The sequence below is a fragment of the Hyphomicrobium sp. CS1GBMeth3 genome (genome assembly GCF_900117455.1).
GTDB lineage: Bacteria > Pseudomonadota > Alphaproteobacteria > Rhizobiales > Hyphomicrobiaceae > Hyphomicrobium_C.
This window is the reverse complement of sequence record NZ_FPHO01000002.1, coordinates 844,894-897,924: the sequence shown is the minus strand read 5'-3', so window position 1 is coordinate 897,924 and position 53,031 is coordinate 844,894. Positions and strand designations below refer to the sequence as shown.

Here is a 53,031-nt window from a genome sequence, read left to right as displayed (position 1 = left end):
TTGGTGAGCTCCGTATCGCCGGATTTCATGTCGGCCATCAGGATCGTGAACTGGCCCCGGTCACCGTAGCCGCACCCTTTGCTATCCGCGGTCCAGACGCCCGTCACCTGTTTTCGAAATGTCCGGAGTGTCGCGGCCGGATGTGCCGGATGTCCCGGCGTCGTGAAGGCGATCTGAACGCGCCACCGCTCGGGCAGTGAGAGTTTCACGAGCTCGAACCCGCCCCCTTGGCTGAGCTCGGCACCGGGCAAGGCGTGCGCTGTGCTTCTGAGGGTCTCGAACCCGAGCGTGCAGTCGAGATCCGGGGGGCTCGTCTGTGGTTGCGCGGCAGCGGCCGCCGGCATCAAAAAGCCGGCCAGCCAAACTGCCCTGCGCGCATATCGCATCGTCAGGGCGCCAGCTCGTAGCTGTAGTTCTCGATCACCGTATTGGCGAGAAGCTCGCGGCACATGCGGTCCACTTCCGTGCGCGCCTGCTCCTCGCTCATGCCGGCGACGTCGACCTCGAGGTACTTGCCCTGGCGCACGTCATTGACGCCCGCGAAGCCGAGCGCGCCGAGGGCGTTCTGGATGGCCTTCCCCTGCGGGTCGAGAACGCCGGGTTTGAGGGTGATCTTGATGCGGGCTTTCATATCGGCTCCGAGCTTGTGGTCCCGGACGCCGCAAGGAACAGCGATCCGGGGATCCGGAGGCAGCAAGCGCACGTGTCGAGCCCCGGCCGTGGATCCTGGCCTATCGCGCTAGCGCGCTTCGGCCGGGAACACAAGGCGACGAGACGCGCCGTCACCGATCAATTCGGCTTTCCGGTCGGGTTCGAGGCGACCAGCACCGGCCCCACGCCCTTCGGTGGGCGCTGCTCGGTCAGCACGCCGAGGCGGCGCGCCACCTCCTGGTAGGCCTCGAGCACGCCACCGAGGTCGCGACGGAAGCGATCCTTGTCGAGCTTGTCGCCCGACGAGATGTCCCACAGACGGCAGCAGTCCGGGCTGATCTCGTCCGCGAGCACGATGCGCATCTGCTCGTTGTCCCACAGCCGTCCGAACTCGACCTTGAAGTCGACGAGGCGGATGCCGATGCCGAGGAAGAGGCCGACCAGGAAATCGTTCACACGCAGCGCGAGCTGCATGATCTCGTCGATCTCCGCCGGAGTGGCCCAGCCGAACGCCGTGATGTGCTCCTCGGAAACCATCGGGTCGTTGAGGTTGTCGGCCTTGTAGTAGAACTCGATGATCGAGCGCGGCAGCTGCGTGCCCTCTTCGAGCCCGAGCCGCGTCGCGAGCGAGCCCGCCGCAACGTTGCGCACCACGACCTCGAGCGGGATGATTTCCACCTCGCGGATCAGCTGTTCGCGCATGTTGAGGCGCTTGATGAAATGCGTCGGAACGCCGATCTCGCCGAGCCTTTGGAAGATGTACTCGGAGATGCGGTTGTTAAGCACGCCCTTGCCGTCGATCAGCGCGTGCTTCTTCGCGTTGAAAGCCGTCGCGTCGTCTTTGAAGTGCGCAATAAGGGTGCCGGGCTCGGGGCCTTCATAGAGTACCTTGGCCTTCCCCTCGTAGATCCGACGCCGCTTGTTCATCGATCCTGGTCCCTTGACGATCACGCTCATGCTCAATCTTGTCTTTGAAAAACGACGACCTCTCCAACGGAGCCGACCCCATTGATCTTTCAGCGAGATTTTGGGAGTTCTCGTCTTGCTTGGGGCGGCCCAACGCACAGAAATCATGTTCTGGACACTAGCTGAAGCAGGGGCCAGAAACAATCTAAACGAGGGGTCGAAAGGCCCCAGGGCCGCATGGCAGACAAGCCGTTGATTTGTCTGCCCGGTCAGGTTACCGGTCGCGGGCGGCGGTTGAATCTGCGGCCCATACAACACAGTTTGAGAGTGAACAAAGTCGGAACATCCGACTTAAATCCATCCTGGCGGAGACGGTCATGACCACGTTCGACGAGAGAGAGAAAAGCTTTGAGAAGAAGTTCGCGCTCGACCAGGATCTGAAGTTCCGCGCCGAGAGCCGGCGCAACAAGAAGCTCGCAGAGTGGGCTGCAGGCAAGCTCGGCATCACCGGCGAGGCGCTCGAGGAGTACATCAAGGCAGTTCGCAAGGCGGACCTCGCCGAGAAGGGCGACGACGACGTGCTGCGCAAGGTCAAGCAGGACTTTGACGCCAAGGGGATTGCTGTCGATGAGACCGAGATCCGCGCCAAGCTCAACGAGTTCCTCTCCCAGTCCGTGAGCGAGATCGAGGCCGATAAGAAGTAGTGGCGGCTGTTCGCGGTCTCATTCCGCGAGCGTTTGTAGGAACGTACCGAAGCGCAACACGCCCTCGGGCCAAGGACCATGGCCCGAGGCGCCATTGATATGGCCGGCGTCTCCGGCCTCGACGAGTGTCGAGCCCCATGCCGCCGCGAGTTCCGTCGCGCGTTCGATCCGGCAATAAGGATCGTTCGAAGAAGCCACCAGCACCGAAGGAAACGGCAGCGGATCCAGCGGCAACGGCGCAAAACCGCTTGCCGCACCGTCGAGCGTGAAGCCTTCAGTCTCTGGCCAGTTGGCCGCGTCGTCGACGTCAGCAGGCGCCACGAGAAACGCGCCTGATACGAAGCCCTTCGGAACGATCTTGGCCATGTGCGCCACAGCGGCGACGCCAAGACTGTGTGCGACGAGCACAACCGGCCGCGTGCTCTGCACGGCTGTCTCGATGATGCGCCCCACCCACGCTTCACGCTCCGGCACTACCCAATTCTCCTGCTCGATACGCCGCGCCGTCTTGAGCGTGCGCTCCCACCGCGACTGCCAGTGGTCAGGTCCCGAGCTGGACCAGCCGGGAACGATCAGGATATCGACATCGGACGTACGCATGAGGCCTCGTGAAGGGATCGTGTCAGGAGGAAAGGGGATCTGCGGCGCGTGTGAGCTGCGATGATTGCCGAAGGTTTTCGAGGACCATGAGGCCGACGGCAGCAAGAACAAGCGTGCTTGCCGGGTTGGGGAGATGCAACCCTCCGCTTGTGAGAGCCGGGATCGCGTAGGAAAGCGCAAGCAGGCCCGAGAGCGCAAGGATCACCGGTGCCGCGGCCGCGACACGGAGCGAGCTCCCGGCTGCGAGGCTCCGCCGCCGCAGAAGGACGACGACGGCAAACGCGAGCGCCAGCAGCGGCGGCAGCGCATGCGTCGCAACCAGCGCGGCGAGATCCGGCGCTCCAGCCGGCAGGAGGAGCCATTGCAACAGTGCCACGGCGCCGAGCACCCAACCCGCGAGCGTGGATCCCAACAGTGGCACCCAGATCAACTCGTCCGGATCCGAGAGACGCGGCGTTGCTTTGATAAGCGCGGCCAGCACCGCGACGGCGAGAGCCAGCGCGCCGAGCGAGATCGCGAGGTGCGCCACTACGGCCGAGCCTGTCAGAGCTCCTTGCGCCATGAGGACGAGGTGGCCGAGGGTATCGTTCACAAGGGCGTCGATGTGAGTTGCCGCGAGCAGCACCCAGAGACCACCGCCAACGCCCGCATGGGTGACCGAAGACGCGAGCGCGGCCACCAGCGCCGTCCCGGCGACGAGCGAGACGACGGTGCTGGTGTGGAAGCCGCCTCCCGGCTCGGCAACGAGGCCCGGCATGGCTTCGAATGCGGTTGCAATGCCGTAAGCTTGTAGCGCAGCCAAGAGAAGCGCGACGAGGACAACACCGACGGCGAGCCGCGTGCAGCCGCGCGGAGTGCCGGCCCAGGCGCGCGCCTTTGGCCAGAGCGTCATCGCCACCTCGGCGAGGATGGCCGCCGACAGCAGTGGCACGACGCCGAGCGCCAGGATCGAGCCGTGCGCCCGCGCGGAGCCGGAGAAGCTCTCGCCCGCATGCTGAACAAGGACATTCGGATCAACGCCTGCGAGCGGAATCCATGTGCCGAGCCGATAGATCGCGAGCGCCGCCAGCGTGATGGCGATGCGCTTTGGAAACTCAGGATTTTGGGTGAAGTCCCACGGGTCCGCCATGCGCCCAATCATAACTCACGTCTCGCACGCCCCCAAGCGGCGCTTTCCTAGCCAGATCCGAACACGCGCTTGAAGATCGTATCGACGTGCTTCACGTGATAGTCGAGGTCGAACATCTCCTCGAGCTCCTTGGTCGAGACCTTCGCCGTCACGTCCTTGTCTGCTTTCAGCTCGGCGAGGAAGTCGGCGCCGTGTTCCCAGGTCTTCATGGCGTTGCGCTGCACGAGCGCATACGCGTCCTCGCGCGATGCGCCGGCCTGCGTCAGCGCCAGCAACACACGCTGCGAATTGTGCAGGCCTCCGAGCCTGTCGAGGTTCTTCTTCATGTTGTTGGGATAGACGACGAGCTTTTCGATGACGCCCGCGAGACGCGTCAGCGCGAAATCGAGCGTCACCGTCGCATCCGGCCCAATCATGCGCTCGACCGAGGAATGCGAAATGTCGCGCTCGTGCCAGAGGGCGACATTCTCCATCGCTGGCAGCGCGTAGGCCCGCACCATGCGGGCAAGGCCCGTGAGGTTCTCAGACAGCACCGGATTGCGCTTGTGCGGCATCGCCGACGAGCCCTTCTGCCCGGCCGAGAAGAATTCCTCCGCCTCGAGCACCTCCGTGCGCTGCAGGTGTCGGATCTCGGTCGCCAGCCGCTCGAGGGACGAGGCAACGACTGCGAGCGTCGCGAAATACATCGCATGCCGGTCGCGCGGGATGACCTGCGTCGAGACCGGCTCCGGAACGAGGCCGAGCTTGTCGGCGACATAGGTTTCGACGAACGGATCGATGTTGGCGAAGCTTCCCACCGCGCCCGAGATCGCGCAGGTGGCAACCTCACGCCGCGCCGCGACGAGGCGCTCGCGGGAACGCGCGAATTCGGCGTAGGCAAAGGCGAGCTTGACGCCGAACGTGGTCGGCTCTGCGTGGATGCCGTGGCTGCGGCCGATGGTGATCGTATCCTTGTGCTCGAACGCCCGCTGCTTGAGGGCAGCCAGGAGGCGGTCGACGTCGGCGATGAGGAGGTCGGCCGCGCGCACGAGCTGCACGTTGAGGCAGGTATCGAGCACGTCCGACGACGTCATGCCCTGGTGCACGAAGCGGGCTTCCGGCCCCACGTGCTCGGCGAGGTGCGTCAGGAACGCGATCACGTCATGCTTGGTGACAGCCTCGATCTCGTCGATACGCGCCGTATCGAAAACGGCCTTGGACCCCTTGTCCCAGATGACGCGCGCGGCGTCCTTCGGGATGATGCCGATCTCGGCCATGGCGGCGGCGGCATGCGCCTCGATCTCGAACCAGATGCGAAAGCGGGTCTCGGGCGTCCAGATGGACGCCATTTCGGGGCGTGAATAGCGGGGAATCATGGGCCGTCTCGTGTTGAGCGTGAGAGAGGCCACTACCAGACCCGGCGCGCAGCTTCAATTGCGCCGCCGCGCCGGCCTCCTGACCACCCTAGGGATGTGGATATCAGCTTGCGACATTATGTCCGCCGCAACTGCGTGTAAGCCGGGAATAACGACGATTTTCAACCCTTGGAGGAACGCGAAACAAGTCTTTTTGCAATGCAAGCATCACATTTCATTTCAACGGGAAAAATTCAAAAAGTGAAATTGTGCCAGAAAGTTACACCATGTCGCGACGCGAAGGACACACTATCGCGCAGCAACATTTCGTGAAGGTAAAGTGCCAAGATCGGGCCATATTTCGATGTTTCCTGGCTCTACACGCCGACGGTCAAGTAGACGCAAGAATTAAAACTGTTGCTGAATTGTCAGAGCAAAGTGGTGGCGGTTTCATTATTCTCGAATCTGCGATCGCTGAGCCGGGAAACGAAAGGCGGGATTCGCACCGAGGTTGCACCGGACGCTTACGGAGCATATCGGCAGCGCCCCAAGCTTTCAGCCTAGGGCAATGACGCGACGAAGCTAGGGACAGGTTATGACGGAACAGATGCAGGCAGAGATTGCAGAGCTCAATCTCCGGCTGGAGGAAATAGACGATCCCCGCCGCTCGTACGCAATCGTGGCAGAACGCATTCGCGCCTATCGCAGGCACGGTCAGGCAGTACCCGAGGCACTGGCGCTGATGGAGCGCCGTCTCGCCGCCGAATGCTTGACCGAATCTCAGGGCCGCTGAGCCACCTTTGCCAACAAGCGTTTTGCGCCGGCCCCGCGTCAACTGATCAGGTGATCGCGACGGGGAGGCGGGAGATATGAGCCGGGTGCTGGCGGAAGCGCCGCCAGCACCCGCACAGGTCAACGACGAGCACGTTCACTCCGGTATTGCGGACCTTCGCAGGGGTTCGCCAAAAGGGCCTCAAAGCCGGATCGGGCGCCAGCAGCCCCTAGCGGTCTTCGATGACCCATCGTCCACCGCGGGCAACGGCCGCGGCAAAGCTCGGCGTTTCGAGGTCGCCGTTCGCGTCGAAGCGGATGTTCCCAAGCGCCCGCGTCGCGATGGGCTCGCCGCGCAGCGCGACGGAAACGGCGTTTGCAGCGATCGACCCGGTCATTCGCGCGCCTTCCATCCAGGCTTCGAACGCACCGCGGGCCTCGATCCCCGCGCGCTCCCCATCGCCCAAATCCAATATGGTCCGACCGGTTACCGCCGTGGGAACGAGAACCTCGACCCGCGCCTTGGCCGTCCCTGCGGTCTCGGCGAATGACCCGGTCACAAGTGAATCGCTCCCGAGCAGAGGAGCGACCGAACCGAGGCGTGCGAGCCCCCACATCAGGATCACGGCTTCGTCCGGATAGCCCGCGAAGAAGATAGCCTCAGCTCCGCTCTCGCGAAGTGCACGCGCCGCATCCTCGTAATCCGGCTTGCCCGCGACGAGCGGGAGGAGGACCCGCGGCGCCACGCCCGCCTGCGCCAGTGCCGCGACGGTGTCTTCGACGAGCCCTCGCGCGTACTGTGTCCGGTCGTGAACGATCGCAACCTGTCGCCCCGGCGCGTTGGCCAACAACCAGGATGCGGCTGCCGCGCCCTGGCGGTCATCGCGCCCCGCAAAACGCAACACAGGTATTGGGGCGGCTCCGTTGGCACGCGTGACATCGGGATGCCGTACGCCGATGACCATCAGCAGCGCATTCGCCTTGCCATAGAGCGCCGCAGCCGCGGCCGCGGCGTTGGAGCAGGGGTGCCCGATGACGAGTACCGGTCCTTGAGCGATCAGGCGGTTCGCTGCTCCTTCGGCGGTGGCGGGCGCGCAGCCATCATCTGCAACTTCAATCACGACGCGCTGTCCGAGAACGCCGCCTTGCGCATTCACGTCCGCTACTGCCGCCGTGACGGCGCGCTCGATCGCGAGCCCGACAGGCGCCATGCGTCCTGTGAGCGGAACCGCAACGCCGATGCGGATCTCGGCGTAGGCTGGCGTCAGCAGCGCGAGGAACAGGCCGAATGCCGACAGAAGAACGCTCCCCACCCCCACGCGGGAGGAGGGGAGCGATCGACCTGCAGAGCTCATGGAAAGACCGGCGCTGCGCTCAGTTCTGCACGTAGGCGATGGAGCCGTCGGGCTGCTTCTGCCACGTGTACATCACGTAATCGATGCGCGTGACGTCACCCTTGGCGTCGAACGCGAGGTCGCCGATCACCGTCTTGTAGCTGTTGCCCTTGTGCAGCTCTGCCGCGACAGTCGCAGGATCGACAGAGTTGGCGGCCTTCGCCGCTTCCGCGATCGCCTGCACGGCGGCATAGGCATAAAGCGTGTAAGCTTCGGGCTTGAAGTTGCGCGCGGCAAACTTGGCGAGCACCGCCTGCGCCTCCGGCCGCTTCTGCGGATCAGGCCCGAACGTCATAAGCGTACCCTCGGTGCCCGGCCCGCCGAGCGCCGCGAACTCGTCGGTGGCAATGCCGTCGCCGCCCATCAAGGTGGCGTTGACACCGGCGCCGCGCATCTGGCGCAGAATGCTGCCACCTTCCGTATGCACGCCACCCCAGTAGACGAGATCGGCACCCGCATCCTTGATCTTGGACACCAGCGCGCTGAAGTCGCGCTCGCCCGCGTTGATGCCCTCGTACAGCACCTCCTGCACGCCGAGCGCGTTCATCGTCTTCTTCGTCTCGTCCGCGAGGCCCTTGCCGTAGGTCGTCTTGTCGTGAGCGATTGCGACGCGCTTGTCCTTGAAGTGCTGGGCGATGTACTCGCCGGCAACCTTGCCCTGCTGATCGTCGCGGCCGCAGACGCGGAACACGTTGGTCAGCCCGCGCTCGGTGATCTTCGGGTTGGTCGAGCCCGGTGTGACCATCAGGATGCCGTTCTCGGCATAGACGTCGGAAGCAGGCTCGGTGACGCCGGAGTTGAAGTGGCCGACGACGAAGCTCACGCCTTCGCCGACAAAGGTGTTGGCAACCGAGCGCCCCTGCCGCGGATCGCCGGCATCGTCACCGACCACGAGCTCGATCTGTTGTCCATTGAGACCGCCCGCTTCGTTGAGATCCGCGACGGCCTGCTCGACGCCGTGCTTGAGCTGAGCGCCGAACACGGCGTCCTTGCCCGTGAGCGGACCCGCGACGCCGATCTTCAGTTTCTGCTCACCGCCGCACGAGGCGAGTGCGAGCGAGGCGACGACTGTGGCGAGCAGAGCTCCGGTGAGCTTCGCAAAGCGCATGTGTTGTGTTCCCTTTCAGGCGGGCCGGATGGCCCGAGCTGCAGCAAGTGTCTGGCTCAGTTTGTGGCGCGAAATGGACCGCAAGTCACGTCCGTACCCGTCCCTATGAACGCTCGCGCCAGGTCAGCGGGCCGGAGCGCTCGAACACCCATGGATACTGCTCGGTCATGTGGCGCGTTCTGCGCGCCCGATAGGCGACGAGCGCGACGACGAGTAGGATTGCCAAGTCAACGAGGTAGCTGGGAAGCGACAGCAGTGTGCCGCCGAACAGCGCGTAGTGCAGGAAGCGGATGGCGGCGGCGAGCAGGGCCGTATACGCAGCCACCGGCCAGATGGGGCCCCATCCCTGCGCGACCGCCTGGCCGGTCCGCCATGCCGCGCCCCCGCCGATCAAGAGCGTCAGCAGCACGAAATGCCAGAAGGTGTTGCCGCCTTCGTCCGCATAGCCGAGCGCGCTCAAGACCGTGTCGAGCATCAGTGCCTCCCGCCTTCGAGGTAGGCTTGCCGGATCTCAGGTCGAGCCAAAAGCTCGCGGCCCGCGCCGCTCATGGTGATAACGCCGTTGACCATCACGTAAGCGCGGTGCGCGAGCTTCAAGGCATGGAACGCGTTCTGCTCGACGAGGAAGATCGTCATGCCCTGGCGGTTGAGCTCCGCGAGCGTCGAGAAGATCTGCTTCACGATCAGCGGCGCGAGACCGAGCGACGGCTCATCGAGCATGAGAAGCTTGGGGCGGCTCATCAGCGCGCGCGCGATCGCCAGCATCTGCTGCTCGCCGCCCGACAACGTGCCGCCGCGCTGGGTGAGCCGCTCCTTGAGGCGCGGGAATAGCGTCGTAACGCGCTCGAGATCTTCCTCGAAGTGCGCGTTGGCGTCGACGGCCGCGCCCATCTGCAAGTTCTCGAGCACGGTCATGTGCTGGAAGATGCGCCGGCCCTCGGGGGATTGCGCAATGCGCAGCCGCGCGATGGCATGCGTCGAAAGCTTTGTGATCGGGCGACCCTCGAACAGGATCTCGCCGTCGCGAGCTCGTGGGCTGCCGAACACGGTCATCATCAGCGTCGACTTGCCGGCACCGTTGGCCCCGATCAGCGTCACGATCTCGCCGCTGCGCACGTCGAGCGATACGCCCTTCAACGCCTGGATATTGCCGTAGAAGGCCGAGACGCTATGAATCGCGAGTAGGGGAGCGCTCATTGCGTGCCCACCTCCGCAGCAGCGGCCTCTTCGTCGTCGATGCCGAGGTAGGCGGCGATGACCTTGGGGTCGTTCCTGACGCTGTCCGCGGTGCCGTCCGCGATCTTGACGCCGTACTCGATGACGACGACGTGGTCCGAAATGTCCATCACCACCGACATATCGTGTTCGATGAGCAGTATGGAGACGCCGGTCTGGCCGCGGATGCCGCGCAAGAGACGCGTCAGCTCCGCGCTCTCGCGGTTATTGAGGCCCGCCGCCGGCTCGTCGAGACACAGCAGCACGGGATTGGTGCACATGGCGCGCGCGATCTCGAGGCGCCGCTGCGCGCCGTAGGGAAGGTCGCCCGCCGGATCGTCGGCGCGGTCGACAAGACCGACAACCTCGAGCCATGCGCGCGAGAGCTCCAGCGCCTTGCGCTCCGCGGCGCGATACGTGGCGAGGCCAAGCAGGCCGCCGAACGTCCACCCCGAAGCCGCCATCAGCGTCTTGTGCTGCGCGACGAGCAGGTTCTCAAGAACCGTCATGCCAGGGAACAGGCGGATGTTCTGGAAGGTGCGGGCGACGCGGGCTTCCGACGCAATGGCGTGGTCTGGCATGCGCTCAAGCAGGAAAAGCTCGGGCGAGGCGCCGCGCGTGCGCCGCTTGTCGGAGCGGGTCAGAGCATCGACGTCCTCTTGTGCCGCGGCCTTGCCGTGAGCCAGTGCAAGACGCCCCGTGGTCGGCTTATAGAACCCGGTGATGCAGTTGAAGACCGTGGTCTTGCCGGCGCCGTTCGGGCCGATCAATGCCGTGATGTCGCCGCGCCCGACGCTGAAGGAGAGATCGTTCACCGCCACGAGACCGCCGAAGCGCATCGACAGGTGATCGATCGTGAGCAGGGGATCCTCGAGCCAGCGCATCGGACTGCCCTCACTCCGCCGGTGCCGCGGCCGGCGCACCGCGCGCGAGCGGCGCTTTGAGGCGCACGGTCGGCTCGCGCGTCGCGATCAGGCCCTTGGGCCGCCAGACCATCAGCATCACCATGGCGAGACCGAACAGCAGCATACGGTACTGTGCCGGATCGAACTCGGGCCCGAATACGGCTCGGAATACGCCGAGCTCGCGCAGAAGTTCCGTGCCGCCGATCATCACCGTCGCCGCAATGGCGACGCCCACCATGCTGCCGAGCCCGCCGAGCACGACGATAGCAACGATCATCGCGCTTTCCAGGAACTCGAACGACTTCGGGCTGATGAAGCCGTAGTGCGCCGAGAAGAACGCGCCCGCAAGGCCGCCGAAGAAGGCACCCGCGGCGAACGCAGTGACCTTCGTCGTCACGGTGTTGATGCCGAGCGAGCGGCAGGCGATCTCGTCTTCGCGCATGGCTTCCCACGCGCGCCCCACCGGAAGGCTTCTGAGCCGCACCGTCACCCAGTAGGCGGCGAGCGCCAGCGCCAGCACGAGATAGTACATGAAGGCGAGGCGGTAGATGGGCGAGCTGGGGAGGCCGATCAGCGCCGGCAGCGAGTCCGGGCCGGGGCCCAGCGAATAGCCGAACAGTGTTGGCTTCGGAATGTTCGAGATGCCGGCGTAGCCGCCCGTCACAGGCACCCAGTTGACGAGAACGAGCCGCACGATCTCCGCGAATGCGAGCGTCACGATGGCGATGTAGTCGCCTTTGAGGCGCAGCACCGGCAGACTGATCATCGCCCCCCAGAGCGCGGCGAGGATACCCGCGAGCGGCAGCACGAGCCAGAAAGACAGCCCGAACGTTGTCGTCAGAAGCGCCGACGAGTAGGCGCCCACCGCATAGAACGCGACGAAGCCGAGGTCGAGCAGGCCGGCGAGTCCGAGGACGATGTTGAGGCCCAGCCCGAGCAGAACATAGACGAGGATCTGGATGCCGTAGGTGTCGACGAGCTTGAGCACGCCCGGCCCGCCCGCCTGCGCGATCAGAGACGCGATGAACGGGTAGGCGATCAGTAACGCGAGTCCGATGCGCGGCAGATAGCGCATGAAGGGGTGGGGAGGCGCCGTATCCGTCTTCTGCGGCACTGCGCGCTCGAAACCCGCAGGTCGGATTAACGACAGCAAAAACGCGCCGACGAAGGCAATTCCAGCGAGCGTAAAGGCAAGGCCCCACCGCGGCGTCAGCACGAGCTGATTGGAGAGGTTTGTGTCCGTGCGCAGCGCAACGATCGGAAACGTGAGACCCAGCGTGATGAGCGCGGCAAGCACTCCGCGCTTCAACGCCTCCGCCGGTGCGCCCATGGGCTCAGACCTTCTCGACGTCGGGCCGGCCGAGCAGGCCCGACGGCAGGAAGATGAGCACGATGGCCAGGATCGAGAAGGCCGCGACGTCCTTGTAGTCGATCGAAAAATAGGCCGACCACAACGTCTCGATGAGGCCGATCAGCAAGCCGCCCAGAACGGCCCCCGGCAACGACCCGATGCCGCCCAGCACGGCAGCCGTGAAGGCCTTGATGCCGGGTACGAAGCCGTCCGAGAAGCTGACCACGCCGTAATAACTCATCCAGAGGAGCCCCGCGACCGAGGCTAGCGCCGCGCCCATGATGAACGTGAGCGCAATCGTTCGGTCCACATCGACGCCGAGCAGCGCCGCCATCTTGCGGTCCTGCTCACAGGCCCGCTGCGCCCGCCCGAGCGGCGTGCGCCCGACCACGTACCAGAGCACGGCAAGCAGCGCCGCTGTGACGACCATGATCAGCAGCTGCTTCTCGGCCAGCGTCGCCGAGCCATCGCCGATGGGAATGACGAGCACATTGGTCAGGATGGGCTCGAGCGTCTTGTTGTTGGGGCCCTGCACGAGCTGCACGAAATTCGAGAGGAAGATCGACATGCCGATGGCCGAGATCAGCGGCGCGAGCCGGAACGATCCTCGAAGCGGCCGGTAGGCGAAGCGCTCGATGACCCAGCCCCAAAGGCTGGTCAACGCCATGCCAAGCACGAGCACGATCAGAAGTGCGAAGCCAAGCGAGCCGATCCCGAGTAACTGGGTGAGGATCAGAAACAGGATCAGGGCGATGAAGGCGGCCATCATGAACACGTCGCCGTGGGCGAAGTTGACCATGCCAATGATGCCGTAGACCATCGTGTAGCCGATGGCGATCAGGCCATAGATGGATCCAAGCGTGAGCCCGTTTATGAGCTGCTGGACAAAGTAATCCATGTACCGGCCGTCCCCCGGAATTTGACCTTCACCTTAGCTCTTTAGAGCGGGGGACGCCGTCAAGGGAACTGATTTTTCGCATTTCTGGCCCCGGTGGGGGTTCTATACGTCGGCTGCTGTGGATTTAGGCAACACGGTGGGTACGATTTCGCGCCGGACGCACTCTTTCCGACGTGATGACACCTCGCGCCAGCAATGTGATTCTCTGACCGCATGCTCGGGACGGAAGCCCGACCGCGCGTCGCGCTCAGATCATGTTGTGGGTGCCGTCGCACCACGGTTCGTCGTCAGTGGCCTTGCAGCCGCAGATGTTGAACGTGGCTGTGGACGGAGCCACGAACTCCAAGGGCTCGATCCCGGTCCCTTCGTGGGAGCCGTCGCAGAACGGCTGCGATTTGGAGCGCCCGCAGCGGCAGTACCAGTAGGTCTCCCCCTCCACGAGGTCCACTTGGTATGGTCCTGTCTGCGCGACGATGGGTTCTTCAGCCATGGGTCCCCTCCCGAATGGAACCAGAAAATCCTTCCGGGACAGCGCCGAGCGGCTTGTCGGTCGGAAGCACAAGTGTTTTGGGCGTACCGGCTTCCTGGCTTGGGGGCAACCCCCTCAAAATTGGCTTTGGTCAAGCAACTGTCAGGCGACGTTAAGGGAGTATCGCTCGATCGTCTCGCCCCCGTCATCGTCGAGCCATGACACGCGCAGCTCGCCGGGACCGGGGACCTTGAGGGTGAACGACAGGAACGGATTGGCCGACACGCCAGGCCCAAGCTCTGCCTTGAAGATCAGCACGCCCTCGAGGTGGGCGGTGAAGGTGTGAATGATGTTGCGCGGGATCGGCTTCCCCTCGGAATCCTTGCGATTGCCGGTCTCCATCACATGCGTGATCAGCGCCTTGATCTCGATGATCTCGCCAGGCTGGATCTCCTCCGGCAGCCTGACACGGGGCTTCGAGGCGGCCATGCGCGTCACTCCACCCCGCAGCCGCCGATGCCGACATTGACCAGCGTCCGCGCCGCGATGAGCGTGTCACGCGAGGTAACGGCGATAGCCACCACTTCTTGGGTCTTGGCGAGCCGCATGCGCCCCGAGACGGCGGCGCTGCCGGAAAGCGGCGTGAAATGGAACGTCGCCACCAGCGCCTGCGGGTTCTGCGTTGACAGCAGATGCACACGCTCGATGTGGTCGTCGTCCGTCATAGGGCTCTCGACGTTGATTTTATAGGGCACGATGTTGCCGTTCTCGGCGTCCTCCGGCAGCTCGAGCGCCATGGCGCCTTCGGTCGGTGTGCCGTTGCCGACGATATTCGCGTAGGCCTGCTCGAACTGTGGTGTGGGCACAAGCGGCGCTGTGTCTGCGGGCGCAGCCCGGGCGGGAGCGTCACTCTGCGCGGCGGCCGGACCAGCACCCGCAGCGACAAAAGCCAGGGCGCCCGCGCGCAAAAGCACCGTGCGGCGATCCACGAGCGGTGACGAAGGGTTGCGCGCAGTCACGTCTGATCTCGCAATCATCTCAAGAGAGTGGGCTCGCCCGGAAGGGCTGACTTCTCGGCGAACCCAGGGACTGCTACCATGGGACATAAAAAAGGTGCAAATCATGCAACCCACCCTATGAACGCTGTCCGCGACTATCAGGTTCAAGGCCTTGCGGCTCTTCTGGTCGTCCTCATTGCGCTTGTGACAGCAGGCACCCCGATACCCAACGCCACAGCGGCGTCGGGAATTCGCCTCGTTATGGTGGAGGAACCCGGCTGCCGCTTTTGCCGCAAATGGGACGCGGAGATAGCCTCCGGCTATAGCAAGAGTGCCGAAGGCCGCTTCGCCCCGCTAAGACGGGTCCGGCGCGGTGCCCCGGAGATCAAAAGCCTGGCTCCCGTCGTCTTCACACCGACGTTCATCGTTCTACGCTCCGGCGAGGAGCTGGGGCGCATCACCGGCTATCCCGGCGCCGAATATTTTTATGGCGAGCTGCGCCCCATTCTTGCGGCTGCCGGTTTCTTTCCAGGCCTATGAGCAGAGGTTGACCCATCATGGGGGACGTCGACCGCCGACAGTTTACACAGAGCTTCGCCGCGGTCTCCCTTGGCGTGCTGGCTCACCCCGGCAGCCTGCGGGCCGCTGCGGCGGGACGCGTGGTGATCATCGGCGGCGGGCCAGCCGGTGCCACCGTCGCCGTGACGCTGAAGCGCGCCGTGCCCGGTCTCTCAGTGACGCTCATCGAGCCGCATAAGACCTACACGTCGTGCTTCTATTCGAACCACGTCATCGGCGGTTTCCTGTCCTTCGAGCGCATCAGCAACAGCTATGAAGGCCTCGTCTCGCTCGGCATCGACGTAGTTCACGATCGCGCGGACGCGATCGACGCGGCGAAGCGCGAGGTGCGCCTCGCACAGGGAAAGAGCGTTGCGTACGATCGCCTCGTCGTCGCGCCCGGTATCGGCTTTAAGTTCGGCACTATCGAGGGCTACACGGAGGCAGCGACAGAGCTCATGCCGCACGCCTGGACGGGCGGCCAGCAGACGCGTCTCTTGCGCGCGCGCCTCGAAGCCATGGAAGACGGCGGACTCGTTGTCATTGCCGCGCCGCGCAACCCCTACAAATGTCCTCCGGGGCCCTACGAGCGAGCGTGCCTCATCGCCAACTACCTGCAGCGCGAGAAGCCCAAGAGCAAGGTCTTGATCCTCGACCCGAAGATGGCGTTCTCGAAGCAGGCGGTGTTCGAGGAGGCGTTCGAGAAATACTACAAAGGCATGATCGAGCTGCAGCTGACCAACGATCTCGACGACATGAGCGTCGCCCGCGTCGATCCCGCGACAGGAGAGGTCGAGACGCGCTCTGGCGAGACCTTCGAGGCATCGGTCGCCAATATCATTCCGGACCAAACAGCAGGCGCCATTGCGCTTGAGAGTGGCCTCACGGAAGGTGATTGGTGCCCGGTCCACCCAGAAAGCTTCCGCTCGACGCTGGTCGATGACGTCTACGTGCTTGGCGACGCCGTGATCGCAGTCGACATGCCGAAATCGGCATTCTCCGCCGCTAGCCAGGCGCGCGGCGTGGCAGCCAACATTCTGGCCGATCTTGCTGGCAAGGAGCGTCCGCCCGCGGCCTACCGCAACACCTGTTGGTCGATGCTGGCACCTGACGACAGCGTGAAGATCGGGGCGGACTATGCGCCGGGTGATCTCAAGGGCAAGCGCGGGTTAGTGGCAAAGGATCCGTTTATCTCGCAAACGGGCGAAAGTGCGAAACTACGCAAGGAGAATTACGAGGAAAGCCTCGCTTGGTTCTTGACGTTGACCGACAACATGTTCGCCAAGTCGGCCTCTGCAACCGGACGCGTTCCCGGCGGTCGGGGGTAGGCGCCAAGTCGCAGGGCCGCTCTCGCGCCTTAAATCGCGGGAAATACAACTCGAATGCAACTCTGAGATCTCGTTTCAGGAGGGCCCAATTTACGGCCCTGATGCGGACTGGAGAGAGAAACGCTTTATACTCGTCGCCTACCATGGCCGCTTGATGCGCCACGGTCTCGGGGATGCTTCGGCAACCCGAGTGTGGGGCCGTAACGCCCATATGGCGCGCTGACCGGAGTGCGGAGAGGTCGATGGCGTTGATCCTGCTTTTGATCGTCCTGATCGCCGTCGCGATCGCGCTGGGCATGGCGCGCACCGCACCGTGGCACTGGGCCGTTGGGCTCGCACTCGTGACGCTCGCTTGGCAGAGCGGCTTCTTTCATGGCGAGGCGCACCTCCCTCAGGCAGGATTTCTTGGCGCACTGGTTTGGTTCGCCTTGGCCGCGCTCGCCGCACTGTCCATAGCCGACGTACGCCGTCGCGTTCTCGTGCAGCCGGCCTTCAAGGCGGTGAGGGGCATTCTACCGAAAGTCTCCGACACCGAGCAGCAGGCGCTCGACGCCGGTACCGTCGGCTTCGATGCCGAGATCTTCTCTGGCACGCCCGACTGGACCAAGCTGCGCGCAGTGCCGCCGATCGTGCTCTCCGACGAGGAGCGCGTCTTTCTCGACGGGCCGACCGAAGAACTTTGCCGCATGATCGACCACTGGCAGATCCGCCATTTTGAGCGGCGCATGCCGGAGGAGATCTGGGACTTCGTGAAAGCGAACGGCTTCCTCGGCATGTTGATCTCGAAGGAACATGGCGGCCTCGGCTTCTCGGCACAGGCCCAATCGCTGATCCTCGGCAAGATCGCCTCACGCTCGCCGGATGTCGTCACCATCGTCATGGTGCCGAATTCGCTTGGCCCCGGCGAGCTGATCGAGAAATACGGAACCGACGCGCAGAAGGAGCACTACCTGCCGCGTCTCGCGCAAGGCCTTGAGGTGCCCTGCTTCGCGCTGACGGGCCCTACGTCGGGCTCCGACGCCGCCACCATGCGTGACGTGGGCTACGTCACGAAAGGCGAGCACGACGGCCGCGAGACGGTCGGCATTCGCCTCACCTGGGACAAGCGCTACATTACACTCGGCCCGGAGGCGACGCTGCTCGGCCTCGCCTTCCGTCTGTTCGATCCCGACAAGATCCTCGGCGAGAACGAGGACATCGGCATTACGGTTGCGCTCATTCCGACCAGCCATCCCGGCGTCAACATTGGTCGCCGTCATCTGCCGTCCGGCGCCGCATTTCCGAACGGGCCCAACTGGGGCAAGGACGTGTTCATCCCCATCGACTGGGTGATCGGCGGCGAACAGATGGTCGGCCAGGGCTGGCGCATGCTGATGGAGTGTCTGTCCGCCGGACGCGCCATCTCGCTGCCGTCCTCGGCGACGGCCGGTGCCAAGGCGATGCTCAGGTTTACGTCCGCCTACGCCCGTATCCGTCGCCAGTTCGGGCTTCCGGTCGGGCGCATGGAAGGCGTCTCGGAGCCGCTTGCGCGCTTGATCGAGAACGCCTACGCCAACGAAGCCGCGCGCGCCGTCACCGCGTCGATGGTCTCGCGTGGCGAGCGACCATCCGTCATCTCGGCGTTGATGAAGTACCAAACCACCGAGCGCCTGCGGCGCAGCGTCAACGACGCCTTCGACATCCACGGCGGCCGCGCCATTTGCGACGGGCCGTCGAACTACCTGCAGGGTGCTTATCAGCTCGTGCCGGTCGGCATCACGGTCGAGGGCGCCAACATCCTGACCCGCACACTGATCACGTTTGCGCAAGGCGCGCTGCGCGCACATCCCTACCTCTACAAGGAGGTGCAGGCGGTTCAGGACCCCGACCGTGCAGCGGGTTTGGAGGCATTCGACACGGCGTTCCGCGGCCATACTGCGTTCGCGATCTCAAACATCACCGGCGCGTTCTTCCACAACATCACGCTCGGCGTTTTTGCCGAGGCGCCGAAAGGGCCCCATGGCCTCGAGCCCATCTACCGGCAGCTCTCGCGCGCCGCGCGCAATTTCGCGCTTGTCGCCGATCTCACCGTGGCGCTGCTCGGCGGTGGTCTCAAGGTCAAGCAGAAGCTCACCGGCCGGCTCGCCGATGCCCTGTCCGAGATCTATTTCACGGCTTGCGTCTTGAAGCGGTTCGAGGACGACGGGCGCCCGGAGGCCGATCGCGACATCGTCGCATTCACGGCCGCCAACGGCCTGCACCGCTTCGAGGAAGCCCTGCGCGGCACGGTCGAGAACTTCCCCAATCGAGCCGCCCGGGCCCTGCTCCGCGTGCTCGTCTTCCCGTTCGGGCGTCACTATTATCCGGCTCCTGATGAACTGGGCTCACGCATCGCGCGCACCGTGCTCGAGCCAGGTGAGGTGCGCGACCGCCTCACGCGCGACATCTACGTAACCGAAGATCCAGACGACGCCACCGGTCTGCTCGAGGTTGCGCTGAAGAAGGTCGTCGCGGCCGAGGAAGCGGAGAAGAAGCTTGAGCGTGCCGTCCGCACCGGCGTCGTGCACCGCTACCACGGCCGTGACTGGATTGCCGAGGCGGCAGACGCGGGATCCATTACCGAGAGCGAGGCGTTGCTGCTCCGCGAAGCCGAGGCCTTGACCCAACGCGTCATTGCCGTCGATCATTTCGCGCCTGAGGAACTCGCGCCCAACTACCGAAAAGCCGCAGCGCCGAGCCTGGGCCACAACTCCCGCGGCTTGGCGGGTGCCAACCCTTCGTGAAGAAAGAGGCGACGCATGGCTGAGATCAGCGAGGACGTGCCGGCAAAGCAGCCGCTTCAGTCCCGCGACTGGCATTTCTCCGTCGATCAGGAAGGCATCGGCTGGGCGATCTTCGACCGCGAAGGCCAGAGCGCCAACGCGCTCGGCACGCGGCCGCTCGAAGAGCTCAGCGCCATTGTCGACTGGGCCGAGGAAGGCGCGCGGCACCGTACCATGACGGGCCTTGTCATCCTATCCGGCAAGGAGAAGGGGTTCATCGTCGGCGCCGACATCAACGAGTTCGATGGCTTCACGACCGAAGCGCAGGTCATCGAGCGGCTGCGTCTGGTGCTGGCTCTCTTTGATCGCATCGAGAAGCTTTCGATCCCGGTCGTAGCGGGCATTCACGGCGTCTGCGTCGGCGGCGGACTGGAGCTGGCGCTCGCGTGCCATTACCGCATCGCAACGCGGGACGACTCCACACGCGTCGGCTTCCCCGAGGTCAAGCTCGGTATCTTCCCCGGCTGGCACGGCACCGCGCGATCCATCCGCCAGGCTGGCCCCATCGCCGCCATGGAGGCGATGCTGACGGGTCGTATGATCCGCGCGTCGAGCGCGCGCGCCATGGGACTGATCGATGAATTGGTCGCGAGCCGCGGCTCATTGCGCTGGGCGGCGCGCAAGGCAGTGTTGAGGAAGCGCAAGGCGAAACCCGCAGGGCTCGCCAAGTCGTTGCTCACCAAGTGGCCGGCGCGCACGCTGCTCGCCAAGAAGATGCGCGATGCGACGAGAAAGAAGGCGCGCGAGGATCACTATCCCGCGCCGTACCGTCTCATCGATCTGTTTGAGCTGCACGGCGCCGATCGCGAAGCGCTGAAGGCCGCCGAGACGCGCTATTTCGCGCCGCTCCTGATCTCCGACCAGTCGCGCAATCTGCGCCGCGTGTTCCGGTTGTCGGAGCTTCTGAAGAACCAGGCCCCGAAAGGCCTCGGCTGGAAGCCCCTGCGCGTGCACGTCATCGGCGCCGGCACCATGGGCGCCGACATCGCCGGCTGGTGCGTCGCGTCCGGCATGGAGGTGACGCTTCAGGATCTATCGCCGGAGGTCATTGAGAAGGGCATCAAGGCGCAGGGCAAGCTCTTCTCGAAAAAGTTCAAGACCAAGGCGCAGAAGGCGGCGGCCAAGGCGCGGCTCATTGCCGATCCAACAGGCGTCGGCGCCGCGCACGCGGACGTTATCATCGAGGCCATCGTCGAGCGCCTCGACGTCAAGCAGAAGCTGTTCGCCGAGCTCGAGGACAAGATCAAGCCGGGCGCCGTGCTCGCGACCAACACCTCGTCGCTCGAGATCGAGGCCATCGCCGCGCCGCTGAAGGATCCCGGCCGCCTGATCGGCATTCACTTCTTCAATCCCGTGGCGCTGATGCCGCTCGTCGAGGTAGTCCGCGGAGCGCAAAGTCGCGAGGAGGAGGTCAACAAGGGCGCCGCCTTCATCACCGCCATCGGTAAGTTCCCGCTGATCGCCAAGAGCGTGCCGGGCTTCCTCGTCAACCGCATCCTGGCCCCTTACATGATGGCCGCCATGGCCCGCCTCGAGAAGGGCGAGGAAAAGGAGAAGATCGACGAGGCCGCCCGCACGTTCGGCATGCCGATGGGACCCATCGAACTCGCCGACACCGTGGGCCTCGACGTCTGCGCCCACGTTGGCCGCATCCTCGGCCTGTCGCCTGAGGGCTCGCTGCTGCAGCGCCTCGTCGACCAGGGCAAGCTCGGCAAGAAAGCGGGCGAGGGCTTCTACGTCTGGAAGGACGGCAAGCCCGAGAAGAGCGAGAAGACCTACGACGCAGCCGATCTCGAGCGCTTCGGGCGCGAGCTGGTCGATCCGATCATCAGTGAAGCGGAACGCGCCCTGGCCGACGGCGTCGTCGCCAGCGCCGATCTTGTCGATGCGGGCGTTATCTTCGGAACCGGCTTCGCGCCGTTCCGCGGTGGCCCGTTGCATTTCAAGGCTAGCGAACAGGCGACCGCCGTTGAGGCGCACAAGCGCACGGCGGCCGAATGATGCAACAGTCCGAAGGAGAAGCGATCACGGCCGACCTCGTCAGGCGCTTCTATGACGAGGCCTGGAACGAGGCTGACCAGAAGGTTGCGCGCGAGATCCTGCACCCGAGCATCAAGTTCCGCGCTTCTCTCGGACCGGAGCGAGAAGGTGCCGACGGCTTCATCAACTACATGCTCGCGATTCATGCCGCGCTTGCCGATTACACATGCACGATTGATGAGATGCTCGTCGATGGAGCAAAGGCGGCGGCCCGACTGACATTCGCCGGACGCCACGAGGGTGAATTTTTTGGCGTCGCAGGGACGGGGCGTCCGATAGCATGGTGCGGCGCGGCTTTTTTCGAGACGGACGGTCGGCAGATCACGCGCCTGTGGGTGCTCGGCGACGTCGACGGCGTGAAACAGCAGCTGGGCGTTGATCCGCAGCGAACATTCTGACTGCGGATGCCTGTGCAGGAGCGAACCGGAGGAGTTCAATGGCTGAGACACTGCGGCGGGTCGGCATCGTAGGCGGCGTGCGCACGCCATTCTGCCGCTCCAACACCTTGTACGCCGATCTCTCGAACCTCGACCTGATGACGGCGGCGTTGAACGGCCTCGTCGAGAAGTACCACTTGAAGGGCGCGCACATCGACGAGGTCGTCGGCGGCGCGGTGGTCACGCACTCGAAGGACTGGAACCTCGCGCGCGAAGCAGTGCTCGGCACCAAGCTCGCGCCGTCGACGCCCGGCATCACGATGCAACAGGCGTGCGGTACGAGCCTCCAGGCGGCCGCCGGCATCGGCGCCAAGATCGCAACCGGCGAGATCGAATGCGGCATCGCCGCTGGCTCCGACACCACCTCCGACGCGCCCATCGTGTTTTCGAAAAAGTTTTCGAGCCGATTGATTCAACTTCAGCAGCAGAAGACGGCGCTCGACAAACTACGCGTGTTCAAGGGCCTGAGCCCGCGTGAGCTCGCGCCGCAGCCGCCCGATGTGGCCGAGCCGCGCACGGGGCTCACCATGGGCCAGCACTGCGAGCTGATGGCGCGTGAATGGAAGATTGCGCGCCAGGAGCAGGATCGCTTCGCCTTCGAGAGCCACCGGAAAGGCGCCGAGGCCTACCGCTCGGGCTACATGGACGACCTGATCGTGCCGACCGCTGGCGTCTTCCGCGACAACAACCTGCGCGAGGACATCAGCCTCGACAAGCTCGCCACTCTCAAGACGGCCTTCGACAAGACCGACAAGGGCACGCTGACCGCCGCCAACTCGACGCCGATGACGGATGGCGCAGCCTGCGTGCTGCTTGCGAGCGAGGAGTGGGCTGCAAAGCGCGGCCTCGCGATCCAGTCGTATCTTTCCTACACGCAGACCTCGGCCAACAATTTTGTAGCCGGCGAGGGCCTGCTCATGGCCCCGACGATCGCCGTCTCGAAGATTCTCGACCGCGCGCACCTCACGCTGCAGGATTTCGACTTCTACGAGATCCATGAGGCGTTCGCGGCACAGGTTCTGGCCACGCTGAAGGCCTGGGAGGACCCGGCCTACTGCAAGAGCCATCTCGGCAAGGACGAACCGCTCGGCTCGATCGACCGCGCCAAGCTCAACGTGAAGGGCTCCTCGCTCGCCTTCGGCCACCCGTTCGCGGCAACGGGAGCCCGTGTGCTGGCCAACCTGTCGAAACTGCTCGCCGATAACGGCGGGCGCGGCCTGATCTCGATCTGCACGGCGGGCGGCATGGGCGTCGCTGCCATCCTCGAGAGCGCCACCCGGGCCGAGGCGCGCGCCGCTGCCTGATCTATGCCCTCGGCGAGGTGCGCCAAAGGTGCGTCACCTCGGCGCGCCGGATCGGCCGGTGCTCGTTCGTTACGCCGCTCATCCAGCGGAGCGCCAGCTCTGATAGGGATCAGATTTCAACCGAGGGGCCCATGATGAACGATACGGGAATATCGCGGAGAGGCGCGCTGGCCGGCCTAGCGGGTTCGGCCGCCTTTTTAACTGGCGACAGATCGACCTCGGCCGCTGCCCCACAGGTCGAGTCGGTTGCGGCCAACGTCTGCCGCATGACGCCGCGCATGGTCGAAGGGCCGTTCTATTTCGATCCCGATCTGGTTCGGGAGGACATCACCGAAGGCCGCGCTGGCGTGCCGCTGCGGCTCGCCCTGCAGGTGACCGACGGTGCCACCTGCCAGCCCATCTCCGGCGCCCGCGTGGACGTCTGGCATTGCGACGCTGTCGGCGAGTACTCGGGCTATGACGGGCAGGGTGACTCGCGCAGCATCTCGACCAAGGGCGAGAAGTTCCTGCGCGGCACGCAGACCACGAACGCCGCCGGAGAGGTGACGTTCAAGACCATCTATCCCGGCTGGTACCGTGGCCGCACCACGCACATCCATTTCAAGGTGCTGCTCGACGAGAAGGCGATGCTGACGGGGCAGATGTATTTCCCCGACGCGTTGTCCGAGTACATCTTCACGCGCATCGCGCCGTACAACACGCGCACCGAGAAGCGTGACACGCTGAACAGCACCGATTGGATCGCCGGTGCCGACGGCGATCACATCACGTTCGTCAACATTCGCGAGGAAGCGGACGCTTACGTGGCGACACTCGTCATCGGCGTTGATCGCGCCGCCGGTCCCGAGCCCGCGGGCTTCGGCGGTCCGCCCCCCGGTGGGCCGCCGCCTGGAGGCCCCGGCGGTCCGCCGCCGGGTGCTCGTTCGCCTGGCCCGCCGCCGGGTGGTCCCCCTCCCGGCGTGGAAGGTGGTCCCGTGCGCCCGCGCGGCACAGGCTCCATCGTTCCTGGCGAAAGCTAGCCGCCGCGTGCCTTCCCGAGCTCCTCGGCCTTGAGCTCCTTCTTCGAGAGCTTGCCGATCATGGTCTTGGGTAGCGTATCGCGGAACGCGATGTCGGCTGGCAGCTCGAGCTTCGACAGCTTGATCGTAAGGTGCGCCATCAGGTCGGCCTTCGTCGCTGTCTGCCCGGCTTTAAGCTTCACGAACGCTTTCGGAGCTTCCCCGCGATATTTGTCCGCGATGCCGATCACCACGGCTTCCTCGACGGCCGGGTGCTCGTAAAGTGCCTCCTCGATACGCCGCGGATAGACGTTGTAGCCGGAGCAGATGATGAGGTCCTTGATGCGGTCGACGACATAGAAGAAGCCGTCGTCGTCCATGACGCCCACGTCGCCCGTGCGCAGAAACTCGCCCGTGAACTGCGCCGCTGTCTCCGCCGGCCGGTTCCAGTAGCCGACCATGACCTGTGGGCCGGCGACGCAGATCTCGCCCCTCTCGCCGCGCGGCACCTCCCGCGACGGATCCGAGAGATCGCGCAGCGACACGACAGTCCCGGGCAGCGGCAGGCCGATCGAGCCACGCTTGACGATCCCTTCGAGCGGATTGCACGTCACGACGGGCGATGCTTCCGAGAGCCCGTAACCTTCGACCAGAGCGCAGCCGGTAGCGGCTTGGAACGCATCGCGCACCTCGGAGGGAAGGCCCGCGCCGCCGGAGATGCAGTACTTGAGGCTCGTAAGATCGTACGAGCCGATCTTGGGGTGGTTGAGGATGGCGTTGAATAGCGTCGGCACGCCCGGCATCAACGTCGGCCGGTGCTTGGCGATGAGGTCGAGCGCTTCCTGAAGCACGAAGCGCGGCATCAGGATCATCTCGGCCCCGATCTTGACGCCGAGGTTGAGCACCACCGTCATCGCGAACACGTGGAAGAAGGGAAGCGCCGCCAGCACCTTCTCCTGGCCTTGCACGAGCCCTGGAGCCCAGGCCACGATCTGCTGGACGTTAACGGCGACGTTGGTGTGAGTAAGCATTGCGCCCTTGGGCGTGCCCGTCGTACCGCCCGTGTACTGCAAGACGGCGATGTCCGTGTTTGGGTCGATGGCGACAGGCTCGAACGCGGCCGGATCCATCAGGATCTCGTTCTCGAAGCGCAGGCGATCCCGCACCGGAGATGCGCGCGGCTTTGCGAGCTCCTTGCTCTTGAAGAGTTTGAACAGAACCGCCTTGGCGGCCGGTAAAAGAGTCGGGAAGGAACAGATGACGGCGCCCTTTAGCACCTTGTCGGAGATCAACCGTTCCACTTTGTCGAACAGTACCTTGAGATCGAGCGTGATCATCAGCTCGGTCTCGCTGTCTTTGACCTGGAAGGTCAGCTCTTCGACGGAATAGAGGGGATTGTAATTGACGATGACGCCGCCCGCTTTGAGGACGGCGAAGTAATAGATGACGTAGGCCGGAGTGTTTGGAAGAAAAAGGCCGACCCTGGTGCCCTTTACAACTCCGATTTGTTGCAGACCGGCCGCAGCTCGATCGACGAGCGCCCCGATTTCGCCGTAGGTGAGCGTACGTCCGAGAAAAGTGGTGCAGGCGCTGTCCGGAGACCCCGCTGCGGCGGTCTCGATCAGGCGAAACAGCGGCTCGGCGGAAACGGGCGCGTTCCAGTCCACGCCTTCGGGATAGCTCTTAATCCAGGCATGCGCTGAACTGTCCGCATGAGCCAACCCGGATTCCGCCATCAAGTGACCTCCCGCGCTGCGTCGGAGGGTGGCCCTGGACCCCGCGTCCCAGTGCCGCGCGGGGCTGCCGAGGCTTTTGCTATCCTCCTGGCAAGCATTTTTCTTTAGTTTCTATTTGAGGCCGAGCGCCTCTTTGCTCATTCAACACTTTTTTGGCTCCTCCGCCTAGTCCATGCCCTAGTCGAACGGAGTAAAAGGCGTGTGTGTCCCACGGAACTTCGCGAGCGGCCGGGGTCTGGCAGGATGTGCTTGTGCCTGAGAGCCGCAGGCGGCCTGGGGGGCCCTCGTCTGGACTTCAGGCTGGTTTAAGGATATGTGACGCCCGAGCTTGTGATCATTGCAGTCCTGCACTACTTAAGTGCCGATTACTTAAGTTGACGTGGCGGGGTCCCTGCAAGTCGCCTGGGCAGGGTTTGGAGAGCGAGATGGACGAAGTCGCAACCAAAATCATCGACATTCTCAAGAAGCATATGAAGGAGCCGCGGGACGACATCAATCTCTCGACCGCTCTGACGGATCTCAAGATCGAGTCGCTTGATCTTGCGATGATTGTGTTCGACATCGAAGATACCTTTGGTATCGAGATTCCTTACAATGCCAACGAGGACGTCGGCGACTTCAAGACCGTGGGATCGGTCGTCGACAAGGTTAAGAGCTTGATGGCTGCAGGACCCGCCGCCGCTAAGGCGTAACCTGCACGGCCCGAGATCTGCGAATGATCTATGGGCCTCTGAGCCCCGTAATGCCGGTGATCACCCGCGCCGCGGGAGACATCGGCCGGCTTGGTTTTGCCGAACGATTGTCTCGGCCCCCTAGCGCAGATCTTCTTGGCGCAGACCTAAGGACTGTTTGAAGCGATGAAAAACGGAAACGGCACACGTCGCGTGGTCGTCACGGGGCTCGGCGTGGTGACGCCGATCGGTCTCAACGTGACCGACTTCTGGACCAACATGCGCGCAGGAAAGTCGGGCGTTTCCGAGCTCGGTGGGTTCCCGCTCGAGGACCTCAAGATCCTCATCGCCGCGCAGATCAAGGACTTTGATCCCAAGGTCCAGCTCAAGAACTACAAACGCGACAAGATCATCATGCATGCGGACCGCTATTCCTGGTTCGCCGCTGCCGCCGCCGAGCAGGCGGTGACTCAGTCGGGCATCCAGTTCCCGCTTGAGAATCCGTATCGCTCGGCCTGCATCATCGGGTCCGGCGCGGGAGGTCTCACCACTTTCGAGAACGCCTACCGCGATCTCTTCATCAACAACAAGCGCGCCACCAATCCGCTGACGCTCTTGCGCATCATCGGTTCGTCCGCCTCGGCGCACGTCGGCATCGAGTACGGCATCAAGGGCCCGACGTTTGCGACCTGCTCAGCCTGCTCGACAGCGACGCACGCCCTCGGCATCGCGCGCGACTACATTCAGAACGACCTCGTCGATGTCGCCATCGCCGGCGCTTCCGAGGCGGTCATCAACTACGGCACCATGAAGGCTTGGCAGGCGCTGCACGTGCTATCCCCGCAGGGCTGCTTCCCGTTCGCCAAGAAGCGTAACGGCACCGTGCTCAGCGAGGGAGCCGGCGTCCTCGTGCTCGAGGAGCTCGAGCACGCCAAGCGCCGCGGCGCCACCATCCTGGCCGAGCTCGTCGGCTATGGTATGGCCTCTGACAGCCAGGACATGGTCAAGCCGACCGTCGAAGGTCCGGCTTACGCCATGCAGATGGCGCTCAACGAGGCCGGCATCGATCCGTCCGAGATCGACTACGTTAACGCGCACGGCACGGCGACCAAGGACAATGACATCAACGAGACGAAGGCCATCAAGGAGGTGTTCAAGAACGCCGCCTCCAAGCTCGCTGTCTCATCGACGAAATCCATGACCGGCCATCCGCTCGGCGCCGGCGGCGGCATCGAAGCCGTGGCCACGATTAAGGCCATGCAGGAGAGCTGGATCCCGCCGACCATCGGCCTCGACGAAGTGGATCCTGAGTGCGACCTCGACTACGTGCCGAACGTGGGCCGCGACCACAAGGTCAACTATGCGATGTCGAACTCGTTCGCGTTCGGCGGCCTCAACGCTGTCGTCATCTTCGGCCCGTCCCCGGTCTAAATCGCCAGAGCATCGGCGCCGAACCGCTCGGTTTTCGGCGCCTTTGGAACGCGGCCGGAAGGACTTCCGCGCCGCGCTGATTAACCCTGCACCCCCGCCGCACAGACAAACGTCCACAAATTCAAGGCAAAGCCGCCCGACGGCGGAACCCTCTTGAAGGTTGTGGCTTCAGATGAGAAGGTACCTACGGCGACCCATTGCATCCTAGGATGCTGCGAATGCGAATAAGCGTACAAGCGCACCAGTTGCGGCCGTGATGGACGCCGTCCAAAAAAGAAGCGCGGGAGGCTCTGGTGCGGCGCATACTCATCAGATCGGGAGACGTGGCCATCCGCGCTCGGTTGCTGGCGACGCCCACTGCTGACCGTATCTGGGAAGCCTTGCCGATTTCCGCCTCGGTTCAAACCTGGGGCAGGGAAGTCTACTTTCGCACCCCCGTCTCACAGGATCTGGAGCCCGACGCCCGCGTCGTCGTGAGCAAGGGCGAGATCGCGTTCTGGCCTGATGGAGACGCCATCGCCATCGGCTTCGGCGCCACGCCGATCGCCAAGCGCGGCGAGATCCGCTTCACCAGTAAGTGCAACGTCTGGGCCGTTGCCATCGACGATGTCGATCAGCTCAAGGGCGTCTATCCTGGCGAGCAGATCTCGGTGGTCGAGGCCGACAACGACGATCAGGACGAGTGGCAGACGAGCCCGTCCACGTCCCGGCGCACGGCAACGCGCCGCCCCACACAACAAGCGGCCATGTGCTCTTCGGGCGACGAGAGCGGCTCAGCCGGCTGACGTTTTTCTCCAAGCACATGGCAGAAAAAAGCCGGGGCGTGGAGAGGCGCCCCGGCTTGGGTTTGCCCGTGCGTGGGCCGGGCTTGGAAACTCTCGAGATGTTGCCCGTCAGCGGGCGGCGAGCTTCTTCTCGATGGCAGATTTCGGAACCTCGCCGGCGGCGACGAGGGCGTTGATGCAACGCGAGGAGAGGTTCTTGCCGACAGCGCGCATGCACTTGCGCACGCCGGGGCTGTCGGGGTCGTGCTGGCTGCAGTGGGCGTAGTAGTCGGAGGCGCAGGCCATCTTGACCGAGAGGCTGACGGCGCCGGCCTCGGTGGCAACGGCGGTGGCACACAAGGCTGCGGTGGCTGCGAGGATGGTGCGGATCGGGGTCATGGCTCTCTCCATCAATCTGGGCACGACGCCAGGGGTGATGGAGAGGAGGATGACCGATCGCGCACCGTGCCGCTGTTCCGGGCGGAACGGCCAGAGGTATAAGTGCAGGCTGATGCAACTCGGGTGGCTACGCCTGGGAGCGCCTAGGCGGCCGATCGCTCCAACTGGACGAGCGCGGGCAGGCGGCCGCGAAGGTCCTCTAGCTCAGTTGGATCGACCTTGAAGAAGAGGTTGCGCGCGATCCGGCCCTTGAGCCCCTCATCGAGAGGACGCGACAGCAGCACGACCGGCACGTCGCCCGGCGGATAAAACTGGGGTTCGCCGATCGCTTTGAAATCGAAGATGTGCTCGTACACGCTCCGCCACTTGGTTTGAGTGGCAACCACGAGGCGCTTGGCGTCGAGCGCGAGGCAGGCCGTCACACCGGCACGGATTGCTGCGGCATAGAGCCGAGCGCGGTAGCGCGTGTTGGTGATATCGGGATCGATCGCAAGGCGCGAGAGCTCGACGACGAGCCCTTCGGCGCCGGCCTTAATAGCTGGAATCTCCGGATAAACGTTCTCGCAGGGGAGGGTGGGCCCCTGTACTCCAGGCGTGTAGAAGCTCAGCCTCAACGTCGCGATACAAGCGCCGCGCCGAAAGAGACCGGCGACAATAGTCGTCGGCAGATCGTCGTAGGAATCGGTGTAAATGCCAAACGGCGAGGCTTCGATCAGCCCGGCGTGGGCGTAGCCCCGGTAGCGTAAGGCGAAGGCATCGCGCCTGTTGTCCGCAGCTGAATACCAAACGGTGCGCACGACCGCATCTGTCTCATCCGCGGTAGGCGCGGGCTCTCGCTGGACTTGGGCTGTCAACGGAATGTCTCGGTGTTGTGAGGCGGGCAGACTACCGAAGGACCCCTCGGTTAGCACGAACGCGTAGTGGAATAAATTAGTTCCTGCAAGCAGGACTGTAGGTTGGCTGAGACGGAGTGTCACGAAAGCGACGTGACAATGGTAACGGGGAGCCTACGAAGCGTTCCCCGCCCGAGGGACTTAAACCCATCCGATGTCAGATATTCTCAATGTCGACCGATGGCAGTGAAGCCGATTCCGCTCCCCCGCGCGAGCAGACGGACGCGCTCAGGCCCGCGACATCTTGCCGAGGGCCGCGAGCGCGCCGAGCAGGCTCTCCCGGAGCCGCTCTGGCGGGTAACCATGCAAGCTGCGGTCGTAGGCCAGCCGAAGCCAGTGCCGCACATCGCGGAGCCTGCACACCGCAGCCGGCTCGACCAGGGCCCGCTCGATGGCATCGCATTCGGCGAGCATGACCCGAAGGCCGTGCGCGTTGGGTCCGATCGGCGTCGCCGCGACGCGGTCCAACAGGGCGTCACACCGGAGCACGGTATCGCTGACGGAACGCGTATCGAGCATCGGTGACCTCCGCTGCAGGGGGCTTCGACTCCGATGGCAACAACAACAAGGTATCCGCGTTCGGCCCCTCGCCGGAGGACGGATTTCGGGTGATCCACAGCTCGATGCGCCGCGCTGGTGGTAGCGCTTGTCAACGATATTTTCAGGCCAATGGCTTCATACTTATGCGTTGCCCGCGGGCTGTGCAGCGACCGCGCGCCAGTTTGTGTGTCGGTGATGCCATGAGCGAGCAGGAAAAGCGCCGGGCCCTCCGGAAGAGGGTGTTGAAGGGTGCGACGATCGCCTTCAACAACCGCTCGTCGACTTTGTCTTGCATGGTCCGGGATATCTCCGAGACAGGAGCGCGGCTGCGCGTTCCGAAGGGGCAAGCGGTTCCGTCCCGCTTCGATCTTCTGATCGAGGTCGACGGACTTGAGGCGCCGTGCGCCGTCGCGTGGCGCCGCGGCGAGGAAATGGGTGTGACCTTCGAGGCCCCCCCGACACGCGGCAAACCGGCGCGGATCCAGGCCGTGACCGCCATTGCGCGCAACGCTCCCCCGTCATTGCGGCGCAAGGCGTAACGCGAGGCGCGTCTTTCGCGCCATACCCGTCGTAAATCTGTCACGCAGCGCTTTTTCCAGCGCCTCTGAATACCTATTCAAGGGTTAAGCGCGACAGCGCACCAACCCACGCAACGGATGGGACATGTCTCATATCGGTTCCGAGATAGGGGAGCGGCAAGATCGTTCGCCCGCTTTTTGGCTGCTGCACATCGGACTGCCTGCCGCTCTTCTCACAGCCGCTCTGGCGGCAGGCTATGCCGGCGGCGCGGTGAAGCAGATCGTCCTCGATTCCAACACCAGCATTCAGGAGACGGTGACGGGTGCGCTGACCGTCGCTGCCGCCTTGATTGTTGCCTTTGCGCTTGCGCGCCCTGCGCAGCCGTTGGACTGGAAGCTGAAGGTGTGGCTCGCGCTCTTCGTCGCCGCGATGATCTTCTTTGCCGGCGAGGATCTGAACTGGGGACAGTACTACTTCGACCGCACGCCTTCGGATTACTTCCTCGAGAACAATCGCGAGCAGGAAAGTAACCTGCACAACATGTGGCCGCTGCTGTTCAACCGACTGCCGCGCGCAATCATCGAGCTTTGGCTGGTCATCGCGTGCATTCTGGTGCCGCTCGGCTGGCGGTTTCCTGTGCGCTTGACCCAGAGCTTTGTGCCAGACGTGCTGTGGCCCGACCGGCGGCTCGTGTTCGCCGCCGTGTTGGTGGTGGTCACGAGGATGATCCGCCAGACGAGCTCGCTGGTCACGAACCCCGACAACTGGCTGCTGTTGATGCGCCATAGCGAAGTAGAGGAGCTGATGATCGCGTGCTGCTTGTTCCTTTACGCGCTGATGTTACGCGAGCGGTTGGTCACGAGCCCTTAGGGCGACGCACTCTCGCGCGCGAGTGCCAGGATGCGATCGCAGTCTACGTGTGCTTCGAGATGACCGGCGAGAGCGTCCAGCACCGCATCCACCTCGGCTTCGTAACGCAGCGCAGATGCCTGCGCCTCGAGCTGTGCGAGAAACGCGGCGCGATATGCGTCGCTGGCGAACAGTCCGTGCAGATAGCAGCCAGAGATGCGGCCGTTGTTGGCCACGGCACCATCCGGGCGCCCATCCGGAAAACGGATCATGGCGTTGCCGCATCCCGGCCCCGTGGTTCTGCCAACGTGCATCTCGTAGCCGGCGATCGGCAGGCCTGCCAGTGATGTCGCTTCGGTCTCGACCAGAACCTTGTCGCCGGTGAGGACAGTCTCGACATCAAGCAAGCCGAGCCCAGGTACCGCGCCCGGTGGCCCCTCGATGCCGTCTGAATCGGAGATCGAGCGCCCGAGCATCTGATAGCCGCCGCAGATGCCGAGCACATGCCCGCCGCGCCGCACATGCGCCGCGAGGTCGATATCCCAGCCCGTCGCCCGCAGCGCCGCAAGATCGGCAATCGTGGCCTTCGAGCCGGGCAGCACGACGAGCCGAGCTGTCCCAGGGATCGGCTGGCCAGGCTTCAGGAACAGGAGTTCGATCCCGGGCTCGATTCGCAGCGGGTCGAAGTCATCGAAGTTGGAGATGCGGGGATAGGCGAGCACGACGACAAGCGGACGCTCGCGATCTTCTGATTGCCGTGAAAGATCCAGCGACTGGCTATCCTCAGCAGGAAGGCTTTGGGCGCGGGCGAAGTAGGGGACGAGACCGAGCGACGCCCATCCGGTGCGTTTCTCGAGCAGCGTCATGCCGTCTGCGAACAGCGCCGGATCACCGCGGAATTTGTTGACGATGAAGCCGACGACCTGCTGCGCGTCCTTTGCGGCGATCACCTGACGCGTGCCGACGAGACTGGCGATGACGCCGCCGCGCTCGATGTCGCTCACGATCACGACCGGAACGCCGGCAGTGCGCGCAAAGCCCATGTTGGCGATATCGCTGTCTCGAAGATTGATCTCGGCCGCCGAGCCCGCGCCTTCGACGAGCACGATGTCGGCGTCGCGGCCGATCAAGCGGAAGCTCTCGAGCACGGACTCCATCAGCTGCGCTTTCATGGTGCGATACGTGCGTGCAGGCGCGTTGCCGACGACGCGTCCCTGCACGACGACCTGCGCACCGATCTCGCTCTGCGGCTTCAGGAGCACGGGGTTCATATGCACGGACGGCTGTACGCGTGCCGCCCGAGCCTGCAGCGCCTGCGCTCGGCCGATCTCGCCTCCGTCGGCCGTCACGGCCGCGTTGTTGGACATGTTCTGCGGTTTGAACGGGCGCACGCGAAGTCCGCGATTGGTGAAGGCCCGCGCAAGCCCCGCCACCAGCAGCGACTTCCCGACGTCCGAGCCGGTGCCCTGAAACATGATGGCTTTCATTCGATCAGAACTCGATGCTTCCGCGCCTTTACCAAACGGCAGCCTTTATCAAGCCGCTGCCGGTCGCTCGCAAGAGAAGGAATGGTAAATGGGGTCGCGGGCGGCCCGAGCCGTGCAGATGGCCGGTAAACGCAACAAGTTGAAACTATTGGTGGGCCTGCCAGGACTCGAACCTGGAACCAGGCGGTTATGAGCCGCCAGCTCTAACCATTGAGCTACAGGCCCTCCGGGTTAAGCCGGAGCGGACCTCTATAACAGACTTCGCGGCCCGTTCCAGCCAGATGCGCCAATCCGGCCCGAGCGCCGGCTCAGTCATTTTTCTTCCCCGAAGCTCACCTATGGGGAGGCGCCAACCTGGAGGAAACTATGCGACCGACGACTGTGCTGAGACCCACGACCTTCCTGGCCGCCGCGTCTCTGCTTCTTCTTCTGACCACCCCGCCGCGCGCCGAGGATAAGCCGATGGACCGTCTGATCACTGTCTCAGCTTCAGGCTATGCCTATGCCGAACCCGATCAGGCCCGCGTGTCGGCCGGCGTTACGGCCGAGGCCGATACGGCCGAAGCGGCTCTCGCCGCAAATACCGAGCTGATGCAGAAGGTCGTCGGCGGTCTCAAGGAGACCGGCGTCGACGCCAAGGATATCCAAACCAGCAATTTCAACGTCGAGCCGCGCTACACCAATCCGCGCGACGGCACCGCGCCCTCCATCAGCGGCTATCGCGTTTCGAACCAGGTCGCGGTTCTGGTGCGCGATCTGAAATCGCTCGGCGGCCTGCTCGACAAGCTCGTCAGCCTCGGCGCCAATCAGGTGTACGGGCTCGCCTTCGAGGTGAGCAAGCAGGAGACGTTGAAGGACGAGGCGCGCAAGGACGCTGTCGCCAACGCGCGCCGCCGCGCCGAATTGCTGGCCGCCGCCGCGGGAAGCGAGGTCGACGAGGTGGTGACCATCGCCGAGGAGACGGGCTACGGCGGCCCGCGCCCGATGGCGATGCGCGCGGCCAAGGCGGAGGCTGTCCCGGTCGAGGCCGGAACGGAGACGCTCGAAGCCCGAGTCACCGTGACCTGGAAGCTGAAGTAGCCGTTCTTCGAAGCAGACCGGGCGGGAGCCTCCCGGAGCCCGTCCGGCACCCTTCGGAGATGCCGCGCGATCGCCCGCCGTAAAGCAATTCTGTTCTTTTTGGCCAGTATCTCCGCACGGCATCGGTGGCGGAGGTCGCAATGAATACGATGGGTTCGCTGGCCGTGGCGGTCAGTCGGCACCCATGGACGAGCGCGCTCGACGCGACGCTCCTCCCTCTTGATGCTTTTCGCCGTCGTGGTTGCTTTGGAGTTCGAGGTCGTCTTGTTTGGGGACGATCTCACCGATGACCAGCGCCGCCTGCGCATCGAACAAGTCTTCATCCTGGGCTTGCTGCCGGCCGCACGCCGGTTTTCAGAGTCGTGCCTGCCGATGAATCGATGCCGTTGATCCGCGTCAACGGATGGTTTGCCAAGCCACCCTATGGTGGCTGCCAGTTGGCTCGCAATGTCCGGTGGATCCGATGCCCGTTCTGTCTTGGCTTATACGCCCCCTCCTGATCGTCGCCGCCGTTATCGCCGCGTGGTTCGTCGCCGAGGATGCACCCAACTTCGGCGTTGTTCAGATGGTCATCGCCGTGCTGCTGGTGGCGGCACTGGTGGCTTTGGCGGCGTTCTGGGAAGCAGTCGTCGAGCAGTGGAAAGCGCGCAGCAACAAAGACGCGTAGCGCTCAGAGGAGCGAGACGACTTCGACCGTATGCTTGAGCGGTTCCGCGCCGGGCTGCGAGGGCCAATCACCGAAGTTGCGCATCTCTCCACCCGTTCGCAGACGTCGCAGCGCCGCGAGATCGGCAGCTGCAAACACCCACTGATGGGCATTGAGCGTCCCTTCGGCCAGCACGCCGGTGTCGCTCACGCCGTGCTCGGGCGGCACATAGATGCCGGCCGCGCCCACGTTGAGATCGACGGCCGGTGACCATGGCGCATCTCCCACGGTCGGGCTTTGCACGGTGACGATCGTGTTCTCGAGCGCGCGCGCCTGCGAGCCGGTGCGCACACGATAATAGCCCGAGACGCGCTCCGTGCAGGACGGAACGAGAATGGCTTCGGCGCCGGCTTCCACGGCCGCGCGCGCGAGCAGCGGAAACTCGCTGTCGTAGCAGATGAGCACCGAGAGCTTGCCGAGCGCCGTATCGAACACGCGCAGCGGGCTGCCGGCCGTGATACCCCAATTGTGCTCGAAGGGCGTCATGATCAGCTTTTCCTGCACGCCGATGCGGCCTGCGGGCGTCACGAGCTGGGCCGCATTGACGAAGCGACCATCCGGAAGCTTTGCAGGGCCGGAGCCGACGAGAATGTGCACGCCGTGCTTTTTGGCGAGCGCGGCGTGGAAGGCAACGCGCTCATCGGTGAGCGCAGCGACGCGCTCGAGCGTCGTGGTGAGATCGTTGTAGACGTCCGGGCCCAGGAACGCCGCCTGCTCGATGGCGCCGTACTCGGGAAACACGAGCAGATCGGCACCGGTCGCGGCACCCTCAGAGACCCACGACGCAATCTTCGCCTCCCACTCGGCGAGAGAGGCGGGCTGTCCGATCGGGTACTGCGCAGATGCAACCTTGAACAGGCGAGGAGCGGTCATCAGAGCGCTTTCATCCAGAACTGCATGATGTGCGTGGTCTCGTCCGGCCGGTCGACGTCCTTCCAGTCGTAGGTCGCGGTGAGGCCCTCGACCGGGGCGTAGCCGCGCTTGGTCCAGAAGCGGTCCAGCGGAATATAGTCTGCAGGCTTCAGCGGATGATCGTCGGGCCGCACGACGCGGCAGAACGTCGAATGCGTAAAGCCTCCGAGCTTGTAGGCCTGGGCTTCACGCAGCTCGAAGAACTGATGCCCGAGCCCGTGCCCGCGGTGGCTTTTCAAGAGAACGCTTTCTCCGCAGTAGAAGATCTTCTCGATATCATAGCCAGCCTTGCGGAACGGCTCGCCGAACTCGTCCGCATGCTCGACCATGGGCGCCGCGGTAGACGCTCCGACGACGAGGGCGCCGTCGCGCGCGATCACGCAGACGGCGCCCTTCGCCTGGGCGAACTTGGCGAGGTACTCTTCCTCGTACTCGAGAGTACCGTCGTAGAGATAGGGCCAGTCCCGGAACACGGCGATGCGGAGCCGCGCGAGATCGGGCAGCACGGTCTTGATGTCGTCGCCCGTCAGCGCGCGAACTTCGATGCTCATCGCGTCTCCTTCTTCGTCCGCTCGGCAGGCCCTTAGGCGACCTGCGCGATCCAGTCCGTCAGATTGTAGTAGGTGGTCACGCGAGCGATCTTGCCGTCGCGGATGGCGAAGAAGGTGCCGGCGGGCAGTACATAGGTCTGGCCTTTGGCCGGGGGCAGATCGCTGTCGGTATTGAGATAGGAACCGTTGACGTTGAATTCAGCTGCGGCACGCGTGCCGTCCTTGGAGACCAGGACGACGATCTCCGTCAGCGTCTCCTTATAGTGGTGCGTCATGCGGGCATTGAAGGCCCGGAACTTGTCCTTACCGACGCGGCGCTCACCCTGGTTGACGTCGTGGATAACGTCGTCGGTGAGGTGGGCGAGCATGGCTTCGCTGTCGCCGGCGTTGAAGGCGTCGTAGTAGCTGCGGATCAGCTTGGCCGTCTCGATACGGGCATTGCTTTCGGCGTCGCTCATGAAAATAGCTCCCAGGCGTTGAAATTGGGGCCTGCTTAGCAGGTTGCGGGCCCCGACTCAAAGGGGAGGCGGGTCATCCCTCACGCGACAAAGAGCATCGCGTAGAGATGGCCCGCCTCCCCCGGGAGCTGGCGTTTGAGAGTTAACGCCTAGCGCTTCTTGGCGGCCTTCTTACGCACGGCCACCTTCTTGACTACGCGCTTCGCGCCCTTCTTGGCTGGCTTCTTCGCCAGCGCCTTGCGAGCGGTGGTCTTCTTTGCGGCGGGCTTCTTCGCCTTCTTGACTGCGGTCTTTTTTGCTGCTGCTGCCACGGTCTTTACTCCTTTCTTTCTAACGCCCTTGAACGGTTTGTTGTCAGCTTTCACGTCAAGGAACTTGCCGGTCTTGTCGTCGCGCTTCGTCCAGGTTCCAGTTAGCTCGTTCCTGATCTGCGAGCGCTTCTTCACCGCACCAACGCGGCGATCGTCACCCGCCTCTTTGTTCTTCGCCATCTGGATCTCCTGTCGAACGTCGACTGCTTTAGTGAGAGCCCGGAGAGTGTGAGTTAGCTTCCCACAACATGCAACACGATCTTGCGCGCATGCGGACTACGCCGGTGCTCAAAGAGATAAAGACCTTGCCACGTCCCAAGTGCAAGCACTGATCGCATGATCGGTATCGCAATCGACGTTTGAGTGAGTGCACTCTTCACATGCGCAGGCATGTCGTCTGGCCCTTCGATGGTGTGCACGAACAGCGGATCGCCATCTGGAACGAGGCGTTTGAAGAACGCGACGAGGTCGCGTTGCACGTCAGGATCTGCGTTCTCTTGGATGACAAGAGACGCGGACGTGTGCCGGCAATACGCTGTAAGCAGCCCTGTTTCGATGCCTGAGCTCTCGGCGAAAGCGCGCACGGCATCGCTGATCTCGTAGAGGCCCTGCCCGGAGGTCGCGACCGTGATTTCCTTCTGCGCTTGGCGCATGCGTGTGCTCCCACGTGATTTTTCGCGGACTTATCGCTATATTTAGCGCCATGAGCAGAGCATTCGTCAAAGAACCGGACGGCCTAGAGGCCTTCGATGAGCTTCCCGAGCGTCTCGTCTCGCCGCACCGCAACCTCGTGACCGAGAGCGGGCTCGCTGCGATCGAAGCCGAGGTCGCGCGTCTGTCGCGCGCTTATGCCGACGCACAGTCAGCGGGTGATCGCGCGGCCCTCAACGTTGCAGCGCGCGACTTGCGCTACTGGACGGCGCGGCGTGCCTCGGCCGAGCTGGTTCCCGCTCCGAACGACGCCGACGAGATCCGTTTCGGATCGCGCGTCACGTTCGAGCGGGAGGACGGTAGGCGCCGGACCTATCGCATCGTGGGCGAGGACGAGGCCGATCCCGCAAAGGGAACTTTGTCTTACGTCTCGCCGATGGCACGCGCGCTTCTCGGCAAAGCGGTCGGCGATACGGTGCGCGCGGGCTCCGGTGAAACCGAAATCATTGCAATAGAATAAGTGAGCGGCAGCAGGAGCGGCCTTGAGGAGGCTTGCCGACGTGCCATCCGCAGCTTTAGACTCGCGGCCAAGAAGCGAAATCTGCGTTCGGGGGCCAGCATGTCGCGCATGAAGGTGGTTGAAGCTAGGCGGCAAAGCCCATGGCTTGCCATGCTTGCTGTGGTGGCCGCCGTCGGATTGGCGGGCGCTGCCGACGCGCCGCGCACCTCACTCGTTCCCGTCAAGCTTGGCCTCGAAAGCATCAGCAAGGCGGAGCGAACAAAGCTTTGGCAGCGCGTGGACGAATACGCGACCGTCGATGCCCTGCTTGAGTTCTGTGGTCGCAAACTGAACCTGCAGCGGCGCACCTGGGCCGCCGTCAGTCCATGCGTCGAAGTGAAGTCGCTACGCAAGGTTGCGTCGGTGTTCCGCTCCAAGAAGGCGGAGTACGTCAAGGCGTGGGAGACGGCCTTCAGCGAGCCCGAAAAGAAAAAGACGCTCTGCGACACCCAGAAACCGAAGCTCGCCGAATACACGCGAATTCTGGACGCGCATATTGCCGAAGCCAGAACCATGTGCGACGCCTGCATATTCTGCTGAACATGTCGCGCACCTGGTCCGAAATGTCACGCTGAGGCCGCCGCGCCACAATCATTCCAGGTTTTTGCGCCACAATACCTGGGCCGGTGAGTCGTACCGGCAGAGTACTGGGGGATTCCAATGCCGCTGAAATCGATCTGGCTCAACGCGATACTTGCGCTCGCGCTCGTTCTGGCGCCCGTGCGCGACGCGACCGCAGCCTCCGCTTATGAGATCGACGCCGACGTCAACGCGGCACTGTCTCACTTCTATCGCACGGTCGGAGGGGCGCGCGAACTGGTGCGCGATGCGGCCGGAGTGCTGGTGTTCCCCTCAGTAGTCAAAGCAGGCATGGGCTTCGGCGGTGAATACGGCGAAGGCGCTCTGCGCCGTGGCGGCTACACGGAAGGCTATTACAACACGGTCTCCGCCTCGATTGGCTTCCAGCTTGGCGTGCAGGCGCGCACCGTTATCATCCTCTTCATGACCGAAGGCGCGCTTCGGAGCTTCCAGCGCAAGCAAGGCTGGAAGGTCGGCGTCGACGGGTCGGTGGCTCTGGTCACGGTTGGCGTCGGCGGCTCCGTCGACACCAATCAGATCACGAAGCCCGTCATTGGCTTCATCCTCGACCAGAAGGGATTGATGTACAATCTGACCCTGGAAGGTTCGAAGATCAGCCGCATCGACCGCTGAACGTCTCAGGCCGCGTTCGAGCGGCTTGTCATGCGCGTGCGCGCCGATGACGCAGCGAGTAGCGGAAACTCCATAAGCTCTGCTTCCGCTTCGTAGAAGCGGGCGCAGCCGCGACCCTCGCGTTTCGCACGATAAAGCGCGGTATCCGCTCGCGCCAGCCAGTCGTCGATCGACAGGCTCGACGGGCTTTCGAACACGGCGGCACCGATGCTGACACTGACCATGATCAGATAGCTCTCGAAGGTGACCGAACTCGTCAGAGCGGCCTCGATGTCACGAACCTGCGCTTCTGCCGCTTCGCGATCGGCCAACGGCGCCGTGACGACAGCGAATTCATCCCCGCCGAGCCGCGCCGTGATCGTGACCTTTTCCCCCAAGCCGCGCAGACGCTCGGCGACGGCCGCAAGCACCGCGTCCCCCGCCGCATGGCCGAGCGTGTCGTTGACGGACTTGAAGTAGTCGCAGTCTATCAGCAGCACCGCGTAGGTGGCGTTGGTGTCGTCCTCGAGCACGTCGGCGAACACGCGCATGAACCATCCGCGGTTTGCCAGTCCCGTCGCCGCGTCGTGATGTGAGGCATAGATTGCGGCCTGCTCGCTTTCTGCGAGCCGTCGGGTCAGCCGGCGCATGGTCACTGCCGCGAGCAGCGTCATCACCGCGATAAACCCGAGCGAGAACGCGATTGCGGGCAACGCCGCGCGAAGGATCGCGTATCCCGGATGCGAGGGCTCCCACGTGACATGGGTCACGGTGTGACCCGACGCGTCGCGGATCGGATGCGCGTGCTGGTCGCTGTTGGCGATGTCGTCCTTGGAGATCTCCCGCAACCCGTCCACGTGCGACAGCGTGGCCAGCCGATTCAGGAGCTGTGGCGTCAAGAGCTGCACCCCCAGCAGAAGCATCGGGCCAACACCGGCAGTTTGCTGCGCCTGATCGGCCAACGGCGTCACCGTGACCATCGCGGGATGGCCATCGATGGTAATCACGTCGTTAACATAGAGACCATCGGTCATCGTGCCCGAGACGTGCTCGCCGAAATCGCGCCCGACCATCGATCGAAAAAGGGCGCGCGCCCGTTCCATCGGCCGCGCAGCAGCCGCGAGCAGCTGCGCCGCCCGGTCCAGGGGCAGCGGTTTGTTGTTCGCGCTTGCGAAAACCACCTGTCCGGCGGGATTGAGGATGATCAGCTCCTGCTCGACCTCGGGCGCGGCCGAAGCCTGCCCGACCTGATCGCCGGTCCAGCCTGCCCGCTGGTTCTCCTCGCGCTTCAAAAACACGGGGCTGCGCATGGCCAGCCCGACGACCTCGGAGGCATGCAGCTCGCCGAGCATCTTAAATCCGCGATCGACCGCCATTTTGTCGCGTTTGAGGGTGCTCTCGTTGATACGCTCGACCACCATGAGCGTATCCTTACCGAGCAACACTACGGCGGCCAGTGCCGGCAGCACCATGGCAAGACCAATCCAGCGCACCAGGGCCATGCCATGCGAGCCGAGACCATCCGACATATGAAATTCCCCCTTGCATTGCACTGCACGCAAGCGGGGGACCGTAGAAGTCAATCCGTTGCTGGATGTAAAATTCTTTCAATCGAATGCTGTCAATCCCGGCAACGAGCGGTTCACCAACGGCGGTTTGGGGCCGCGAATTCACCCTCTTTTCCGCCGCGAGCCAAAGTAGCGGATCACACAATGTTTCCCATGGTTACGGGAAAGTTGCGAGCACGGCCGAGGGATAAACCGGTCGCCTCATGAGGGAGGCAGACGGCGCGCGACGGCTCGCACGCCGTCTCTGCTCTGCGTGGCCTACTGGCTCTTGATATAGGTGCCCATAAGCGTTGCCTGCGCCAGGATATGGCCCCGCATAGCGCTTTCCACGGCAGCCTTGCGCGGTGACGATAACCCCTTGAGGCGCGTATCGAGGGCGTAGAGCTTGTGGAAGTAGCGATGCCGACCGATCGGGGGACACGGTCCGCCATAGCCGGTGCGGTCCCAGTCGTTGAGGCCGTCCTCGGTTCCAGCCGGCAGCGCTTCATTACCGACATCTTCGGCAAGTCCCGTTGCATCCGGCGGCAGATTGTAAAGCACCCAGTGCACCCAGACGCGCTGCGGCTTGGCGGGATCGGGCGCGTCGGGATCGTCGACGATCAACACCAGGCTTTGCGTGCCATCCGGCACGCCGCGCCACACCAAAGGTGGCGAGATGTCGTTGCCTTCGCATGTATATTTGCGCGGAATGGTTCCGCCGTCCGTGAAGGCCGTCGAGGTCAGCGTGAACGTCATCAGTGTTCTCCAATGCGATCCCGGCGATCCAATTTCTAGCAGATCTGGATCAAAGCCCAACCCGCGGCCATAGTGCGCAATGCAGGCAATCGAGACCGGTTCCTGAGCGCACGCTCCGCCAAAGCCCGCAACGAGATGTCGTAAGAAATGACGTCCTCAACCATGAAGGCCATGCTGCTCGATACGCCAGGCACGCCGCTGCGCATGGTCGAGGTGCCGCTGCCCGAGCCTTCCCGAGGACAGATCCGCGTGAAGGTGGCGGCCTGCGGCGTTTGCCGTACCGATCTTCATGTCGCCGACGGCGATCTCAAGCATCCCAAGCACCCGATCATCCCCGGACACGAGATCGTGGGACGTGTCGACAAACTCGGGCCTGGCGTGGCGCACGTCGCCATCGGCGACCGCGTCGGCATCCCATGGCTCGGACACACGTGCGGCGTATGCTCATTCTGTCGTGAAGGTCACGAAAACCTGTGCGACGCGCCGGGCTTCACGGGATACCAGATCGACGGCGGTTACGCGGAATACGCTGTCGCGGACGCCGCCTACTGCTTTCCGATCCCCGAGGGGCCCGGCGACGTGGAAGCGGCCCCGCTGCTTTGCGCTGGCCTGATCGGCTACCGCTCGCTCAAAATGACGGAGCCGTGCAGGACGCTCGGCATCTACGGTTTCGGCGCCGCGGCGCATATCGTGGCGCAGGTCGCGCGGCATCAAGGCATCGAGGTCTTCGCGTTCACACGCATCGGCGACGGGCCGGCGCAAGAGTTTGCGCGCGCGCTCGGCTGCGTCTGGGCCGGCGGCTCCGAGGAAGCGCCACCGAAACTGCTCGATGCCGCCATCATCTTTGCACCCGTCGGTCCGCTGGTCCCGTTGGCGCTCGCGGCCGTGCGCAAGGGCGGCACGGTGGTGCTCGGCGGCATCCACATGAGCGACATTCCGACCATGCCGTACGATCTTCTCTGGGGTGAGCGCATCGTGCGCTCGGTCGCCAACCTGACACGCCAGGACGCCATCGACTTCCTGGCGTTGGCGCCGCGCGTGCCCGTCAAGACGCACACGGAAGCACTGCCGTTGGCCAAAGCCAACACCGCACTCGACCGCCTGCGGCGCGGCGACCTCACCGGAGCTCTCGTGCTCGTTCCTTAATGTGGAGGAAGAAGAAGCTAGCTCAGCGGACCACTGATGACGGTCAGCTTGAGCCGCGCAACGCCTTTCTTGAGGAAGCCCAGTTGCTCGGCGGCAGCCCGCGAGACGTCGAGCATGCGACCCTTGCGGTAGGGACCTGAGTTGTTGACGCGCACCAGCACCTGCGCCTCCGTATCCGGATTGACGAGCACGAGGATGGTCCCGTTGGGGTAGACCGGGCTCGCTGCGTTGTCGGGAAGGTCAGGACGGTGCTCCTCGCCGGACGAAAGCGCCGTGCATGGATTGTATTTATCGACGCGGCAGTCGTCGTAGTACGAGGCGACGACCACCTCCTGGTGGCCGACGAGTTGCTCCATCTCGGGGAGCGTCTTCACGCGGTGGCAGACGCTATTGTAGCAGTAGGTCTTGCCTGGAGTTTTCGCTGGTGCCGGATCCGAGAAGAGGAGAGATCCGGTGGCCACAGCTGCGAGCGTGGCAAGCACAAAGGCGCGATGCGTCGCAAGTCTCATTCGGCGCTCGGTCTATTGCTGATGAAGCGGTGACCAAGCCGCTGATTCTGAGCCAAAATGTGGCCGAGAACGGGTGTGTTGTGGGCGCAGGAAACTCCAGTTCTCCCGCGTGGCCCTTGCGCCATGCGGCGTCAGCCGGCGGAGCGATCCTGCTTGCGCACGGCCTCGAGATAGCGGCCAAGCGAGATGTCGGCGGAGGCGTAGGCTTCCTGCAGCTCGACGCTCCAATAGCGGAGGTCTGCCAGATCGATCTTCTGTCCGGTCACGGCACAGCGCACGAATTCGCCCGGCGAGATGACCTGGAACTCGCCGTCGAGATAGCGCACCTGGGCTTCGCCCCGAATGCCGAACAGCCTGTCGAAGCGGTTCATGAGCCTTTGCCTCGGAAAAATGCGGTCACTGAAAGCGACGCCCTGATGACATCGCCAATCGGCGAGGCGGCGTCAAGGCGTGCCGGTCCGAAATCGTTATCAGAATAGCGTGCCCTGGCCCTTGGCGGGCTTTTTCGGCACCGATGTCGCAGCCTTGCCGGAAGGGGGCGGCCCGCCCCGGCTTGCACGGCCGGCCGAAGCCTCGCCTTTCGCTTCAGCTTGTACGCGCCCGTCCGCGAACTCGATCTCCAGCACCTGCCCGGACGCCACGGCGTGCGCGGAGCGGATCGTCGCACCCGTGCCATCGCGCACCAGCGCGAAACCGCGCGCCAGCACGCTGTGATAGCCGAGCGATGAGAGCAGCTTGGCCTGCCCGCCAAGGGCCTGACGCCGCTCCGCGAGGCCACTTGCGAAGGCGCGCTGCATGCGCCGGCTCAGCGCGTCGAGCCGCTCGCCGCAGCGTTCGACGCGATGGCGGATCGGCGCCGGCTGCAGCCGCCCCGAGGCCCGCTCGAGCCGCGCGCGCCGCACGGAGGCGGTTTTGCCGAGACACTCGCGCGCGCGCCGTCCGAGACCGTCGAGCCTGTCGGCCGCGCGGGAGATCCGAACTTCGAGAAGCCGATGGTGCAGACGCGAGGCGATGCGGACATGGCGCGTGTGATGCGCTTGCGTGTTGGCAGAGAGAGCGCGGCCGAGACGCACGCCCGTCGCGTCGATCCGCTGCCGATGCTGCACGACGAGTGAGCGCGGGCTCGGAAGCCGACCGGCCACTTGGAAGAAGCGCGTATGGCAGCGCTGAACGCGTGCGCGCAACGCGCCGTCGAGCCGGTGCGCCGCATGGTCGAGCCGCTGACGCGGCAGCGCGGCGAGATCCTCGGCGCGCGGCAAGCCGCGCTCTGCCGACTTGAGGTCACGCCGCAGCGCATCGAGCACGCGACGAATGGCAACCGTAAGCCTGAGCCCGAGCTTGCCGCTCTGCTCGAGAAGATCCGCGTGTTTCGGCACGGCCCATTCGGCGGCTTTCGTCGGTGTCGGTGCACGCGCGTCGGCGACAAGGTCGATCAGCGTCCAGTCGGTCTCGTGTCCGACAGCGGAAATCACCGGAATGGCGCTCTCTGCCACCGCGCGGACGACGATCTCGTCATTGAACCCCCAGAGATCCTCGAGACTGCCGCCGCCACGCGCCACGATGAGAACGTCCGGGCGTGGGATGACGCCATCGGGTTGAAGCGCATTGAAACCGCGTACGGCGGCTGCCACCTCCACCGCACTGCCGTCGCCCTGCACGCGCACAGGCCATACGATGACGCGCGTCGGAAAGCGCTCGCGGAAGCCGTGCAGCATGTCGCGGATCACAGCGCCGGTCGGACTGGTCACGATGCCGACCACGCGCGGGAGGAACGGCAGCGGACGCTTGCGCTCGTCCGTGAACAGGCCTTCGGCCGCGAAGCGGCGCTTCCGTTCCTCGAGCTGCGCCATGAGCGCACCGAGACCGGCGGGCTCGAGACTCTCGATGACGATCTGATACTTCGACGAGCCGGGGAAGGAGGACACTTTGCCGGTCGCAATGACCTCCATGCCTTCCTCGGGCTTGATCTTGAGGCGGCTCCAGTTGCCGCGCCAGATCACGGCGTCAATCTTCGCTTTGTCGTCCTTGAGCGAGAAATAGCAGTGCCCGGAGGCGTGTGGCCCGCGATAGCCCGAGACCTCGCCGCGCAGCCGCACATGCCCGAAGCCGTCCTCCAGCGCGCGTTTCACGGCATTGGAGAGCTCGGAGACGGTGAACTCGGCGACATTGGCGCCGGAAGCGGCCGCGGGAGAGGAGGAGCTAGCCAACGAATCGGTCCTTGGTTGTTCGTATCGCAATCCATGATACAGGGTGCGCAAGCTACAAACCAAAAACCCGGATTTTCGCAAGAAGTAAATCACCGCTAAGGCTCTGATATCATGAACGTACTTCTCATCGGCGGCGGCGGGCGCGAGCACGCGCTCGCCTGGGCGCTTTCCGCGAGTCCGCTGCTGACCAAGCTCTATGCAGCGCCCGGAAACGCTGGGATTGCGGAGCTCGCCGCGTGCGTCGCCCTCAATACGGCCGACCACGCAGCCGTGCTGCGCTTCATCGCCGAGAACAGGATCAACTTCGTCGTCGTCGGCCCCGAGGCACCGCTCGTCGCCGGTCTCGCCGACGCTCTGACCGCGGCGGGCATCAAGCACTTCGGCCCGTCGAAAGCGGCGGCGCAGCTCGAAGGCTCGAAGGGCTTCACGAAGGATCTCTGCCGTGAGGCCGGCATCCCGACCGCCGCCTACGGCCGCTTCAATGATGCAGACTCGGCCAAGGCGTACCTCGCGTCACAGGCCGTGCCGATCGTCGTCAAGGCGGACGGCCTCGCAGCCGGCAAGGGCGTCGTGGTCGCCACGACGCGTGCTGAGGCGGAAGCGGCCATCGAGGCATGCTTTGCCGGCGCGTTCGGCGCCGCAGGCGCCGAGGTCGTGATCGAGGAGTTTCTCGAGGGCGAGGAGGCGAGCTTCTTTGCTCTCTGCGACGGCAAGACGGCGCTCGCGCTCGCGACCGCCCAAGATCACAAGCGCGTCGGCGATGGCGATACAGGACCGAACACCGGTGGCATGGGCGCCTATTCGCCTGCGCCGATCATGACGCCCGACATGTGCGCGCGCACCATGGATGAGATCATCAACCCGACCGTGAGGACCATGGCGGCGCGCGGCACGCCGTTCAAGGGCGTGCTGTTCGCCGGACTCATGATCACGGCCCAGGGGCCGAAGCTGATCGAGTACAACGTGCGTTTCGGCGATCCCGAAACGCAGGTGCTGATGACGCGGCTGCAGTCGGATCTCTTGGCTGCCATGGTCGCGACGTCCGATGGCGTGCTCGATCACTTCGACCTGCGCTGGCGCAACGAGGTCGCGCTGACGGTCGTGCTTGCCGCCAAGGGTTATCCGGGCACGCCCGAGAAGGGCACGGAGATCCGCGGCCTCGACGCAGCGGGCAGCGTGCCCGATGTCGAGATCTTCCACGCCGGCACGCGCCGTGACGGCGAGCGCATTCTGGCAGATGGCGGCCGCGTTCTGAACGTCACCGCGCTGGGTGCAAGCGTCGCCGAGGCGCAGGCCCGCGCTTATGAGGCCATCGCGAAGATCGATTGGCCCGGCGGATTCTGCCGCCATGACATCGGCTGGCGCGCCGTTGCGCGCGAAAAGCAGGGGGTATGATGCGCGCGCTGGTGCTCACGATTGTTCTGGCCCTGTCTTCGCTTGCCGCGGTGGCCCAGAACGGGAGGTTGCCGACCGACGAGGTCGTGCGCACGGAGATGAAGGCGATCCGCGATTTGACGCTCAATGCGCACACGCTTGTCACGCATCGGCGTATGCCGCCGGCTGACGCGCGCACCTATCACGCCAAGGTCAAGGCAGCGGTCGCGCGGATCAAGTCCGGGACCCAGATGACAGGTGAAGCCCGCGAGGAAATCGAGAAGCTCGCGGGCTATATCGAGAAGGGAGCCGGGGCAGTTGCAGGCGCCGACACGATCGAAGCCATCGACGGCATGCTCATTATCGATGACTCGCTGAGCATCTATGCTCAGCGCTTCGACCACCCCGGTTGGCAACCGCTGCGATAGCCTCTGCCGTTCCTCACAAGAGGAAGCGAATGAAGCCCGTCACGACGGCGCCGCACGGACGCCGCAGCCGCCGCGTTCGCGAAACCTCGAAGGCCGCGTGTTACGCGGGGAACATCCCGCGGCGCGCGTTTGGACCATGAAGACGCGGGAGATCCGCGGGGCGCACCCAAGCGCCTCCGCATCCCGCCAATCCACCGTATAGCGACAATCCATCCGATACCTGCCCAAATCCGCAACGCACCCGGCCGCCACCTTTTGCGCGGCGGCAGCACTCACTGAGGAGACAAGGAAATGCGCGCCCTAGCCCTGGGCTTCATGCTGGCAACTGGTGCCGGCGCATTGGCGACCGGATACCTCGCCGTGCCGCCGGCGGCCGCCGAATACACGCTCGACACGAGCAGGCTCGCGCGCACGGAAGGTTCCAAAATCACCTTCTCAAGTCCGTCCACTACGATTTACACGGCGCCGGACTCCGTTCCTGCCACGGCCGATGCGGTCGCAAAGTTGCTCGCCGCCTCGGGCTGGCAGCATTACGAAGATCCTTTCTCTGCCAGCGCGCAAAACCCCCAGCTTTCGATCAAGACCTTCAAGAAGGACCGCCAGGGCCTCACCGTGTTCGTCACCCTTGCACCGGCCCAGGGCAATGCAACGAGCGTGTCGTACACGGCTAACGCCATCGTCGACGATCTGCCTTTTCTGAAAGACGCCTCCGAGATCAGGTTCGCGCCTGACCGGCCGTATCTGTCCCTTGTCACGGCAGTGCCGCTCGAGTCGTCGCTGACGTTCTTCCACGACGAGCTGGTAGCACGCGGCTGGGCGCCCTGGTCGCGCGTGGCTAACCGCAAGTTCGAGGCCGGCGAGGACATCGCCGAAGCGAACGATCGCGGCAAGTTTGCGTTCTTCGTCCGGGAGAACCACCGCCCGATCATGCTGATGCTGCAGCGTCGGGACGACGGCCGCCTCGATGCCCGGATCGAGGGTGTGTCCGAGGATCTTCTCACCGCGCTCAACAAAAAAGAGGAGCCGGTTGCAGAAGCCGCTGTATCAGAGCCTGAAGCCGAGCACACTGTGACTCCCGGCCCGGACGCATTCGATACTCTGGCAGGGGAAATTCTTGATCAGGTGCGAAAGGCGACCGAAGGGGCGCTTGCAGATCTGAACAGGCCGGCGGCAAAGGCAGGGGATCCGTCGCCCGCCTCCATCGTAGCTCTGGAGGAAGCGCACGACGGCTCCACGCCATTGCCGCTTCCCGCAACGGCCGAGGCGGTCGACTTCGATGGCAGCCGCGGCGAGCTAGAGTTTGAGAGCGCTTCGGACGTGAAGTCCCTCGCCCAGTTCTACCGCGGCGTGCTGCAGCGCGACGGCTGGAAGCCTGAGCGCTCGGCGATCGACAAGGACAACATGGTCGTGTTGCGCTTTGCCAAGGACAAGCGCGACGTCTCCGTCACCGTCATGAAGTTCGGCAACAGGACGCGTGTCAGTGCGTCCGGCTCGGGGCTCGTTACCCGTTTGGAGGATGCCGAGAGTGCCGTGATCGAGGTTGCAACCCTCGCGGAGCCCGACGCCGCCCTGCAAACCGAGCTCATGGTCGAGGACAGGGCGGGACTGCCGATCCCCGCTCCGCACTCGATCAGCGGCAGCGAGAAGAGCCTTTTCCGCCTCTCCGTGAACGCAAGCGTGCCGGCTTCCGTTGAAACGGTTCTCGCCTTCTATCGCCGCGAGTTGGCTGGGCTCGGCTGGAACGAGCAGGCCGGCGCGTCCGTGACCAAAGATCGGGCCGAGATCGCTTATCTCTCGCCGGAGGGCCCAGCCGTTCTGACTCTTGCGCACCGCAACGGCGAGACGGTGTCCTCACTGACGCTGCGCAAGCAGAACGACGCGCAAAAGGCCGGAATGTTACCCGGCAAGGGCCAGGTCAAGCTGTTGATCGGCAACACGCTGGACAAGGAGGCCACGCTGACGATCGGCAAGAGGAAGGTGAAGATCGCGGCCGGAAGCGGCGCGGAGAAACCCGACGGTCCGACGCTTGAGGTCGCGCCCGGCAAGCAGACCATCTTGCTCCATGTGTCCGGCGAACCATCTCAGAGCGAGGAAGTGGAAGTCGCGGCCGGCGATATCTGGGGGTTGGTCATCGGGCCCGGCGGGGTGCTCGCCTTGCAGATGTACTAGGAGTGTTTCCGGATGCGGGGGATCAGGCAATCTGATCCCCCAATCCGGGAAAAGGGCACGAGCGGAAGCCGACGATAAGCGCGACCGCCGCACCCCAATCAGGCGCGGACGGTCGCCGCCCAGTCGAGCCAAAGGCGAACCCGCGCTTCGGGGTGAGGCGCCGTCATGAAGTCGGTGATGACGGCGACGCTGTCGGCGCCGGCGGCAATGACCGGCCCCGCGCGATCGGGCGTGATGCCTCCGATCGCGACCAGCGGCAACGTCCCGATGCGCGCTCTCCAGGCACCGATCTTCTCGAGTCCCTGCGGCGCCCATTTCATCGCCTTGAGCTTAGTCTCATAGATCGGACCGAGCGCGACGTAGTAGGGACCGGCGCTAAGCGCCGTCTCGAGCTCCTCGTCGCTGTGCGTCGAGATGCCGACCGCGATGCCCGCCCGCTTGATGGCCGCCAGATCCGCAGCGGCAAGATCCTCCTGGCCGAGATGAAGCTCCGTCGCGCCGAGGTCGATGGCCGCCTGCCAGTAGTCGTTGACGATCAGGCGACAACCCGCGCGGCGCGCGATCTCCAGCGCGGTGGCGATCTCGCGGCGCGCCTCATCCTCGCTTTTATCCTTGATGCGGAGCTGCAGCGTGCGCACCCCGAGCGGCACGAGGCGAACAACCCACGCCGCGCTCGGCACAATCGGATAGAAGACGTCGGGTGCGCCGATAGCGGTCATGGAAGGGCCTCAGCGGGTGCCGGAACGCGGCGCATCGAGATCGAAGAACGGCGTGCCGGCAACGGGCGTCGACGGGCGTGCCCGATCGCTCTGCTCGATCAGCCCGGCTTCGTAAGCAGCTCGCCCCGCGTCGATGGCTGCCGCAAAGGCCGCCGCCATGCGCACCGGGTCGTGCGCCTTCGCAACTGCCGTGTTGAGCAGAACCGCGTCGTAGCCCATCTCCATGGCCATAGCCGCATGCGACGGCGCGCCGATGCCAGCGTCGATGACTAGCGGCAGGTCGGGAAAGTAGGCGCGCAGCGTCGCGAGTGCGTGCGGATTGGCAAGCCCGCGCCCCGTGCCGATCGGCGAGCCCCACGGCATCAACACGCGGCAGCCGGCTGCGACGAGCCGCTCCGCAACCGAGAGATCCTCGGTCATGTACGGAAACACCTTGAAGCCGCGCCTGGTCAGCTCCTCCGCCGCTTCGACAAGACCGAACAGCTCCGGTTGCAGCGTGTCGTCGTTGGCGATGACCTCGAGCTTGATCCAGTCGGTCTCGAGCAGCTCGCGCGCCATCTCGGCGGTCGTGATTGCTTCCTTGGCCGTGCGGCAGCCCGCAGTGTTGGGCAACAGCCGCACCGGCAAATTGCGGATGAGATCGAGGAAGCGCTGGCCGTTGCGCCCGCGCGCCTGCTCGCGCCGGAGCGATACGGTGACGATGCCCGCGCGTGCGGCCCGCACGGCGTCGCTCATGATCTGCGGCGACGGATAGAGCGCGGTGCCGAGCAGCAGACGCGACGCGACGCTCTCGCCGTAGAAGGTGACCTGCGTCGGCGAAGGATCGTGCGGCAGCGGCCGCAAGGGCTCGGTCTGGTTCATGGCTGGTTCGTATTCCTCGCCTCAGCCGCCCTGCCGGGCGGAGAGGATCTCGACGCGATCGCCGTCGGCAAGGCGCACCTCAACGCGCGCCCGTGCGGCGACGAAATCTCCATTGACGGCTGTCGCCACCTTGACGTCCGCAAACCCCTCCTCGACGAGAAGGGCAGCCAGCGTCTCGGCGCCGCTCGTGAGGCAGCGTCCGTTGACTGTGATCTCGCGGTGCCGGGTCGTCGTGGTAACCATGCCTGCCATCGTATCGTTATGCTCGCCCTTGACGTAGGGAGACGCGGCGCGCCATGCCAGTCGTCATCGTACCGCTTCCGAGCCTCAACATCCGCCCGCGGGCCGGGGGTGTCAATGAAGCAGCCTAACCCGATGCGGGGTCTCGGATTCGCCGGCTCGCCTATGCAACCCGTTGGCTTTTTGGCGACGCTGCCGTTTACTGCACTGCCTCGCGCCATGTTCTTCCCCGCAAAGGGCCGCTGTTTCACCATCATCGGGCCCGACCCTCGGCCTTACTTCTCCTCGATGGGCCGCCGTCGCCCGCATTGCCAGAGACCCGATACATGTTTCAAGCGCTGATCACGAGCCGCCGCTTCGCACCGCTGTTTTGGTGCCAGTTCCTATCCGCGCTCAACGACAACTTCGTCAAGAACGCGCTCGTGATCTTGATCCTGTTCAAGGTCGGATCGGAGCAGGGCGGCGTACTTGTGGCGTTGGCAGGCGCCGTGCTGGTGGCGCCGTTCTTCATTCTGTCCGGCATCGGTGGCGAGCTCGCTGACCGTTACGACAAGGCCGTAGTGGCCGAGAAGCTGAAGCGCGCCGAGATCCCTGTCGCCATCATCGCCGCAGTTGGCTTCGTTCTGAACTCCGTTGGGGTACTGTTCGTCGCGCTCGGCCTCTACGGTGTCATCGCCGCCCTGTTCGGTCCCATCAAGTACGGCATCCTGCCGGCCCTGCTGGAGCCGCGCGAGCTGCCGGCTGGGAACGCCTTCGTCGAGAGCGCGACCTTCGCCGCCATCCTGGTCGGAACCATCGGCGGCGGGCTCGCGGCGGGGAACGGAGGCGGTGAGTGGATCCTGGCCGGCCTCGTGGTCGGCCTCGCGGGCCTGTGCTGGCTCTCCGCCTCGTTGATCCCGAAGATGGGCGCGGCCGCACCAAGCCTCGCCATCGACTTCAATCCCTGGACGTCGACCGTCGCGCTGCTGCGCCATCTGCGCAGCGAGCGTCGGCTTTGGATCGGCGGCCTCATCGTCTCGTGGTTCTGGCTCGTCGGCATGGTCGCGCTGTCGCTGTTGCCGGTGCTGATCAAGGACAAGATGGGCGGCGGCGAAAGCGTCACCATCCTGGCGCTCGTCACCTTCACCATCGGCATTGCCGTCGGATCCGCGCTCGCCGCGCGTGCGAGCAAGACGCGGCCCAATTTGGCGCTTGTGCCGATCGGCGCGCTGCTGATGGGCCTCTTCGCGCTCGACCTCGCCTGGACGGCCTCCCGGATAGTGACGTCGCCTGAGGTGCTGACCGTCGGCGCAATGCTCGCGAGCATGACGGGTTGGCGCGTGATCATCGATCTCGCGGGCCTTGCCATCGCCGGCGGCCTCTACATCGTGCCCGCATTCGCTGCCGTGCAGCTCTGGGCGCCGGTTACCGAGCGCGCGCGCACCATCGGCGCCTGCAACGTGCTCTCGGCCCTGTTCATGACCGCGGG

The 53,031-nt window shown here is 64.5% G+C and carries 59 protein-coding genes and 1 tRNA gene (2 of these 60 cut by a window edge); 24 read left to right on the top strand and 36 right to left on the bottom strand.

What is annotated here, in order from left to right; translation table 11 throughout:
- From CS1GBM3_RS04340 to purC, 3 genes are all read right to left on the bottom strand, one after another.
- A protein-coding gene (locus tag CS1GBM3_RS04340; RefSeq protein WP_072391893.1) for a hypothetical protein crosses the window boundary here: on the bottom strand, positions 1-386 show its 5' portion. The gene continues 64 nt to the left of window position 1, outside the view; only the first 386 of its 450 coding nucleotides appear in the window; its start codon is at positions 384-386; the stop codon falls past the left edge of the window.
- Positions 387-388: 2 nt separating this feature from the next.
- Positions 389-631, bottom strand: coding sequence for a phosphoribosylformylglycinamidine synthase subunit PurS (gene purS, locus CS1GBM3_RS04335; RefSeq protein WP_072391890.1), 243 nt, complete (start codon positions 629-631; stop codon positions 389-391).
- A 158-nt stretch (positions 632-789) separates the two neighbouring features.
- Positions 790-1,578 carry a phosphoribosylaminoimidazolesuccinocarboxamide synthase gene (gene purC, locus CS1GBM3_RS04330; RefSeq protein ID WP_072393655.1) on the bottom strand — a complete coding sequence of 263 codons (789 nt, stop codon included), beginning with the start codon at positions 1,576-1,578 and terminating at the stop codon, positions 790-792.
- Positions 1,579-1,934: 356 nt separating this feature from the next.
- On the opposite strand from purC, the gene CS1GBM3_RS04325 reads away from it, so the two are divergent.
- Positions 1,935-2,261: a DUF1476 domain-containing protein gene (locus CS1GBM3_RS04325; RefSeq protein ID WP_072391887.1), complete on the top strand. Its 327-nt coding sequence runs from the start codon at positions 1,935-1,937 to the stop codon at positions 2,259-2,261.
- Positions 2,262-2,279: 18 nt separating this feature from the next.
- On the opposite strand, the gene CS1GBM3_RS04320 is transcribed toward CS1GBM3_RS04325, so the two are convergent.
- Genes CS1GBM3_RS04320 through purB form a run of 3 tightly spaced genes read right to left on the bottom strand, consistent with a single transcriptional unit; the run spans position 2,280 to position 5,345 of the window.
- Positions 2,280-2,861 carry an RBBP9/YdeN family alpha/beta hydrolase gene (locus tag CS1GBM3_RS04320; RefSeq protein ID WP_072391884.1) on the bottom strand — a complete coding sequence of 194 codons (582 nt, stop codon included), beginning with the start codon at positions 2,859-2,861 and terminating at the stop codon, positions 2,280-2,282.
- Positions 2,862-2,883: 22 nt separating this feature from the next.
- Positions 2,884-3,990, bottom strand: a complete 1,107-nt coding sequence (locus tag CS1GBM3_RS04315) for a hypothetical protein (RefSeq protein WP_171946422.1) — start codon at positions 3,988-3,990, stop codon at positions 2,884-2,886.
- 47 nt (positions 3,991-4,037) lie between these two features.
- Positions 4,038-5,345 carry an adenylosuccinate lyase gene (purB, locus tag CS1GBM3_RS04310; RefSeq protein ID WP_072391876.1) on the bottom strand — a complete coding sequence of 436 codons (1,308 nt, stop codon included), beginning with the start codon at positions 5,343-5,345 and terminating at the stop codon, positions 4,038-4,040.
- Between the two features lie 574 nt (positions 5,346-5,919).
- Here purB and CS1GBM3_RS04305 point away from each other — a divergent pair.
- Entirely contained in the window at positions 5,920-6,117 is a 198-nt protein-coding gene (locus tag CS1GBM3_RS04305) for a hypothetical protein (RefSeq protein ID WP_072391873.1), read from the top strand.
- A 208-nt stretch (positions 6,118-6,325) separates the two neighbouring features.
- Here the strand turns inward: CS1GBM3_RS04305 and CS1GBM3_RS04300 are convergent, their stop codons facing one another.
- The 10 genes from CS1GBM3_RS04300 to CS1GBM3_RS04255 all read right to left on the bottom strand — a co-directional run bounded on the left by CS1GBM3_RS04300 (position 6,326) and on the right by CS1GBM3_RS04255 (position 14,454).
- On the bottom strand, positions 6,326-7,408 hold the full coding sequence (locus tag CS1GBM3_RS04300; protein ID WP_072391870.1) for a branched-chain amino acid ABC transporter substrate-binding protein: 1,083 nt from the start codon (positions 7,406-7,408) through the stop codon (positions 6,326-6,328).
- A gap of 61 nt (positions 7,409-7,469) precedes the next feature.
- Positions 7,470-8,597 (bottom strand): branched-chain amino acid ABC transporter substrate-binding protein, encoded by a 1,128-nt coding sequence (locus CS1GBM3_RS04295; protein WP_072391860.1) that lies wholly within the window; start codon positions 8,595-8,597, stop codon positions 7,470-7,472.
- 103 nt (positions 8,598-8,700) lie between these two features.
- Entirely contained in the window at positions 8,701-9,072 is a 372-nt protein-coding gene (locus tag CS1GBM3_RS04290; RefSeq protein WP_072391858.1) for a DUF6867 family protein, read from the bottom strand.
- Positions 9,072-9,794 (bottom strand): ABC transporter ATP-binding protein, encoded by a 723-nt coding sequence (locus CS1GBM3_RS04285; RefSeq protein WP_139247786.1) that lies wholly within the window; start codon positions 9,792-9,794, stop codon positions 9,072-9,074. The genes CS1GBM3_RS04290 and CS1GBM3_RS04285 overlap by 1 nt, the downstream gene beginning before the upstream one ends.
- On the bottom strand, positions 9,791-10,696 hold the full coding sequence (locus CS1GBM3_RS04280) for an ABC transporter ATP-binding protein (RefSeq protein WP_072391855.1): 906 nt from the start codon (positions 10,694-10,696) through the stop codon (positions 9,791-9,793). The genes CS1GBM3_RS04285 and CS1GBM3_RS04280 overlap by 4 nt, the downstream gene beginning before the upstream one ends.
- 10 nt (positions 10,697-10,706) lie before the next feature.
- On the bottom strand, positions 10,707-12,047 hold the full coding sequence (gene livM, locus CS1GBM3_RS04275; protein ID WP_072391852.1) for a high-affinity branched-chain amino acid ABC transporter permease LivM: 1,341 nt from the start codon (positions 12,045-12,047) through the stop codon (positions 10,707-10,709).
- Between the two features lie 4 nt (positions 12,048-12,051).
- Entirely contained in the window at positions 12,052-12,966 is a 915-nt protein-coding gene (locus CS1GBM3_RS04270) for a branched-chain amino acid ABC transporter permease (protein WP_072391849.1), read from the bottom strand.
- Between the two features lie 247 nt (positions 12,967-13,213).
- A complete protein-coding gene (locus CS1GBM3_RS04265) occupies positions 13,214-13,456 on the bottom strand; it encodes a CDGSH iron-sulfur domain-containing protein (protein WP_072391846.1) in 243 nt (80 codons plus the stop codon).
- Positions 13,457-13,597: 141 nt separating this feature from the next.
- Positions 13,598-13,924 carry a thiosulfate oxidation carrier complex protein SoxZ gene (gene soxZ, locus CS1GBM3_RS04260; protein ID WP_072393652.1) on the bottom strand — a complete coding sequence of 109 codons (327 nt, stop codon included), beginning with the start codon at positions 13,922-13,924 and terminating at the stop codon, positions 13,598-13,600.
- 5 nt (positions 13,925-13,929) lie between these two features.
- A complete protein-coding gene (locus CS1GBM3_RS04255; protein WP_210186196.1) occupies positions 13,930-14,454 on the bottom strand; it encodes a thiosulfate oxidation carrier protein SoxY in 525 nt (174 codons plus the stop codon).
- A gap of 117 nt (positions 14,455-14,571) precedes the next feature.
- On the opposite strand from CS1GBM3_RS04255, the gene CS1GBM3_RS04250 reads away from it, so the two are divergent.
- The 7 genes from CS1GBM3_RS04250 to CS1GBM3_RS04220 all read left to right on the top strand — a co-directional run bounded on the left by CS1GBM3_RS04250 (position 14,572) and on the right by CS1GBM3_RS04220 (position 23,920).
- Positions 14,572-14,973, top strand: coding sequence for a thioredoxin domain-containing protein (locus tag CS1GBM3_RS04250; protein WP_072391843.1), 402 nt, complete (start codon positions 14,572-14,574; stop codon positions 14,971-14,973).
- A gap of 17 nt (positions 14,974-14,990) precedes the next feature.
- Positions 14,991-16,319, top strand: a complete 1,329-nt coding sequence (locus tag CS1GBM3_RS04245) for an NAD(P)/FAD-dependent oxidoreductase (protein WP_072391840.1) — start codon at positions 14,991-14,993, stop codon at positions 16,317-16,319.
- A gap of 242 nt (positions 16,320-16,561) precedes the next feature.
- Positions 16,562-19,081 carry an acyl-CoA dehydrogenase gene (locus CS1GBM3_RS04240; protein WP_072391837.1) on the top strand — a complete coding sequence of 840 codons (2,520 nt, stop codon included), beginning with the start codon at positions 16,562-16,564 and terminating at the stop codon, positions 19,079-19,081.
- Positions 19,082-19,096: 15 nt separating this feature from the next.
- Complete coding sequence (locus CS1GBM3_RS04235) at positions 19,097-21,121, top strand: 3-hydroxyacyl-CoA dehydrogenase NAD-binding domain-containing protein (RefSeq protein WP_072391834.1); 2,025 nt, start codon at positions 19,097-19,099, stop codon at positions 21,119-21,121.
- On the top strand, positions 21,118-21,558 hold the full coding sequence (locus CS1GBM3_RS04230; RefSeq protein ID WP_210186195.1) for an ester cyclase: 441 nt from the start codon (positions 21,118-21,120) through the stop codon (positions 21,556-21,558). Before CS1GBM3_RS04235 ends, CS1GBM3_RS04230 begins: the two co-directional genes overlap by 4 nt.
- 38 nt (positions 21,559-21,596) lie before the next feature.
- Positions 21,597-22,901, top strand: coding sequence for an acetyl-CoA C-acetyltransferase (locus CS1GBM3_RS04225; RefSeq protein ID WP_072391831.1), 1,305 nt, complete (start codon positions 21,597-21,599; stop codon positions 22,899-22,901).
- 131 nt (positions 22,902-23,032) lie between these two features.
- Positions 23,033-23,920, top strand: coding sequence for an intradiol ring-cleavage dioxygenase (locus tag CS1GBM3_RS04220; RefSeq protein WP_244534549.1), 888 nt, complete (start codon positions 23,033-23,035; stop codon positions 23,918-23,920).
- On the opposite strand, the gene CS1GBM3_RS04215 is transcribed toward CS1GBM3_RS04220, so the two are convergent.
- The gene (locus tag CS1GBM3_RS04215; RefSeq protein ID WP_072391828.1) at positions 23,917-25,635 is read right to left on the bottom strand and encodes a long-chain-fatty-acid--CoA ligase; all 1,719 of its coding nucleotides are present in this window, start codon (positions 25,633-25,635) and stop codon (positions 23,917-23,919) included. The two genes, CS1GBM3_RS04220 and CS1GBM3_RS04215, sit on opposite strands and share 4 nt — an antisense overlap.
- A 425-nt stretch (positions 25,636-26,060) precedes the next feature.
- Between CS1GBM3_RS04215 and CS1GBM3_RS04210 the strand changes: the two genes are divergently transcribed.
- The 3 genes from CS1GBM3_RS04210 (at position 26,061) to CS1GBM3_RS04200 (ending at position 28,522) form a co-directional block, all read left to right on the top strand.
- Positions 26,061-26,327 (top strand): acyl carrier protein, encoded by a 267-nt coding sequence (locus tag CS1GBM3_RS04210; protein WP_072391825.1) that lies wholly within the window; start codon positions 26,061-26,063, stop codon positions 26,325-26,327.
- 165 nt (positions 26,328-26,492) lie between these two features.
- On the top strand, positions 26,493-27,737 hold the full coding sequence (locus tag CS1GBM3_RS04205; protein WP_072391822.1) for a beta-ketoacyl-[acyl-carrier-protein] synthase family protein: 1,245 nt from the start codon (positions 26,493-26,495) through the stop codon (positions 27,735-27,737).
- 293 nt (positions 27,738-28,030) lie between these two features.
- Positions 28,031-28,522, top strand: coding sequence for a cyclophilin-like family protein (locus tag CS1GBM3_RS04200; protein ID WP_244534548.1), 492 nt, complete (start codon positions 28,031-28,033; stop codon positions 28,520-28,522).
- 108 nt (positions 28,523-28,630) lie between these two features.
- On the opposite strand, the gene CS1GBM3_RS04195 is transcribed toward CS1GBM3_RS04200, so the two are convergent.
- The 3 genes from CS1GBM3_RS04195 to CS1GBM3_RS04185 all read right to left on the bottom strand — a co-directional run bounded on the left by CS1GBM3_RS04195 (position 28,631) and on the right by CS1GBM3_RS04185 (position 30,312).
- Positions 28,631-28,900 (bottom strand): hypothetical protein, encoded by a 270-nt coding sequence (locus CS1GBM3_RS04195; RefSeq protein WP_083566926.1) that lies wholly within the window; start codon positions 28,898-28,900, stop codon positions 28,631-28,633.
- A 143-nt stretch (positions 28,901-29,043) separates the two neighbouring features.
- Entirely contained in the window at positions 29,044-29,754 is a 711-nt protein-coding gene (locus CS1GBM3_RS04190) for an N-acyl amino acid synthase FeeM domain-containing protein (RefSeq protein ID WP_139247785.1), read from the bottom strand.
- A 267-nt stretch (positions 29,755-30,021) separates the two neighbouring features.
- Positions 30,022-30,312 carry a hypothetical protein gene (locus CS1GBM3_RS04185; protein ID WP_072391816.1) on the bottom strand — a complete coding sequence of 97 codons (291 nt, stop codon included), beginning with the start codon at positions 30,310-30,312 and terminating at the stop codon, positions 30,022-30,024.
- A gap of 104 nt (positions 30,313-30,416) precedes the next feature.
- Here CS1GBM3_RS04185 and CS1GBM3_RS19735 point away from each other — a divergent pair, with 104 nt between their 5' ends.
- Both CS1GBM3_RS19735 and CS1GBM3_RS04175 read left to right on the top strand, forming a co-directional pair.
- The gene (locus tag CS1GBM3_RS19735; protein WP_348533603.1) at positions 30,417-30,872 is read left to right on the top strand and encodes a PilZ domain-containing protein; all 456 of its coding nucleotides are present in this window, start codon (positions 30,417-30,419) and stop codon (positions 30,870-30,872) included.
- 124 nt (positions 30,873-30,996) lie between these two features.
- On the top strand, positions 30,997-31,722 hold the full coding sequence (locus tag CS1GBM3_RS04175) for a hypothetical protein (protein ID WP_072391810.1): 726 nt from the start codon (positions 30,997-30,999) through the stop codon (positions 31,720-31,722).
- Here the strand turns inward: CS1GBM3_RS04175 and CS1GBM3_RS04170 are convergent.
- Both CS1GBM3_RS04170 and CS1GBM3_RS04165 read right to left on the bottom strand, forming a co-directional pair.
- Positions 31,719-33,188, bottom strand: coding sequence for a cobyric acid synthase (locus CS1GBM3_RS04170; RefSeq protein WP_072391808.1), 1,470 nt, complete (start codon positions 33,186-33,188; stop codon positions 31,719-31,721). The genes CS1GBM3_RS04175 and CS1GBM3_RS04170 overlap by 4 nt on opposite strands.
- Positions 33,189-33,337: 149 nt before the next feature.
- Positions 33,338-33,413: transfer RNA gene (locus tag CS1GBM3_RS04165), tRNA-Ile, on the bottom strand.
- Positions 33,414-33,554: 141 nt separating this feature from the next.
- Here CS1GBM3_RS04165 and CS1GBM3_RS04160 point away from each other — a divergent pair.
- Complete coding sequence (locus CS1GBM3_RS04160; RefSeq protein WP_072391805.1) at positions 33,555-34,268, top strand: SIMPL domain-containing protein; 714 nt, start codon at positions 33,555-33,557, stop codon at positions 34,266-34,268.
- 171 nt (positions 34,269-34,439) lie between these two features.
- Here CS1GBM3_RS04160 and CS1GBM3_RS19730 read toward each other — a convergent pair whose 3' ends face one another.
- Positions 34,440-34,583: a hypothetical protein gene (locus tag CS1GBM3_RS19730; RefSeq protein ID WP_171946420.1), complete on the bottom strand. Its 144-nt coding sequence runs from the start codon at positions 34,581-34,583 to the stop codon at positions 34,440-34,442.
- Between the two features lie 148 nt (positions 34,584-34,731).
- Here CS1GBM3_RS19730 and CS1GBM3_RS04155 point away from each other — a divergent pair, with 148 nt between their 5' ends.
- Positions 34,732-34,935: a hypothetical protein gene (locus tag CS1GBM3_RS04155; protein ID WP_072393639.1), complete on the top strand. Its 204-nt coding sequence runs from the start codon at positions 34,732-34,734 to the stop codon at positions 34,933-34,935.
- A gap of 3 nt (positions 34,936-34,938) precedes the next feature.
- Here the strand turns inward: CS1GBM3_RS04155 and CS1GBM3_RS04150 are convergent, their stop codons facing one another.
- The 5 genes from CS1GBM3_RS04150 to CS1GBM3_RS04130 form a co-directional block, all read right to left on the bottom strand.
- A complete protein-coding gene (locus CS1GBM3_RS04150) occupies positions 34,939-35,847 on the bottom strand; it encodes a carbon-nitrogen hydrolase family protein (RefSeq protein WP_072391802.1) in 909 nt (302 codons plus the stop codon).
- Positions 35,847-36,437, bottom strand: a complete 591-nt coding sequence (locus tag CS1GBM3_RS04145; protein ID WP_072391799.1) for a GNAT family N-acetyltransferase — start codon at positions 36,435-36,437, stop codon at positions 35,847-35,849. Before CS1GBM3_RS04145 ends, CS1GBM3_RS04150 begins: the two co-directional genes overlap by 1 nt.
- A 32-nt stretch (positions 36,438-36,469) precedes the next feature.
- Positions 36,470-36,895: a ketosteroid isomerase-related protein gene (locus CS1GBM3_RS04140; RefSeq protein WP_072391796.1), complete on the bottom strand. Its 426-nt coding sequence runs from the start codon at positions 36,893-36,895 to the stop codon at positions 36,470-36,472.
- A 149-nt stretch (positions 36,896-37,044) separates the two neighbouring features.
- A complete protein-coding gene (locus tag CS1GBM3_RS04135) occupies positions 37,045-37,386 on the bottom strand; it encodes a hypothetical protein (protein WP_072391792.1) in 342 nt (113 codons plus the stop codon).
- 53 nt (positions 37,387-37,439) lie between these two features.
- Positions 37,440-37,859 carry a secondary thiamine-phosphate synthase enzyme YjbQ gene (locus CS1GBM3_RS04130; protein ID WP_072391789.1) on the bottom strand — a complete coding sequence of 140 codons (420 nt, stop codon included), beginning with the start codon at positions 37,857-37,859 and terminating at the stop codon, positions 37,440-37,442.
- A gap of 50 nt (positions 37,860-37,909) precedes the next feature.
- Here CS1GBM3_RS04130 and greA point away from each other — a divergent pair, with 50 nt between their 5' ends.
- The 3 genes from greA to CS1GBM3_RS04115 all read left to right on the top strand — a co-directional run bounded on the left by greA (position 37,910) and on the right by CS1GBM3_RS04115 (position 39,628).
- Positions 37,910-38,377 (top strand): transcription elongation factor GreA, encoded by a 468-nt coding sequence (gene greA / locus CS1GBM3_RS04125; protein WP_072391786.1) that lies wholly within the window; start codon positions 37,910-37,912, stop codon positions 38,375-38,377.
- Positions 38,378-38,476: 99 nt separating this feature from the next.
- Positions 38,477-38,956, top strand: coding sequence for a hypothetical protein (locus CS1GBM3_RS04120; RefSeq protein ID WP_139247784.1), 480 nt, complete (start codon positions 38,477-38,479; stop codon positions 38,954-38,956).
- A gap of 120 nt (positions 38,957-39,076) precedes the next feature.
- Positions 39,077-39,628, top strand: coding sequence for a BPSL1445 family SYLF domain-containing lipoprotein (locus CS1GBM3_RS04115; RefSeq protein WP_072391780.1), 552 nt, complete (start codon positions 39,077-39,079; stop codon positions 39,626-39,628).
- Between the two features lie 5 nt (positions 39,629-39,633).
- On the opposite strand, the gene CS1GBM3_RS04110 is transcribed toward CS1GBM3_RS04115, so the two are convergent.
- Both CS1GBM3_RS04110 and CS1GBM3_RS04105 read right to left on the bottom strand, forming a co-directional pair.
- Entirely contained in the window at positions 39,634-41,136 is a 1,503-nt protein-coding gene (locus CS1GBM3_RS04110) for a GGDEF domain-containing protein (protein ID WP_072391777.1), read from the bottom strand.
- Positions 41,137-41,433: 297 nt separating this feature from the next.
- Positions 41,434-41,910: a YbhB/YbcL family Raf kinase inhibitor-like protein gene (locus CS1GBM3_RS04105; RefSeq protein WP_072391774.1), complete on the bottom strand. Its 477-nt coding sequence runs from the start codon at positions 41,908-41,910 to the stop codon at positions 41,434-41,436.
- A gap of 162 nt (positions 41,911-42,072) precedes the next feature.
- Between CS1GBM3_RS04105 and CS1GBM3_RS04100 the strand changes: the two genes are divergently transcribed.
- Positions 42,073-43,056 carry a zinc-dependent alcohol dehydrogenase family protein gene (locus CS1GBM3_RS04100; protein ID WP_072391771.1) on the top strand — a complete coding sequence of 328 codons (984 nt, stop codon included), beginning with the start codon at positions 42,073-42,075 and terminating at the stop codon, positions 43,054-43,056.
- A gap of 17 nt (positions 43,057-43,073) precedes the next feature.
- Here CS1GBM3_RS04100 and CS1GBM3_RS04095 read toward each other — a convergent pair whose 3' ends face one another.
- From CS1GBM3_RS04095 to xseA, 3 genes are all read right to left on the bottom strand, one after another.
- Complete coding sequence (locus CS1GBM3_RS04095; RefSeq protein ID WP_072391768.1) at positions 43,074-43,565, bottom strand: septal ring lytic transglycosylase RlpA family protein; 492 nt, start codon at positions 43,563-43,565, stop codon at positions 43,074-43,076.
- Between the two features lie 131 nt (positions 43,566-43,696).
- The gene (locus CS1GBM3_RS04090; protein WP_072391765.1) at positions 43,697-43,936 is read right to left on the bottom strand and encodes a DUF2093 domain-containing protein; all 240 of its coding nucleotides are present in this window, start codon (positions 43,934-43,936) and stop codon (positions 43,697-43,699) included.
- A gap of 99 nt (positions 43,937-44,035) precedes the next feature.
- Positions 44,036-45,772: an exodeoxyribonuclease VII large subunit gene (xseA, locus tag CS1GBM3_RS04085; RefSeq protein WP_072391762.1), complete on the bottom strand. Its 1,737-nt coding sequence runs from the start codon at positions 45,770-45,772 to the stop codon at positions 44,036-44,038.
- Between the two features lie 111 nt (positions 45,773-45,883).
- On the opposite strand from xseA, the gene purD reads away from it, so the two are divergent.
- The 3 genes from purD to CS1GBM3_RS04070 all read left to right on the top strand — a co-directional run bounded on the left by purD (position 45,884) and on the right by CS1GBM3_RS04070 (position 49,743).
- Entirely contained in the window at positions 45,884-47,167 is a 1,284-nt protein-coding gene (gene purD, locus CS1GBM3_RS04080) for a phosphoribosylamine--glycine ligase (RefSeq protein WP_072391759.1), read from the top strand.
- Positions 47,164-47,574, top strand: a complete 411-nt coding sequence (locus CS1GBM3_RS04075) for a hypothetical protein (protein ID WP_072391756.1) — start codon at positions 47,164-47,166, stop codon at positions 47,572-47,574. Before purD ends, CS1GBM3_RS04075 begins: the two co-directional genes overlap by 4 nt.
- A gap of 291 nt (positions 47,575-47,865) precedes the next feature.
- A complete protein-coding gene (locus CS1GBM3_RS04070; RefSeq protein WP_072391753.1) occupies positions 47,866-49,743 on the top strand; it encodes a hypothetical protein in 1,878 nt (625 codons plus the stop codon).
- A gap of 98 nt (positions 49,744-49,841) precedes the next feature.
- Here the strand turns inward: CS1GBM3_RS04070 and CS1GBM3_RS04065 are convergent, their stop codons facing one another.
- Genes CS1GBM3_RS04065 through thiS form a run of 3 tightly spaced genes read right to left on the bottom strand, consistent with a single transcriptional unit; the run spans position 49,842 to position 51,566 of the window.
- Positions 49,842-50,462, bottom strand: a complete 621-nt coding sequence (locus CS1GBM3_RS04065; protein WP_072391750.1) for a thiamine phosphate synthase — start codon at positions 50,460-50,462, stop codon at positions 49,842-49,844.
- Between the two features lie 9 nt (positions 50,463-50,471).
- On the bottom strand, positions 50,472-51,323 hold the full coding sequence (locus CS1GBM3_RS04060; RefSeq protein ID WP_072391747.1) for a thiazole synthase: 852 nt from the start codon (positions 51,321-51,323) through the stop codon (positions 50,472-50,474).
- 21 nt (positions 51,324-51,344) lie between these two features.
- Positions 51,345-51,566 (bottom strand): sulfur carrier protein ThiS, encoded by a 222-nt coding sequence (gene thiS / locus CS1GBM3_RS04055; RefSeq protein WP_072393636.1) that lies wholly within the window; start codon positions 51,564-51,566, stop codon positions 51,345-51,347.
- Between the two features lie 323 nt (positions 51,567-51,889).
- Here thiS and CS1GBM3_RS04050 point away from each other — a divergent pair, with 323 nt between their 5' ends.
- Positions 51,890-53,031: the start of an acyl-[ACP]--phospholipid O-acyltransferase gene (locus tag CS1GBM3_RS04050; RefSeq protein WP_072391744.1), read on the top strand. 2,314 nt of this gene lie beyond the right edge of the window; 1,142 of the gene's 3,456 nt are visible here — the first part of the coding sequence; it begins with the start codon at positions 51,890-51,892; the stop codon falls past the right edge of the window.

Excerpts from the sequence above, each read along its gene's own strand:
- purS (WP_072391890.1), bottom strand. The coding sequence starts at position 631 with ATGAAAGCCCGCATCAAGATCACCCTCAAACCCGGCGTTCTCGACCCG.
- purC (WP_072393655.1), bottom strand. The coding sequence starts at position 1,578 with ATGAACAAGCGGCGTCGGATCTACGAGGGGAAGGCCAAGGTACTCTAT.
- CS1GBM3_RS04325 (WP_072391887.1), top strand. The coding sequence starts at position 1,935 with ATGACCACGTTCGACGAGAGAGAGAAAAGCTTTGAGAAGAAGTTCGCG.
- CS1GBM3_RS04320 (WP_072391884.1), bottom strand. The coding sequence starts at position 2,861 with ATGCGTACGTCCGATGTCGATATCCTGATCGTTCCCGGCTGGTCCAGC.
- CS1GBM3_RS04315 (WP_171946422.1), bottom strand. The coding sequence starts at position 3,990 with ATGGCGGACCCGTGGGACTTCACCCAAAATCCTGAGTTTCCAAAGCGC.
- purB (WP_072391876.1), bottom strand. The coding sequence starts at position 5,345 with ATGATTCCCCGCTATTCACGCCCCGAAATGGCGTCCATCTGGACGCCC.
- CS1GBM3_RS04305 (WP_072391873.1), top strand. The coding sequence starts at position 5,920 with ATGACGGAACAGATGCAGGCAGAGATTGCAGAGCTCAATCTCCGGCTG.
- CS1GBM3_RS04295 (WP_072391860.1), bottom strand. The coding sequence starts at position 8,597 with ATGCGCTTTGCGAAGCTCACCGGAGCTCTGCTCGCCACAGTCGTCGCC.
- CS1GBM3_RS04290 (WP_072391858.1), bottom strand. The coding sequence starts at position 9,072 with ATGCTCGACACGGTCTTGAGCGCGCTCGGCTATGCGGACGAAGGCGGC.
- CS1GBM3_RS04285 (WP_139247786.1), bottom strand. The coding sequence starts at position 9,794 with ATGAGCGCTCCCCTACTCGCGATTCATAGCGTCTCGGCCTTCTACGGC.
- CS1GBM3_RS04280 (WP_072391855.1), bottom strand. The coding sequence starts at position 10,696 with ATGCGCTGGCTCGAGGATCCCCTGCTCACGATCGATCACCTGTCGATG.
- livM (WP_072391852.1), bottom strand. The coding sequence starts at position 12,047 with ATGGGCGCACCGGCGGAGGCGTTGAAGCGCGGAGTGCTTGCCGCGCTC.
- CS1GBM3_RS04270 (WP_072391849.1), bottom strand. The coding sequence starts at position 12,966 with ATGGATTACTTTGTCCAGCAGCTCATAAACGGGCTCACGCTTGGATCC.
- CS1GBM3_RS04265 (WP_072391846.1), bottom strand. The coding sequence starts at position 13,456 with ATGGCTGAAGAACCCATCGTCGCGCAGACAGGACCATACCAAGTGGAC.
- soxZ (WP_072393652.1), bottom strand. The coding sequence starts at position 13,924 with ATGGCCGCCTCGAAGCCCCGTGTCAGGCTGCCGGAGGAGATCCAGCCT.
- CS1GBM3_RS04250 (WP_072391843.1), top strand. The coding sequence starts at position 14,572 with ATGAACGCTGTCCGCGACTATCAGGTTCAAGGCCTTGCGGCTCTTCTG.
- CS1GBM3_RS04245 (WP_072391840.1), top strand. The coding sequence starts at position 14,991 with ATGGGGGACGTCGACCGCCGACAGTTTACACAGAGCTTCGCCGCGGTC.
- CS1GBM3_RS04240 (WP_072391837.1), top strand. The coding sequence starts at position 16,562 with ATGGCGTTGATCCTGCTTTTGATCGTCCTGATCGCCGTCGCGATCGCG.
- CS1GBM3_RS04235 (WP_072391834.1), top strand. The coding sequence starts at position 19,097 with ATGGCTGAGATCAGCGAGGACGTGCCGGCAAAGCAGCCGCTTCAGTCC.
- CS1GBM3_RS04230 (WP_210186195.1), top strand. The coding sequence starts at position 21,118 with ATGATGCAACAGTCCGAAGGAGAAGCGATCACGGCCGACCTCGTCAGG.
- CS1GBM3_RS04225 (WP_072391831.1), top strand. The coding sequence starts at position 21,597 with ATGGCTGAGACACTGCGGCGGGTCGGCATCGTAGGCGGCGTGCGCACG.
- CS1GBM3_RS04220 (WP_244534549.1), top strand. The coding sequence starts at position 23,033 with ATGATGAACGATACGGGAATATCGCGGAGAGGCGCGCTGGCCGGCCTA.
- CS1GBM3_RS04215 (WP_072391828.1), bottom strand. The coding sequence starts at position 25,635 with ATGGCGGAATCCGGGTTGGCTCATGCGGACAGTTCAGCGCATGCCTGG.
- CS1GBM3_RS04210 (WP_072391825.1), top strand. The coding sequence starts at position 26,061 with ATGGACGAAGTCGCAACCAAAATCATCGACATTCTCAAGAAGCATATG.
- CS1GBM3_RS04205 (WP_072391822.1), top strand. The coding sequence starts at position 26,493 with ATGAAAAACGGAAACGGCACACGTCGCGTGGTCGTCACGGGGCTCGGC.
- CS1GBM3_RS04195 (WP_083566926.1), bottom strand. The coding sequence starts at position 28,900 with ATGACCCCGATCCGCACCATCCTCGCAGCCACCGCAGCCTTGTGTGCC.
- CS1GBM3_RS04185 (WP_072391816.1), bottom strand. The coding sequence starts at position 30,312 with ATGCTCGATACGCGTTCCGTCAGCGATACCGTGCTCCGGTGTGACGCC.
- CS1GBM3_RS19735 (WP_348533603.1), top strand. The coding sequence starts at position 30,417 with ATGCGCCGCGCTGGTGGTAGCGCTTGTCAACGATATTTTCAGGCCAAT.
- CS1GBM3_RS04175 (WP_072391810.1), top strand. The coding sequence starts at position 30,997 with ATGTCTCATATCGGTTCCGAGATAGGGGAGCGGCAAGATCGTTCGCCC.
- CS1GBM3_RS04170 (WP_072391808.1), bottom strand. The coding sequence starts at position 33,188 with ATGAAAGCCATCATGTTTCAGGGCACCGGCTCGGACGTCGGGAAGTCG.
- CS1GBM3_RS04160 (WP_072391805.1), top strand. The coding sequence starts at position 33,555 with ATGCGACCGACGACTGTGCTGAGACCCACGACCTTCCTGGCCGCCGCG.
- CS1GBM3_RS04155 (WP_072393639.1), top strand. The coding sequence starts at position 34,732 with ATGCCCGTTCTGTCTTGGCTTATACGCCCCCTCCTGATCGTCGCCGCC.
- CS1GBM3_RS04150 (WP_072391802.1), bottom strand. The coding sequence starts at position 35,847 with ATGACCGCTCCTCGCCTGTTCAAGGTTGCATCTGCGCAGTACCCGATC.
- CS1GBM3_RS04145 (WP_072391799.1), bottom strand. The coding sequence starts at position 36,437 with ATGAGCATCGAAGTTCGCGCGCTGACGGGCGACGACATCAAGACCGTG.
- CS1GBM3_RS04140 (WP_072391796.1), bottom strand. The coding sequence starts at position 36,895 with ATGAGCGACGCCGAAAGCAATGCCCGTATCGAGACGGCCAAGCTGATC.
- CS1GBM3_RS04135 (WP_072391792.1), bottom strand. The coding sequence starts at position 37,386 with ATGGCGAAGAACAAAGAGGCGGGTGACGATCGCCGCGTTGGTGCGGTG.
- CS1GBM3_RS04130 (WP_072391789.1), bottom strand. The coding sequence starts at position 37,859 with ATGCGCCAAGCGCAGAAGGAAATCACGGTCGCGACCTCCGGGCAGGGC.
- greA (WP_072391786.1), top strand. The coding sequence starts at position 37,910 with ATGAGCAGAGCATTCGTCAAAGAACCGGACGGCCTAGAGGCCTTCGAT.
- CS1GBM3_RS04120 (WP_139247784.1), top strand. The coding sequence starts at position 38,477 with ATGTCGCGCATGAAGGTGGTTGAAGCTAGGCGGCAAAGCCCATGGCTT.
- CS1GBM3_RS04115 (WP_072391780.1), top strand. The coding sequence starts at position 39,077 with ATGCCGCTGAAATCGATCTGGCTCAACGCGATACTTGCGCTCGCGCTC.
- CS1GBM3_RS04110 (WP_072391777.1), bottom strand. The coding sequence starts at position 41,136 with ATGTCGGATGGTCTCGGCTCGCATGGCATGGCCCTGGTGCGCTGGATT.
- CS1GBM3_RS04105 (WP_072391774.1), bottom strand. The coding sequence starts at position 41,910 with ATGACGTTCACGCTGACCTCGACGGCCTTCACGGACGGCGGAACCATT.
- CS1GBM3_RS04100 (WP_072391771.1), top strand. The coding sequence starts at position 42,073 with ATGAAGGCCATGCTGCTCGATACGCCAGGCACGCCGCTGCGCATGGTC.
- CS1GBM3_RS04095 (WP_072391768.1), bottom strand. The coding sequence starts at position 43,565 with ATGAGACTTGCGACGCATCGCGCCTTTGTGCTTGCCACGCTCGCAGCT.
- CS1GBM3_RS04090 (WP_072391765.1), bottom strand. The coding sequence starts at position 43,936 with ATGAACCGCTTCGACAGGCTGTTCGGCATTCGGGGCGAAGCCCAGGTG.
- purD (WP_072391759.1), top strand. The coding sequence starts at position 45,884 with ATGAACGTACTTCTCATCGGCGGCGGCGGGCGCGAGCACGCGCTCGCC.
- CS1GBM3_RS04075 (WP_072391756.1), top strand. The coding sequence starts at position 47,164 with ATGATGCGCGCGCTGGTGCTCACGATTGTTCTGGCCCTGTCTTCGCTT.
- CS1GBM3_RS04070 (WP_072391753.1), top strand. The coding sequence starts at position 47,866 with ATGCGCGCCCTAGCCCTGGGCTTCATGCTGGCAACTGGTGCCGGCGCA.
- CS1GBM3_RS04065 (WP_072391750.1), bottom strand. The coding sequence starts at position 50,462 with ATGACCGCTATCGGCGCACCCGACGTCTTCTATCCGATTGTGCCGAGC.
- CS1GBM3_RS04060 (WP_072391747.1), bottom strand. The coding sequence starts at position 51,323 with ATGAACCAGACCGAGCCCTTGCGGCCGCTGCCGCACGATCCTTCGCCG.
- thiS (WP_072393636.1), bottom strand. The coding sequence starts at position 51,566 with ATGGTTACCACGACGACCCGGCACCGCGAGATCACAGTCAACGGACGC.